Raw genomic sequence first — 43,480 nt, forward strand, 5'->3', positions numbered from 1 at the left:
TCTTTTCCAAGTGCCAGAATTGGAGTTAGGGCACACGTCCAACATTTGAAAGCTTACGCTAGTTTAGAACCTTTGGTACAAGAAGTAGTAGATCCAAGGTTTCGCTTTGTCACACGCGGGATTGCGCCATTAATCGATCAGCTATCAGGGCGGTGGTCAGCAGATTTAGATTATGGTACGAAGATTTCAGCAATGCTCAAACGATTATATGAATCAGCAGGACTTCTTTGAGTATTGAGTAACTGAAAAGCGGTCTAAGAATTCGGTTGGAGCAATCTGCCGAAAAGTCGGCTATGGCTCTACTTGAGAGTACAATAGACTCATGAAATTTCAGTGGGATGCAAACAAAGCAGTTAGTAATGCCGAAAAGCATAGTGTGTCTTTTGAAGAAGCTGTTACGGTTTTTCAACTACATAGTGAAAACAAATTTCTTAACTAGAGTAATGATGTTATCAAAAAAACTACGGTAATTCAATCGGTTTAAAGATATTTTTATGACAATGAAACTACCACAATTCATTTAAATAAGCAAGCTCAATATGGAGTTCTGCTAAAAAAATATACTGGGGAAAGTTTTATCTCTTTCTTTTTACGACTCCAAGAGCTGCTTAAGAACATATCGGGCACGGTTATAAATAACACCTGGTCGTGAGCTTTCTCGTGGACCAGCAACATTCAAAATGCGAATGTTGTGTTTCTGAATCCAACTCCAGAAACGAGCAGCGTCATTTCCACTAAACGACAGCGCGTTAATAATGAGGACGGGGCGATCGTACTTATGCGCTAGGTCAGCCGTAAGCTTTGTTCCTCCTTCAAGCGATCCATACGCTAGGACAAGCGTCCCGTCTGAATCTCGAACGTTCCACTCGGTACGTAATGCGTAGTCTGTACTCGTTGTCTCTTGAAGCGGGTATACAGGTGGTATCTTTCCATCCTCTGCAAGCCGCCCCTTTGGACACCATCCACGAACTGGTAACAAAAGTGACAAAGCTGTATCGAGCGCAGCTCTGTCAACTCCTGTCTGACCTCCGGTTACAACCCAAAGCCGTTGATGAGACAATATTGACTCTCCTTTCTCGGATTGTGTGGCGATCAAAAGTGCGTAGTTTACCGCCGTAGGCATCGCTTTACCCTGCATAAGTCCTCCAACGATGAGCAATGCAAGTACAATGCCTCCGCTCATAATGACGTTGTTAACTTCCATGAGTAATAACTTTCGTTTCACGTTTGATCGCGACCTTTAATGACAAATAATTCTATTTTCAATATCTGACTGTTATACGGAATGCACCTGCATTATCAGAGAAAAACACAAGTGGCAATGACCGCGAATGGATTTTATTGTGACTGCGATCGCCACTTACTTTTAGTTCTTCCGAGGCTTGTTTTAAAGCCTCATAGTAGTCTCTTGCATTTTTTGATGGTGAATGTGGTGAAATAACAGCTTCATTAACTATAAAAGTTAGCCACCCGTCTTGCTTCTCTTTTCAAACTTGGGAGCAGTTAAACCTGAATGCTTATCTTTCTTACATATCTTGCTGATATTCTTCTAACAATTGTGGAATGTGATCGTACCCATCCACACCAATAACCGCAATAATTTTCGGGCGATGTTGCTGTAAGAACTTTTGGAAAGCTTTTACCCCGATTTGTCCTTGTAAAATTGTCAGTAACCCTGCTGCTTGCCGCCACTCATTAGAAGCAATTTGCTCCAAAAGATACATTCCCAAGCAACCTGTATAAACAGTTTTTTCCGAATTTTGCAGATGATAATAAGCTTCTGCCAAATAAGCTAAGTTCCGCCCTTGGAGATACAAATCACCGGAAACTTGCGCTGTTTTAAAACCATCTTCAAGATATTTAATTGCAGTTTGGTGTTCTCCAATTACTAAATAGGCAATTCCTAAGCTGCTGACACATAAGGCTTTGCTTTGAAGATCGCCTAATTTTTCTGATAATTTTAAACCTTGTTCCAAATAGTTAATTGCAGCTTCATAGGTTTCGGGTTCTAGGTTTTCCAATTCCTGAGCTTGCATGACTTCGCTGTAACCTAAATTTACCAGCGCGTTTGCTTCTCCTGTTCTATCGCCTGCTTGCCGACTCAGTATTAATGCCCGTTGACTGTAGTTAATTGCCTCAGCATAATTTTGCTGTTGCACGTAGGTACGGCTGAGGTGATTGAGATTGGCAATTTCACAGGCGCGATCGCCTGCATTCCTAGCTATCTCTAACGCCTGCTGATGAAAATCAATGGAGCGCTGGTATTGTCCCAAAGCACGCTGGGAATAGCCTAAAAGGGTCAAAATTCGCGCCTTTTCTTGAGTTCCCTCGCCTTGTCGTAGCGGTTCATCCAAATAATCTAGGGCATCTCGTAAATAAGTGCCAGTAAAAGAGGCAAAAATCCCACCGTAAAAGGGAAAATACGGACGCTGGGCAAAGGTTCGCAAAATCTGGAGCATGATTTGAGAACAGGCATCGCTGTATATTGTGCCAATGCTCCTAAAACCACTTGCTAACTGACTCCAAATCACTGCAAAGGTCAAAAAAGTGGAAATGGACAACTTTGGCCCCGCTTTCACATCGTAAGCTTGTTGGTCAAACCAGTTAATTAATCCCCGTTGCAAGTACTGTAAAATCAATGCCATTTCCACCCAATCTCTCAGGGTAATCCCCCTTTGTCGCTCGGCAAACTCTATTGCAGATTCTTCCCTAGCCAAGGTGCGAAGCAGTGCTTGGGGTAACTCACTATTAAGTTGTTTCGCCCAACTTGCCCAAGGGCCGCGTTCTCCTGGTACACCGCCAAACCCCAGAGATTCTTTTTGCTCGTACATCCAACTGAGCAAGTTGTCTTGCAATCGCTGCCAAGAAGCTAAACCACGGGTAATCCCTTCAGAAAATTGTTGTAAATCAGCATCTGCCTGAGCAAATTGCTGCAATGCCTTTGACAACTGCTGTAACTGTTGTAAATTTAGCGGATACTTCTGATTGGGGTCAGTAACTCGGATAAATGTCGCTAGACGCTCGGCAGCAGGGGCTGTGGTGATTTCTGTAACTGCGGAGGCGATCGCTTCTGTGGCTTTGTTTTGCTCTTGCCAGCGTTGCCATTGACTTTGAATCGTCTTAACGGCTCTCAAACTGCGAGTCACCTTGGCTTTCTTGAGTTCGTCTTTTTCACTATCTACTTGGCTTTGGAAGGTAGTCAGGCGATCGCTCAAAGCTAGCTCAAAGACTTCCCCTGTACCGGAAGTAATTCCTTTGAGCAGCATTTGATACACCTGTTCTACAGAGCTAATTTTGCCCTTGAGGGTGGTTTCGACAATTTCATCGATTAAGGCAAGATAGCGATCGCTTAATGGCAGAGAGTCTGGCACTTTGGCTACTAGAAGAATGTCACATCAATTCTAATTCTAGTCTTGGCAGCAGAGGTAGGGGAAACAATTTGCCACTTTTGGGCAGTCATGGTTATAACAAATGCAAAATTTAGAACAAATTTATTTAGCGATTTGTTATCATTCCTTGAGCGATTCGCTTTTTAACTACGCGATAAAAAAATAATGGAATGCCTACAATATAACGGTCTGCTAGACGAGTAGGTTCAGTAATTAAGCGTGTTAACCACTCCAGACCATTATCAGTCAGCCAACGCGGCCCGCGATATATAGAGTCAGTATAAAAATCTAGACAAGCACCCAAAGGTAAAAATACAGTAGTTTCAATTTTATTGAAGTTATCTAAAATCCAGCGTTCCTGTAACGGCATACCAAAACCAATATATAAAATATCTGGTTGGAATTTATTAATTTTTTCTATTACCAAATCATTCTCTTTTCCTGATTTTTCAAAATAACCATGATGTCCCTGTAGGCGTAAATTAGGCGCAATCGATCCTAACTTAGTAATTGCCTTATCCACTACACCAGGTTTTCCAGCTAGCAAAAATAAAGAAAGATTTTCTGTCTCACACTTTAATGCTAAATCTTCTATGTAATCTGGTGCTGTCATTCGATGTGCAGATTGCATTGAATAACCATTGAATCTAGCTCCTACCATTACACCAAATCCGTCACAAAATACTAAATCAGCCTTATTCAAAAAATCTCGATACCAAGATTTTTCATAAGCAAAATTCATGGCTCTGATATTCACATGTCCTACAACTGTCTTTTTTTGGTTTTTTGCTGCTTCTATTAAATAATCAACTAATTCGTGTACTTGAACTTTATGGAATCTTGTATCAAACAACTTTACTTCAGGAAAAGTTTTCATTTTTGCACCTCCCTTATTTATTAGCCAGTATACCAAGTTTAGAATAATGCGAACAACAAAAGAATAATACTTTTATCGCTCATTGACTTTTCCTAATATTAAATCCATACCTTTTCAACGCCTATTATCCTTATACAGAATGAATTACGTCGTTTGTAAGTTCGGTATTTAATACATATTTAATACATAGTGTAAGTCACTTCAAACTATTTTCATCAAGATGTCTCTTAATTGATAACTGCTGTATAGATGGATCTTAAACATGTAAGATAACTGTTTATGTCTAAGTTTTTAACTCTGGCTCGTGCATTACTTCCCAAAGATATTCTCAGATTTTCGTCTGCAATTAAAGATTGCATTGCCTCTGACAATTGTTGAATATTCCCCGGATTAACTAATAAACCATTCTGATTTTGAGTAACTAATTCGGGTATTCCTCCTACTGCGGTAGTGATAACTGCCAAACCCCAACTCATTGCTTCTAGTAGTGCCATAGGCAGACCTTCGTTGTAGGAAGGTAACACAAAGACATCAGCTTTAGTTAAAAGATCGTCACGTTTTTCTTTATCTACCCAATCAAGAATAGTGATGTAGTCAATAAGATTTAGAGTTGGGATCAAACTACGAGCTTGTTCTACATCTCCATCTCCCGCTATAACTAACTTGGCTTGGCTTTGTTGAGCAACAGGCATAGAAGCAAATGCTTTAATTAAATCAAAAGCACCTTTGCGCTCACCAATGCGCCCTAAAAATAAGAAAAATATCTGTTTGGAATCTATTCGCTGTGGAATTTGGGCGGGAATTTTTACTGGGTTAGGGAGAACAATAACTTGCTCTGACTTCAAGCCCAGATTTTCAATGTAGAATTTTTTCCAGCTATCTGATAAAACAATGAAACGGGTACATTTACAAAACGACCAACTTAGCCACTGCTTAAGCCATTGAGGTAGTTTAGAGTAAAACAAATGAAAATCAGCACTATGAGTATGAATAATTACTGGTTTTTGAAATAGCCAACCAATAAGACTAGTGATTGAATGACGAAAAGCGCTACCTCTATCTGAAACATGAATGTGAATTAGGTCAGTCTTTTGGTTTAATAAGTTCCAAAACAACTCACCTATTGCCTGCAAAAACACTAACACTTTATGGATAGCAGAACCATTCGGTAAAGTAGCAATATGTTTAATTTGAATATCAGAGGTAGTTTCTTCAAGAATGAGCTTTTCCACAGAAACTATTCCACCTTGGCGCTCCAAGCTTTCGCCCAACATAGTAATTTTTATGGGACTCATAATTGCTATTAATCTGTTTTAGAAATTGAGTAGATGGCTATTTCTATAAACTATTATAAGAACAAATTTCTTATAATAGTTTATATCCAAAGGTTTACTCCAAGGGCATTTTGATAGTTAATGCTACTAACTCTTAAAATGCCCGATCGCAGTTCCACAAATTTATTCAATGTACGCTTTACTGATTTTACAGGATTACTGCGAAAAAAAATTCTGCCATAGGAAGTGTTATGAGGATAAGGATGTTTGAAAAGTATTGTTTTTAATAAGAAAATATTATAAATTTAACCCTTTTTTTATATGAGGGTATGGTGGTTTCAAAGCACCTTACGAGTGTGGGAGGTTTAGAGAGGGGGTCTTTAGTAGACTTTTTGCAGCTTTTTAACCATCTACTTAAACAATCCGAACTTTTAGAACTTTGTAAAGTATATCATGTATCACGTCCAAATCAAACATAATCTCCGATAAACTATCGATAAAACTTAAACGATTTCTACATTGAAAACCGTAGTTTTTGGAATGATGGTAAAGTTCAAAATACAAGCTAAAATTCAATAATCTCCTATTATTCAAAACTCTAGGTTTCAAAATAGATAGGGTTTAACTCAGAAAGTAGCCATTATAAAGGGGGTACACAAGGATACATGGAAAACTTCTTCCCTTGATTCCCCTGAACCCTGTGTTTGCAAAGCTTTGACCATAGTAGAAGTTACAGGTTTGGTAACTTCTTTATGATTTCCCTGCTTTTTCCAGCTAGAACGGCACAATTTTTTGTTTAGCTAAATCATAATATTTACAGTTCGGAAAAACCAATGAATTTATTTGAGCTTTTAGTAGGGGAAGACAATCATCCAGCCCTAGTTACACCTGATGGGCGATCGCTAACCTATAAGCAATTGCGCGAGAATGTTATTGGACTAGTATCTCAACTCAACAGCTTTGGATTGAAACGGGGAGAACGCATTGCCATTGCCATGACTAACGGTTCACCAATGGCGATTACCTTTTTGGCTGCTGCCATCTGTGGCACTGCTGCACCCTTAAATCCGAAATACAAACAAGAAGAATTTGCCTTTTACTACCAAGATACCCAAGCAAAAGCACTGATTACATTGTCTGAAAGATCGGAAGCAGCCATTGCTAGTGTCACACCCGATATGATGCTGATTAATGCCAAGGTAAATACTGACGGCACATTAAGCTTTGAATTAGTCAAAACAGGCTCACAACCAGCAGAACCAGCGAATCCCGTAGCCCCCAACGCTGATGATATAGCGATGATTCTCCACACTAGCGGCACTACCAGTCGTCCCAAGCGCGTGCCGATTCGTCATCGTAACTTAATCGCTTCAGCCAGCAACCTGATTAGTGCTTACTCACTTACAGCAGCTGATACTACACTATGCCTAATGCCCCTATTCCATGTTCACGGATTGGTGGGCTGTTTGCTGGCAACTCTGGCTTCGGGCGGTACATTAGTTTGTCCTAATGGTTTTAATGCCTTGGAGTTTTGGAAACTGGTAGATACCTACAAACCTACCTGGTACTCCGCAGCACCAACCATGCACCAGACAATTTTGGCACGCGCTAGCCGCAACCCAGAAATTGTCAAAGCTAACCGCTTTCGTTTCATTCGCTCTAGTAGCGCTTCTTTGCCACCGATTATCATTGAACAGCTAGAGGCAACTCTGAATGCTCCTGTGGTGGAATCTTACAGCATGACTGAAGCATCTCACTTAATGACCACCAATCCCCTACCGCCAAAAGTCAGGAAACCAGGTACTGTCGGTTATGGCTTCGGTGTAGAAGTGGGGATTATGGATGAAGGCAACCTGTTATCTAAGGGAAGCTTGGGCGAGGTGGTGGTAAAAGCACCCAATGTTATAGATGGCTACGAAAACAATCCAGAAGCTAACGCCACAGCTTTTGTAAACGGTTGGTTCCGCACGGGGGATCAGGGTACAGTTGATGCAGACGGCTACCTCCATTTGACTGGACGGATTAAAGAATTGATTAACCGGGGTGGGGAAAAAATTTCTCCTTTAGAAGTAGATGATGTCTTGCTGCGCCATCCCGCCGTCACCGAAGCCTTAGCCTTTGCTGTCCCCCACAAATCTTTAGGAGAAGATATCCACGCGGCTGTGGTTCTGAAAGCAGAAGCTGGCGAAAAAGAACTTTTAGCTCACTGTGCAACTATGCTGGCAGACTTCAAAGTTCCCAAGCAAATTCACATTTTAGATCGACTACCTCGTGGTGCTACCGGGAAACTGCAACGGTTGGCGATGGCGAAATTGCTGAAGATAGGGGAGTAGCTCCAACTTTGCTCAGTTACCCTACAGTAAGCAAGCTACAGTCTGGGTTTTTAGACTCTACAATACGCTGCACATTAACGTTTTTTTCACAAGATGCTACGTGTTGCCGGAGCCTTTGGCAGAGAAGATGGTTCGATAAATTAAGCTTTTTAGCAATTTTTGCGTAAGTACTACTATAAAACTTTATTTTTGATTAAAAAGTATTGAATGCAGTTGACAAATCCTTCTAATTCTAAAATTAAATTAGTAGTACCTTTAAGGTTTCGATCGTTAGCTAGTTGTTCTAGTTTGTCAGTTGCTAAGTACATAGCTGTGGCTCCAATGTTGGCACTAGCACCTTTAAGGTGATGAGTTTCTCGCGCTATTTGCCCAAAGTCATCAGCTGCGATCGCTGCTTTAATTATCTCTAAACGGGGTTTAATATCTTCAACGCATATTTGCAATAGATTTAATTCAAATTCTCGATCGTTTCCCGATATCTGATGCAAGTGTTCCCAATCAATTGCTAAGTCAGTGGAAACTGTCTGTTCATAGACAACTCCTTCTTGTTGGGAAACGATCGCACCTATCCAATGCTCTAAAGTCTCAGCCAATTTTTCTTTAAATACTGGCTTACTCAAATAGTCGTCCATTCCGGCATTTAGACACGTTTGTTCGTCTTCTTTCATCACATTAGCTGTCATCGCAATCACCACAGGACGATGACCTAATGCAAAAGCATCTTCTTGCCAACGATGAATTTCTTTTGTGGTTTCCAAACCGTCGAGAATTGGCATTTGGCAATCCATTAAAATCAAATCGTAAGGAATTTTTTCTAATAGTTGCAAAACTTCCTTTCCATTGGCAACGACATCGGCTTTATAGCCCAAACTCTCAAGTTGCTTTAGGGCTACTTTTTGATTCACCAAATTATCTTCGGCTAAGAGAATTCTTAACTTGGATTTAGTAAAGGAGTTAGAGGAAGAAGTCATAATACCTGAAGTTTGTGTACTCGGAATTTCTTCTGTAGCCTCTAGCCTCCTGCCTCTAAACCCTTGTTCTGATTCCGGCTGAGTTTCTAAAATATTTTTGATGGTATCAAGGAGTCGTGATGGCTTAATGGGTTTGAATAAATAAGCAGCAAATCCGATTTTGAGCGCCTGTTGTACTTCATCCCGTTGATTAGTAGAGGCGAGCAGAATCAAAGGTATCTCAGCAATTGCAGAATTGGCTTGAATTTGTTCTTTTATTGTTATGTTATTTGTTTGGGGTATTTGCAGATCAACCAAGGCAACATGATATGATTTCCCCTGCTCGCTAGCTTGCTGAATAACTTTAACGGCCGCAGCAATACTGTCAGTTCGATCTACCTCTATTCCCCAATGAGTAGCTTGATGGGAGATAATTTTATAATTAGTTGCGTTGTTATCCACTACCAATAAGCGGCAATTTTGCAAAAGTCCGCGTTCGCTTTTAGCGTTGGCAAAGCCATCGCATTTTGGCTCAACAGGCTCAACTTGTTTGGTAAAAAGCACCTCAAACCAAAACTTAGATCCTTTGTCCATCTGACTTTCTACCCCAATCACTCCTCCCATCAAAGTTACAAGTTGTTTACAGATGGCTAATCCCAAACCGGTACCACCATACTTGCGAGTGGTCGAAGCATCCACTTGGGTAAATGGTGTAAAGAGTTTACGTTGGTCTTCAGGGCTAATGCCAAGACCTGTATCTGTAATGGCAAAATGGATGGTGGCTGTAGTCGGAGAAAACGTACGCAATTCAGCTTGTACTAATACTTCGCCAGCGCTGGTAAATTTGATCGCGTTGCTGATTAAGTTCATCAAAATTTGCCGCAGCCTACCAGTATCTCCTTTGAGTTGGGTGGGAACGTTGCGATCGATCAGTGCGGCAATTTCTAATCCCTTGTTATGGGCTGAGGGAGCCAACAATTCCACCACTTCTTCCACACAAGTGGATAGGTCAAAATCGAGAGTTTCGAGAGCCATCTCTCCAGCTTCAAGTTTGGAAAGATCCAAAATCTCGTTGATTAAACTTAAAAGAGCGTCTCCACTACTCCGAATTATTTCAATAAAATCTCGCTGTTCTGGGTCTAAGGGAGTATCTAACACCAAACTGGTCATCCCCAATACAGCGTTCATCGGCGTGCGAATCTCATGACTGATATTTGCCAAAAAGGCACTTTTTGTCTGAGAAGCTAATTCGGCTTGGCGACGGGCAATTTCAAGTTCTTGTCGCTGAAGAGTTTCTGCTGCTAATAGTTGGGCTTGGGTTAAAGCAATACCTACTTGGTCGGCTATTTGCCGCAAAAGATCGGTTTCAAAGCTAGACCAGTGGTGGGAATCGTCACACTGATGAACTATGAGCAAACCGCGAAGTTCTTCTTTAACAAGAATCGGTACAACTAAATTGACTTTTACCCCAAACTGTTGCATTAATTCCAGATGGCTTTGTTCAACTTCCAGAAGATCCAAGTTATCCAGTCCGAAAATCTTTCCTTGACGGTACTGCTGTAGATAGTACTGTTGGAGATATTCTGCTTCAAAGTAGGGGGCGGTGTTGTTTTGCTCTTTGATTGCTGGTAAGCCAGAAACTACTGCTTCAACAACGGTGTTTGCAGACTGATCTGGCAAAAGCTGATAGATTAAAACTCGGTCAGTCTGGAGAATCTTTTGTACCTCTTCTGCAGTGATTTGGAGAATTTCTTCGATGTCCAAAGACTGACGAATCTTCAGGGTGATTTCGGTAAATAATTGCGATCGCAAATTTTGGCGTTGTATTTCTTCTTCAGCCTGTTTACGCTGGATAAATTGCCCCACTTGCTCACCGATAGAATTCATCGCTTTTACTAAATCTTCGTCAAGCGGCTGGATTTCCCGGTTGAAGCAGGTAATGACACCGAGGATTTTGTTACCACTGCGGATCGGAAAACCAAAAGCTGCGTGTAGTCCTACTTGAGCAGCTATTTTGAAGTTAGGGAAATTAATATCTTTAGCGATATCAGCGATCCAAACCGATTCAGAACTAGCCCAAACCCGTCCAGGTAATCCAATTCCGGGTGCAAAGGTGGTTTGCCGCTTCAGTATTTCAAACTCTTGCATCTCAAGGGATGCTTTATGCCAGATATCGAGAAAGCGTAGCACATTTGCTTGCTCATCTATCATCCAAATTTCACCCAAATCCCATGCCAAACTCTCACAGATTCCTTGCAATATTTGGCGAGTAACTTCGCTAATTGTGGCGGACTCAGCTAAAACGCGGGTTGCAGCATATTGTGCTGTCAGATGCTGTTGTGTTCGTTTGGCATCGGTAATGTCAATGCCAGTGCCAACAATGTATTCAACACAGCCCTGATAGTCTTTTAAGATGGTATTCGACCAGGCAATCAGCCGCCGACTACCATCTTTCATTACCCAATAATTTTCGTACTCATTGAGGAATTGACCAGATTGCATCTGCTTGAAAACTGCTTTGACTGGCTCCACCTCTTCAGGAATAAGGAACAAGTTCCAGCAATACCTACCCCTCACCTCATCAAAGGAGTAACCAGTTATTTGCTCACAGGCTTGATTGAAACGAACAATTTGTCCTTGAGAATCGAGAACTATTACCAACGCACTGACTGTATCAAGGACTGCTGAGATAAAGTTGCGTTCTTGATTTAAGGTTTCTTCTGTCCTCTTCCGCTCAATAACCTCACCATAGATCGAGTAGTAGACTACAGCAAGAACGATAAAACTTAGGCAAATAGCGATCGCCAGTGTCAGAATTGTGTTCCGAGTCCAAGTCTTTGCTGCTTGTGACTGCTGTCGGATTCGTTCCCTGGACTCGTTTTCCATCTCAGCGATCGCCTTGCGGATATCATCCATGCGATTTTGTCGATCGTTTCTCAGTAGTACTTGCAACGCCGCTTCTAATCCCTTGTTCTGGCGCAAGTTGATAGTCTGTTTTAGTTCAGTAAGTTTAGCTGTTATCAGAAATTCAAGCTTTGCAATCTGCTTTTGTTGATTCGGTTGATCTACTGTTAAATTCTTCAGCTTGGCAATTTCTCGATCGACGTTACCAAGTGCTGTTTGATACGATTTTAGATAAAGTTTTTCTCCAGTAAAGATGTAGCTACTTTGTCCAGTCTCAGCATCCTTTATCTGAGACAGTATTTCTTCTAGGCTATTAAGTTTTTTATAAGTGTTTTTTACTATATTGCGATTACTAGTAAATAGTGTTGTATTTTGATAAGAAACCACCCCAATCAGAACTAAAATTACCGACGACAAACCAAAACTTGCGGCAATCTTTTTGAAAAATTGCTTGCATACCATCTGTGCCTGTTTACCTTTCTTGGTAACAAGTACCAAACTTGCTAAATTTCGGCGCAATTCCAGTTGCTTAATGACTTGACGGCCTAAAGTTCGTAATGCCTCTATTTGTTCTGGATTAAGTTCTCGTGGTACGTAGTCAATTACACATAGGGTTCCGAGGGCGTATCCTTCAAGGTTCGTGAGAGGTACACCAGCATAAAACCGAATATTTGGATCGGATATCACCAGTGGATTTGTAGCGAACCGTTCGTCATCTCTTGCATCAGGCACGACCAGAATATCAGGCTGGAGGATGGCATGGGCACAGAATGCAAAATCTCGGTGTGTTTCTAGGGCATCCAAACCGACTCTTGACTTAAACCATTGGCGATTTGTATCAATCAGACTAATTAAGGCAATAGGAGTCTGACAAATATACGAGGCTAAACGAGTCAGATCGTCAAAGGCGGCTTCCGATGGCGTATCGAGAATCTTATACTGCAAAAGTGTCTCAATTCTCTGTGCTTCGTTATCAGGTAATGGTGCTTTCATGCTTGAGCCTTATCTACATTCTGGATCGGGAGTGGAGGGATAAGGGAGCAGGAGAGCACAGAGCAGAGAAACAGAGGAGAAGTTGCAGTAAGTTTTCCCCCCTGCCCCTCTGCCCCTTTGCACATCTGCCTCTTGTGCCCCATGCCCAATTTGGTCAACAAACTTACCTTTAATTAATGACAATAGTTTACTTAAAAGCGTTAGCGTAATTTTACTGAGTTCTCTGTTGTAAAATAATCAGTCAAATGATTAAGTCTCTGCTGTATTTTTTGTGGGCTGGTTTATTTGAAATTGGGGGTGGCTACTTAATCTGGTTGTGGTTGCGCGAAGGTAAGCCGTTCTGGTGGGGCATATTGGGGGGAATTGCTTTAGCTTTTTATGGGGTTCTTGCAACTTTCCAATCGGCAAATTTTGGCAGAGTATATGCGGCTTACGGCGGCGTATTTATCGCAATGGCAATGCTTTGGGGTTGGAAGGTAGACGGGGTAACTCCAGACCGCTACGACTTAATCGGAGTATGTTTAGCCTTAGTCAGTGTTTTAATTATCATGTTTGCTCCCAGAAGTTAAGTAAAATTTCTATATTATTTTTTTTGACCAATAACTTTTATATTGTTCCCTTTGAAACAGATAATAATCTCACGCAAAATTACAAAAGTTTTTTCGCAACTAACCTGTCAAAAGCAAGCATCTAGATATCTACGTGTTTATGCGGAAAATATAAAGAAAACTCATTATGCAGTATTTTGCAACTACATGAGGTATACTTATCCCCAACCCTTACGCTACTTGCTTCTCCCTTCTCTAGAAAATGCCTTGCGATCGCGCGGGTTAGGGTATTTCTGTACCTGACATTAGTGTAGCCTCTGTCTTTAACACGCTGTTCGCGTTCGTAGAGAAGTTTAAATCTGCTGTATATTTTGTGTAAATTCTCTGAAAATACTGGTGATACTTGACAATAATTTTAAATTATTACCAGTATTTTGCTTTGTAACAGTAGGTAAATAAAAATTTGGAATTTTGTCAGGCTTGAATAAGATACTATTCTTCTATTCTTCAAAAAATAAAGATGCAATGTAATAATTGCGTATTTATACGCTAATTTAAATCTTGGCAACTACAATCCGGTTTATATTTTTGTTAACATCTCAAGAAAATTCAGGTTAAGTAACTTTCAAGACAAAAATGTGTCAATAAAAGTAATCAAATGTAGTTAAGGATACAAATCATTGGTGCTTAGGAAGAAAAAAAAGTGTTGAAGAAAGTTGTGATGATTGGAGCTATCACCCTACTATTTTTAGGAGGGCCGTTGATGAGCAATGCTTTTGCCCAAACCCCAACTGCTGCCCCGCCTACTGCTGATACTGGAGACACAGCATTTATGCTGATTTCAGCAGCACTTGTGCTGCTAATGACACCAGGATTAGCGTTTTTCTATGGTGGATTTGTGCGATCGCGCAATATCCTAAACACATTGATGATGAGCTTTGTGTTAATGGCGATCGTTGGAGTTACCTGGATTTTGTGGGGCTATAGTCTTGCCTTTGCACCAGGTTTACCGTTCATCGGTGGATTGCAATGGTTCGGGTTGAATGGTGTCGGGTTAGAGATAACAGATTATCTCAAAGGGTCAAACCCGCCGGAAGTCGTATCTTATGCCGGAACCATACCCCATCAGGCATTCATGATCTACCAAGCCATGTTTGCCATTATCACCCCAGCCTTAATTTCTGGAGCGATCGTTGAGCGGATGAGTTTCCGCGCCTATTCGCTGTTTGTGCTACTGTGGTCAACCTTTGTTTACGCCCCCTTAGCCCACATGGTCTGGGCGAAAGGTGGATTTTTAGGTTTGTACGGTGGTTTGGGTGCCCTCGACTTTGCCGGTGGCACAGTAGTTCATATCAGTTCTGGGGTTTCTGCCCTAGTAGCAGCGATCGTCCTTGGGCCTCGGAAAACCCATCCCGATCGTCTTAGCCCGCCGCATAACGTTCCGTTTATTTTACTGGGTGCTGCCTTGCTGTGGTTTGGCTGGTTCGGTTTCAACGCTGGAAGTGCCTTATCTGCTGCCAGTGGAACTTCTGGTAATGTAGTCACAAATTTAGCAACAACAGCCTTTGTTGCCACTAATACAGCGGCGGCGGCGGCGGCTTTAATGTGGCTAATTTTGGAAAGCGTTTTACGAGGTAAACCAACCGCCGTGGGAGCGGCGACAGGAGCCGTTGCTGGTTTGGTGGGTATCACTCCCGCCGCCGGATTTGTCACACCGCTATCAGCGATTTTAGTTGGTTTCATCACCGCCTTTGTTTGCTTCTATGCTGTAAGTTACAAGCATAAGCTGCAAATTGACGATGCTTTAGATACCTATCCTGTGCATGGCGTTGGCGGTACAGTAGGGGCAATTTTAACGGCCATTTTTGCCACGACTCAAGTCAACGGAGGAGGTAAAGACGGAGTACTGCGTGGTAATTTGGGTGAATTGGGAGTTGAACTAGTAGCAATTGGCGTTGCTTATGTAATCGCAGGTGTTGGTACGTGGATTATTCTCAAAGTTATCGATGCTACAGTCGGGCTGCGAGTCAAAGAGGAAGCAGAATTGCAAGGTTTGGATATCAACGAACATGGGGAAGAAGGTTACAACTCCGAGTTTGGCGATCGTCCTACTTAGTAATGAGTGCTGAGTACTGAGTGCTGAGTGCTGAGTAAAATCTTACTCAATCCCCAATGCCCAATTTAAGATTGTGTAATTTGCGATCGCTAGCGTTAAAATTTGATTCAAATAATTGGTAAATTTCGCTAGTCGTGTCTACATCTGCAAAAACCTTTCCTATCTGGGCATTTTTCTCGCTGTTAACCAACGGCATCCTCATGTTGGCGGTCATCCTGCTAATTTGGCAACAGCAGAGATTGGCCGCTTTTTTTGGGATAGTAACATCCCCAGAGCCAATTAATCTGAACAGCTCACCGCAAATTGCTACACCTGATTTAGGTCGCCGTCATCAACTCACTTATCAAGAGTGGGTAAACATCCTCAAGCAAGAAGCCAAGGTCGCCGCTGACCAACGTCCTCCGCATTTAACCATTCTGGCGGGAGATTCTCTGAGTTTGTGGTTTCCCCCTGAGTTATTACCCGAAGGTAAAAATTGGCTAAATCAAGGAATTTCTGGCGAAACCAGCAATGGATTATTGAAAAGATTAAAAATATTTGACCGCACCCAGCCAGAGGTGATTTTTGTGATGATTGGCATTAATGACCTAATTCGGGGGATGAGCAATGGGGAAATTTTAGATAATCAGCGGCAAATTATTAATTACCTACAAAAGATGCATCCCACAACGCAAATTGTTGTCCAATCGATTTTACCACATAGCGCAGAAGAAGCAACTTGGAAAGGACGAGATAAACTTCTGGCAGTTGCCAATAGTCGCATTCGCGAGTTGAATCGGCAACTGCAAAGCATATCCACCAAAAAAGGTGTCAAATATCTCGATTTACATCCCCTGTTTACCAATAAGCAAGGAAATCTCCGCCGCGAATTTACTACTGATGGCTTACACTTAAGTCCTGAAGGTTATATGGTTTGGCGTTCTGCATTGCAGATTTATAGCGAGATTGAATTAAAATCCCAGCGTCAACGTCCTGCGCGAGAAAAAGGTTAAAGCCCAAAAAGAAGTAATATCTTTGAAGATAACTCTGTATCAATCGCGTCTAGGCGCGAGAAAATAAGCAATAGTGGTTTAAATAGAAAAATCTCATGGATACAAAAGCTTTTAAGCGCAGCCTCCAACATTCAGAAAATTACAATCGCAAGGGCTTTGGTCATCAAGCAGAAGTTGCCACCCAGTTGCAATCTGAGTATCAGAGTAACTTGATTCAGGAAATTCGCGATCGCAATTACACTCTACAACGGGGTAATGTGACAATCCGACTAGCACAAGCCTTTGGCTTCTGCTGGGGTGTAGAAAGGGCTGTAGCCATGGCCTACGAAACTCGTCAGCACTTCCCCACAGAACATATCTGGATTACTAACGAGATTATCCACAACCCTTCTGTAAATCAGCGGATGCAGGAGATGGAAGTAGAATTCATCCCCATTGAAGGAAAGAATAAGGACTTTTCTGTTGTTGGAATTGGTGATGTAGTCATATTACCCGCTTTTGGGGCTAGCGTTCAAGAAATGCAGATACTTCACGATAAAGGCTGCAAAATTGTTGATACTACTTGTCCTTGGGTATCTAAAGTTTGGAATACAGTAGAAAAGCACAAAAAAATTGATTATACATCAATAATTCACGGTAAATATAAGCATGAAGAAACAGTTGCGACTAGTTCTTTTGCTGGCAAGTATTTAATTGTGTTGAATTTGCAAGAAGCAGCTTATGTTGCTGACTATATTATTAATGGTGGGAACCGTGAAGAATTTCTGACAAAATTTGCGAAAGCTTGTTCAGCAGGATTCGATCCCGATCGCGATTTAGAAAGAGTTGGCATTGCTAACCAAACTACCATGCTTAAAGGCGAAACTGAGCAAATCGGCAAACTTTTTGAGCGGACTATGTTACAGAAGTATGGCCCCACTGAGTTAAATCAGCATTTCCAAAGCTTCAACACCATTTGTGATGCCACTCAAGAACGGCAAGATGCCATGCTGGAATTAGTGGAACATAATTTAGATTTGATGGTAGTAATTGGTGGGTTTAATTCCTCGAATACTACTCAGTTGCAACAAATTGCCTTTGAGCGAGGAATTCCTTCTTATCATATTGATACTGTTGAACGCCTTAAATCAGCATATTCTATTGAACATCGGCAATTAAATGGACAGTTAATAACTACAGAAAACTGGTTGCCAGATGGAGAAATTGTTGTGGGAATTACTTCTGGTGCTTCTACGCCAGATAAGGTGGTAGAAAATGTGATTGAGAAGATTTTTACATTAAAAGCAACAGCAGCGCTGGTTTAACAGTTCTCAGAGGGACTTGCAAATAAAAAATATCCAGTTACTTCTTGTGGGGTGGGCATCTTGCCCGCCTTACAAAAATTATCGATTTCATTATTGGCGAAATACCACACCAATATTAGTTATCAGTAACTAATCTTCAGTGTTCGAGTAATTTGAAAAACTTGCTAGCTTCTGCTGAGGAAATCGCTGCCAGGTGTCAAAGGCTGGCAGCAGATATAAATACAGGACGCATTACTGAGATTGTCAAAAAGTATGAAAACGATTACGGAGATTATTTGTTTATAATTGCCGATAAAGTCGAGCTAAAGGGTGAAAGATAATGAGGAGGTACAAGAATCCCACCCTTAACCTCCTCCCAAAAGCAAGGAAGGGACTATCGGGACTATGATGTACCTTACTATGATTAGGAAACGCTATATTTATTCACACATCACGCGCTTTGAAAAAATTATAGATAGCAAGACCAATGGCTATAAGCAACACTGCGTGAATTAGATTTCCGGCAATATGAAGTGTCAGTCCTAATGCCCAAAAGGCAACTAGTAGAACAACAATACCCCAAAGTATACTAAACATATATTTGTTCTGAATCAAATCAGCTTTAATTTGTTCAAATATTTTACTCCCTATCTTCACTTTTATTCTATTTGCCCTAAGAAAGATTACTTTACCCCATAACTCAAAGTGACTTGGTATGCTTAATCTTTTGTTACTATTTAATTAGATAAAGCTAGCGCCTCTGGGCTGTCAGTTAACTGCCCCCATCATTACCTCAAGCGACAGGATTGCTCTATAGCCGGAGTCTCCTCAAGTTGCACCATTATCAGAACAGCAGGTGCATCGCCTACTGTTCCAGATAAGTGACCTTTATGACCTTGCGCGTCTGCTTTTGTATTCTGATCTTCTCCAAATGAAATTTCGCCAGGGCCCATCTCGACTCGCTGTCCGTCCATAGTCTCCACAAACCAGCGTCCCGACAGTGGAATTATCCACTGGGGCTTCGGGTTCTCATGCCAGTTGCCAACCCATCCCACGGGTAGCACAGTAAAGGTGATTGTAGCACCGGACTGTTTCAACTTAGAAAGCCACTGCGGTGAAGTATCTGGGGCTATACCTTTTTCAATAAAGTCCTCAATTTGACAACGAGACTGGTGACTTATGCCGTCGTGGTCAATCCAGACGTGCCAGTAGTCAATTGTTGGTTTATTTGATGAGTTGTTCTGCATAAAAATGGCTCTTTTTTCTTGTGTGAGTAAGGACTTTAGTCCTTATTTTCTAAGTACTAAAGTGCTTACAGCAGTTTGCAACAAGCGTGAGGTACAAAACCGAGGACTCAAAAATTAAATTATTCTTCTCCCTCCAGCATAGCTGCCTCCTGCCTCCTGCCTCAAAACTAGTGACTTTGTACTTCATCCAAACGAAAACTGCTGTATTACAAACTCTGAAAACTTACAATAATTACTACTAATCAACTGCAACTGTATAATTGCGTTCTTCCCATTTACTGCTTTCAATCCAGAAAAAGGTAAAGCTGATTGGATGTTGCTGGTTATCAGAAACAGAAATATCTACAAAATTCACTCCTAACTTTGTGGAAGTAGAAAGCGTATCTTGTGTGGTTTGCCAATTATTATCTGACCAGTGCAATTGAAAAGATGCTAAAGCGTCAATTCGCAATGTCTGACCTTTTTTTACTTGGCTGATTTGTCGTTTAAACTTCCAAATTTCCAATGATTTACACTGCTTTCTTTCGCCTAGATAGCGATTTGCCACCTCTGGAATAAAATCAAACACCTGTCCGTCATGAGTTGACCGTAGCAGCTTGATATACTCTGCGTGTGCCCACATTAAAGGCATGGCTGAACCTGTTGGTTTTCCTAAAGACATATAGACATCAGGTATATCTGCCTCATCCCAAACCTGTTCTGGTAGCAAACAAGTGTCTGAAGCAAATCCTTCCATCGCTTTGATATATGTTTTGACATCGCCGTTAGCAGCTAGTTCATAATGTCCTCGTTCTCCTGCTAAGAGAGGCCAAGCGCGTCCCTTACCCGAACCGACATAAGGATTTCCGTCTTTTTGCTGACCGTAGCCGTCGTGGTTGTAACGATGCCAACAAGGTCCAACGGGTGTATCTACTTTTAAAACTTCATCAATTACTTTGACAGAATCAACAATAATCGGGTCATCTGGTTTACGAATTCCATAGCGTACTAATTGGAGAAATCCGCCATCGACAATTTCCTTGGCCGGAAATTCTGCTGGTTCACCAGCTGGCTGACTGGTGATGAAAAGAGTTCCTTGGTTAGGATTTCCGTCGGCTTGAGGATTATTAATATCTGAGGGAGTAATTCGGATATAATGCTGTTTAATTCCAGGAACTAAAGTTCCTTCAGTAGTAACTGTCCAAGCTTCGATGTGAGATTCTAAAAAATCTGCGTATTCTTCTATAAACTTTGCTGTTGCTTCATCTCCACGTTGACGAACAAATTGAGCAGCACAGATTAAGGCGGCAATATTGGATGCTAGTGTTGATGGTGAATAACCACTGTTTTCTTCCCAGCGTTCTTGTTGGGTAACTGGACCGTGACGAATTAAATAACCCGCCGCCCGCAGAACCATCGGATAAATATCGAATTTTAAACAAGTCTTCTGCTGGTGCAATAACCATGCTAACAGAATCGGAAATGCCACCTCATCTAGTTGAATACCTTTCCAGTAAGGTTTACCATCAACCCAGAAATTTTGGGCAAAACCGCCATCTTCCTCCTGACTAGTGGCGAGATAAATTAGCGATCGCACTGCTGTTTCTGTTTCACCTGCAGCTACTAAACCTGATGCACTGCTTACCATATCCCGCGTCCAGACAAGGTGATATCCGCCTTCGTCTTGGTCGTTTTTGGCTTCACCCCAAGGGATCGCAAGGGATGCAATTAAAGCACCTGGATAGGCTTTGTCTTCATGTGCTAACAACAAACTAATGCTGTTGTGATACAACTTTCCATCATTGTATGAAACATCTTCTAGGGGTCGGATATTGCGGCGCGATCGCTTCCACTGTTCGTTGTATTGCTGCTTCTGTTGTTCAAAAGGAATATTGAGCGATTGAAATAGTGTAGAAATTGCATTGTGCTGGTTTGTACCAAATGCCAGTCCTAAAGTAAACTCTTTAGTGCAATCTAGATTTAGTTTTCCAGTCAGAGCCAGGTTGCCATCCACTGCACTGTCAAACTCCCAATCCATCTGGAAATTATCAGCTAAATCTGTCCAGCCATCACTTTTACCGACGTAACCACAGGAAAGGCGGGTAAAGGGAACTGTTGCACCCAGCGCTAGCCATGTTCCTTGTTTCTCGGCGATCAGAATACGATGCCCAGCAACCTCTATAGCGTAACCATTATTACCCATACCTCCAACTTCTAGATGCGGGGCACACAAAGCATATAAATGCAGTTGGGAGATAAAATCGTCCTCTCCTGTTAATTTTGTGTGCTGTAAGATACAGGATAAATGCGGGTCGGCAATCACTTCCTTGATTACGGCATAACGTCCTTGGGGATCGGAATTAGTGATACGGTATCCTAAACCATGAGTCCACATCGGTTCCACTTTCGATTCGAGATGGCGTTTCTCTTCGTGGAAAAAGCTTTTATCATCAGAAATTAGATACTGCAAATCTCGAATTTGCGGTCTATCTACTGTAGGATGGTAGACTTCAGTAACAACACCGCTCCAGATAGTAAACCAAACGCGACTAGAGGTAGAGTAAGCTGTTCCGACTCCATCTTTATTCGCTTGAGTCCATCGAGGTTCAATACCTGGCGAGCCAAAAGCTTCTGCTTGACCAATAATCTTTACCATACTGTTTTGTTGTACCGATAAGCTTTGAATATTTTTGGAAAATTCTATATTTGATATTTATCTAATTAAAAATTTATTGAGAATTTTGCGAAAATTTGCTAGCAGCAGTTAAGGATTTTGCTTCAATAAAAATTTGTTTTATTTCAGGATGCTTTTGACGAATTTTTACTTCTAAATTTTCTACTGTTAATGCGATTTCCTCACCTGTCAGATTTTTAGAAAATTGAATTTCTAAGTTTAGTAATACTTCCTGGGGAGCAAGCTGCATTGTTAATACACGTACAACTTCTTGCACTCCTGGTTCTGTTTTTGACAAAGAACGGATATTGGTTATAGTTTGAGGATTAGCACTTTCACCAAGTAATAACCCTTTACTTTCTCTCGCTAGTACTACTGCTACTATCGCCAAGATAATGCCAATAATAATCGAGGCAATGCCATCAAAATAAACATTATTAAATAGATGTCCTAAGAAGATTCCGATTAAGGCAACGAATAAACCTAAAATTGCCGCAGAATCCTCAAATAATATTGTAATTACTGTGGGATCTTTACTGTTTTTGATTGCTTGCCAGAAATTTTGTCTACCCTTGGTCGGCAAAAACTCTTTTAAAGCTACAGTCCAAGAATAACCCTCCAATAATATTGCCATACCTAACACAATATAATTCCACATTGGGTTTTCTAAAGGGCTAGGTTTAATTAAATGAGTGATTCCTTCATAAATTGACATACCGCCGCCAAGGGCAAAGATCAGGATAGCAACGATGAAAGTCCAGAAATAAAGTTCTTGACCGTAACCAAAGGGATGGCTATCATCTGCTGGCTTTTGGCTTCTGCGAATTCCTAGCAAAAGTACCAGTTGATCGCCAGTATCTACCACCGAATGAATCCCTTCAGATATCATGGCGGAACTGCCAGTAATGGAGGCAGCAATAAATTTTGTAATAGCGATCGCTAAGTTAGCGCCCATCGCTGCAAATATAGTTTTATGAGATGAATTAGATGCCATGAGAGTAAATAATAATTATGCAGAAACTTCTAATTCACCATCCAGATGGGTAACTTCCCATTTGGTTTGTTCGCCATCGCGCCAAAAGCGTAATCCCACCGTAGCGTCTCCTATAGACAAATTTGTGAGTTCTAAATCGGGTAAGAAATCTGGTAGATTCGGCTGTACTTTTAACTGTTGTTTTGAAGCATCAGCTTTGAGTCCTAAAATGGTACGAATGAGTAAGAAAATTGAACCAGCAGCCCAAGCTTGGGCTATATTAGCATCTGGATAGGGAACTGGAAAGTTATCATCTTGGCGTTCAATTCCCGCAAACAATTCTGGCATTCGCCCAGCTTGAAAATAACTAGCAGCAGCAAAAATCCCCTCAGCAATGCGGTTAGCTTCTTGGTAATAGCCATACTTTTTTAATCCAGCCGCAACGATCGAGTTATCATGAGGCCAAACACTACCCCGTTGATAACTAATCGGATTATATGCCGGATTTTCAGATGAAAGAGTCCGCACACCCCATCCACACCACATATCTGGTTGAAAAAGTCGGTTAACAAGTTTTTTTGCTCGTTCCTGTGGTACGATACCAGACCAGAGCAGATGACCAGGATTTGAGGTAATTGATTGAATTTGTTGCTTTTTATCGTCTAATCCTAAACAGTAAAAGCCAACTGAATCCATCCAAAAGCGATCGTTAAATCGTTGATAAAGTTCTTCTGCTTTTTGACGCAGCTTTTTGGCTTGCTCTTTTTCGCCCCACACTTCATAAATTAAGGCTGCTCTTTGCCAAGCGTCATAAACGTAACCTTGTACTTCACACAAAGCGATTGGCGGCTCAACTAACTGGCCATTTGGGTAAACTATTGCGTCACCCGAATCTTTCCAACCTTGATTGCGTAATCCTTTTGACGAACGAGTTAAATACTCAACAAAGCCATCCCCGTCAAAGTCGCCGTATTTGTCAATCCAATTTAGTGCTTTTTCCAGTGGCGCTCGACACTCTTCAAGCATACTGACATCGGCGTTCCAGTTATAGGCTTCAGCTAAAGTAACAATCCAAAGGATGGTAGTATCTACTGTTCCGTAGTAGGGATGATATGGAAGGAGGTTTAGTGTAGTTAACTCATCGCGCCGCAGTTCATGCAGCATTTTGCCCGGTTGGGCATCGTGCCAATCATCCAACTCAGTTGCCTGGAGTTGAGCCAGTTTCAGTAACGTGCCACGAGCAAATTCATGATAGACTGCGATCGCTTGCAAACTCGCAGTTATTGAGTCGCGTCCAAAAACGGCAACAAACCAGGGAATCCCAGCAGCAGGCATCCAAAATTGATGCCCATTGTCATATACCTCAATCCGCAGCGCTCCCATATCCACGATCGCTTGCTGATAATATTCGGCAATTTCAGCATTGGACGATCGCAACTTTGTTGCATTAATCAGAAACTCATCCCTAACTTTTCCAGCTTTTGTATTGTGAGGTACAGCGCAGGTGTCTTGAGGTTTGAAGACATTTTCATTGGCTAGGGCTGTAAAATTGATACAAGTGTGCCATGTCTTGCCAGAAGCAATGGTAACATCAAACATTAAACGACCATTGGCATAGCGTGGCTCAGAACTAGTACAAACTGGCTCAATCACAATACCTCGTAAGAAAGAGCCGTTTCGATATTCAGTAGTGAGTACACCATTTTCCCATCTAGTTTCTGTCTCTCCCCGTGTCAATATTTGCTGTGATTTGACATCAAAAATATCTGCAAAATCAGAGCGCACAGCTAGCATTAATTGAAACTTAACAGTCTCGCTGTAATAATTAGTTATATCAATATCTTCATGCATACCTTCCACAATGTCGCGCCGAACCGTTACAAGCAAACTACCAGGAGGTAAAGTGCCGTTGATAATAGGAAGTTGCGGGTTAGTGAATTGGTAAAGCGCATTATGATGGGTGATATTGCTAGAAGCTAGCAGTGAAAGTGGGTGGCGATTGAGAGAAATTTCGTAGTAAGAAATTAGGCGTGTATCCCAAACAAAAAAACCTTGAGGTAAGTTTTCGTCGATAGAACTATCACTAGCTGTTACTAGAAAAGAAGAACCATCGTTGATGGTTATCAAACCAGGATTGACAGTAACTTTTGTCGGCATTGTCAATTAACCATTCTCTGTAAAACCTGGATACAAGGTCATACCACCGTCTACAAACAGTGTTGTACCATAAACATAATCAGAGTCATCAGAAGCTAACCAAACTGCTGCTTTGGCGATGTCTTCTACATCTCCGACACGTTTGGCTGGAATCAGTTTTAGTAAATTCGCTTCTGCTTCTGGAGTATCCCAAGCTGATTTATTAATGGGAGTTTTGATTGCACCAGGAGCAATACTATTGACACGAATTTTATGAGGTGCAAGTTCTTGAGCAATACTTTGCATCATCATATTTATACCGCCTTTACTCGCGGCATAATTAACATGACCCGCCCAAGGAATTACCTGATGCACTGAACTGATACAAATAATCTTACCTGCGGCAGATGAAATATCAGGCTGTACACCTCGGCGCAAAAATTCCTTTGCAGCTTCCCGCGCACACAAGAATTGTCCTGTCAGGTTCACCCCAATAACTCTATTCCATTGGTCAAGGGTCATATCTACAAACGGTGAATCTTTTTGAAGACCGGCATTGTTTACCAAAATGTCAATAGTGCCGAATTGCTCGATCGTCTGGCTGAACATCGCCTTTATTTCGTCTTCTTTGCTGACATCAGCTTGAATCGCAAATGCTTCACCATTAGCCGCTTTGATCTCATCAACAAGTTTTTGAGCTGACTCAGCTTCCGAATGATAATTGACGGCTACTGCTGCACCTGAGAAAGCTAAATAGCGAGCGATCGCTTCACCAATGCCAGAACTAGCACCTGTCACAAGTGCTTTTTGACCTTTGAGCAGGTAAGGAGAATAGCTCATAATGCTTTTGATATTTTTAAAGCTTGTATTGGTTGTGAGTTTCTGAATATTTGGAAGGCTTTCATGATATTTTGCTTTCTGGGCGTAGTATTGTAGTATTAATTGGGCTATTTAAATTTTAAGATTCAGTTAATTATGTGATTAAGAAAGCAAAACTTTTTTATAATTTTAAGAATTTTTAGTATTTTTCTAATCTATCCAGAGAAAGATAAATAGCATATTGTTTAACTAAATAATATTTCAATCATTTGTCATTTCTGTGACAATAGTATGTTTTTCTTTATTAAGATTTGCAAAAGTGTAATTTTCCAGCTGATATTAATCTTAATAAGAAAGATTTATGGTATATTCAAAGCAAGTTAGGTTATTGGTTAAAGTAAAATATTTTAGTTAATCAATCAATTGAAAATCTAAAATGACCTAAATAAGAGAACCATAAAAAACGTTAAAGACTTCTTAGCCGCCTCTCAAGTGTCTAATGAGATTGGCTATTGTCAAATATTGCATCTAATCAAAAATCATCATTTTTTAGTTTTTGTAAATGCCAATTGAGATGATGATATCAATCAAAAATGTAGTTATTTTATTGAATTTTAACATTTGGGAAAAATAATTATTGGAAAATAGGAAGTATGGAAAAAATTTATTTCAAAATTTACTTAAAAAAATCCAGTGCATCGTAAATTTCTAATGTATTTTAATTGGTTGATCTGTGGCGTTAGCACAGTATTCTTAAAAATATGAATGGTGCGTTAGGCGGATGGCAATTCCATGCAACGCATCTACATATTTAGACCCATGAAGGAGAAAGCGATGCCTGCTCTGTCTCTGAATAACCAAAATTTACCATACCCTGACCCTCTACACCCAATCGTTGTCCATTTCGTAATCGCGATGGTGCTTTTTTCCTTCGTGTGCGATGTGCTGGGCTATTTCACGCGCAACGTGCGTTTATTTGAGGTAAGTTTCTGGAATATGTTTGTGGCCTCAGCAGCTATTTTTATAGCGGTGATTCTTGGTCAGTTTGAAGCAGGTTTGGCGAACGTCTACCCAGCAGTCCAACCAACACTGAATTTTCATACGTTGATGGGTTGGTCGCTGGCGGCTATTGTCGTTGGCATTACAGCTTGGCGTTTCGTGATTCGCAAACGCACCCCACGGAAAGTACCGCCTGCTTACTTGGGTGCTGCAACGTTTTTAGTCTGCCTAGTGTGCTTGCAAGTCTATCTAGGGAGTAAGCTAGTTTGGGTGTATGGTTTACACATCGAGCCAGTTGTGCAAGCCATGAAGCAGGGAGTTTCGCCATGAGCTGGCAACTGATTGACCAGTTGAGATTGAGGCTGAATGCTAACGGATTACCTTATGAGATTCCGATACATCCGCAGCTGGTGCATCTAACATTAGGTTTATTCATTCTTGCGATCGTTTTTGATATTGTCGGAGCGCTTTTTGCTTTAGAAAAACCAATCTTCAAATTTTTGGGTCTGCCTACCCTACGTTCTGGTTTTTTTGATGTTGGCTGGTATAACCTCATAGGAGCAGCTTTTATCACTTTTTTCACCGTTGCAGCTGGTTTTTTCGAGCTACTGCTAGCAAATCCACCAATCGATCAAAAGAGCGTTTGGGGGTTAACTGCTGGTTGGACGATGCTTTTGCATGGTTTAGGTGGCGTTTTGCTGTTGGGAGCGATCGCAGCCATGACAGTATGGAGAGGTTTACAACGCTATCGCTGGCGCAAGGATGCTTCTAGACAGGTGCAGTGGAGTTACTTATTAGCAGGTATTGCAATATTGGGCATCTTGTTTGTCCACGGAACTTTGGGGGCGCAATTGGGAGAAGAGTTTGGAATTCACGTTACTGCTGCGAAGTTACTCCAAGAAGGTAAAAACCCAAATTTACTACCCAAATAATCAAGCAAGAAGCACTCTTACATGAGATTATTATGTTTAGTTTTTTTGAATATGTACTAATAGCGTTTTATGTCGCAGGGCTGCTAATTGTCAGTCGATGGATTGGACAACAGGCGTTTTCTTGGATGCCTCCCCAGGCGACAGCAGAAGCACAACGGGTAGATGATTTATTTAGCTTTTTAGTCTCAATTGGAGCATTTATCTTGCTGGGGCTGGTTGGTGTTATTGTGTATGCGATCGCTTTCCACCGCGCCCGCCCGGAAGACTACAGCGAGGGACACCCTTCTAGAGGTAATGGGAAACTAGAAATACTGTGGACAGCGACCCCAACTGTGCTAGTAGTATGGATTGCCTTGCAAAGCTTCAATATTTATCAGCAATTAGACATTCTCGGTCTAAACCAAATTGTGCATTTGCACGCGCCCTTAGAATCTGCACCCGCCTACGCTGCAACCGTTAGTGATGTCCCCAAACCTGCATCTGAAACAATAGATGTTTTCGTTAAGCAGTCAGATTGGTCTTTTCGCTATCCAAATAATCTTATTAGTAAGGAATTACATTTACCGAGCGATCGCAGCACTCGCTTAAATATGCAAGCACAGGATGTAATCCACGGTTTCTACGTTCCTGAGTTTCGCTTAAAACAAGATATTGTTCCAGGGCGCAAGATTGACATTGTGCTAACACCCATTCGCCCAGGCAAATATCGACTGAAAGATTCTCAATTTAGTGGTACTTACTTCGCCTTGATGGAGGCAGATGTATACGTTGAATCCCTGGATAAGTATAATCAGTGGCTCGCGCAAACAGTCTCTAGCGAAACTGAGAATGCTCCAAATCAGGCAGTTGCTGAAAATATCCAACCACCAAAGACATTATTTAAAAGCGGCTGGCACACTGTCACACCTGCTCAACCTGCCGTAGCGAATCAAAGGAAGATAAATAATGACACATGATTTGAGTGAAGCTATAGCCAAGGATAGAGAACCTGAGAATAGCTGGCGACAATATTTCAGCTTCAGCACCGATCATAAGGTAATCGGTGTTCAGTACATGGTGATGACCTTTATTTTCTTTCTTCTCGGTGGGCTGTTGGCGATGATTATCCGGGCTGAGTTGCTCACCCCGGAATCAAATTTAGTCGATCGCCCCCTCTACAACGGTTTATTCACCATGCACGGGACAATCATGATTTTCCTGTGGGTTATTCCCTTCAATGCAGGTCTTTCTAACTACCTAGTGCCACTGATGATTGGAGCGCGGGACATGGCTTTTCCCTTGCTCAATGCCATCTCTTTTTGGATTTTGCCACCAGCCGGTCTTCTACTACTATCTAGCTTCTTGCTACCTAACGGGACTGCACAAGCTGGCTGGTGGTCTTATCCACCAGTTAGTCTGCAAGTTCCAGGCGATCAGTTGATTAACGGTCAATTTATTTGGATAGTTAGCCTAGTACTAATCGGCATCTCCTCAATTATGGGGGCTGTCAACTTTGTCACCACAATCTTTTGGATGCGATCGCCAGGGATGACATTTTTTAGAATGCCCGTCTTTGTGTGGTCAGTTTTTAGCGCCCAGTTGTTGCAGCTGATTAATTTGCCTTCCTTGACGGGTGCATTGATACTGCTATTGCTTGACCTCTCCTTCGGTACACAATTTTTTAAACCTGAAGGAAGTGGCGATCCCATTATCTACCAACATTTATTCTGGTTCTATTCTCACCCCGCAGTGTATATCATGGCGCTACCAGCCTTCGGTATTATTGCGGAAGTTCTGCCAGCCTTTTCTCGCAATCCTCTATTTGGCTATCGGTCAGTTGCTCTTGCTTCTTTAGGTATCGCTGTAGTCAGCATATTCGTCTGGGTGCATCACATGTTTACCAGTGCTACCCCCGACTGGATGCGGATGACCTTCATGGCCACTTCAATGTTAGTTGCCATACCCACTGGTGTTAAAGCATTTGCTTGGACTGCCACCATCTGGAGGAGCAAATTGCACCTAGAGACACCAATGTTATTTGCGATGGGAGGTGCAGCGATGTTTATTTTTGGTGGTGTCACTGGTGTAATGCTTGCTGCCACCCCATTTGATATCCACGTCAATAATACTTACTTTGTAGTAGGTCACTTCCACTACATCGTTTTTAATACCATCACAATGGCAATATTTGCAGCCATTTACTTTTGGTTTCCCAAAATAACTGGAAGGATGTACGCCGAGGGTTGGGGTAAGCTGCATTTCTGGTTGACCTTTATTCCTGCCAATATCACCTTTTTCTCCATGCACCCATTAGGTTTGCAAGGGATGTTACGCCGAATTTCTTCCTACGATCCCCAGTATCAAGGTTGGAACGTCATCGCTAGCCTGGGATCGTTTTTACTAGGAGCATCGACACTGCCCTTTATTGCTAACATTATCGGTTCCTGGCTATATGGAGCCAGAGCAGTTGATAATCCCTGGCACGCTACGGGATTGGAATGGACAACTTCCTCACCACCTCCGCGAGATAACTTTGAAGAGATTCCTGTTGTCAACAGACCTCCTTACGACTATGGCGATCCAAAATATTCGTTCGTGGAAAATTCTAATGATGATGAGTCTCACTAGAAAATGGGGAGCAGGGGAGGATAATTAATGACAAATGACAAATGACAAATGACCAAAATCATGCAACGTGGCAACATTCATATAGATGAAAGTCCGATCCGTTTTGATCGGTGGCGGCGACGCTTACCGAATTGGTTACAGCGCTTTCTGCCAAGTGGTGGCGGAAGTCATGAAGATCATCATGGCAAAGGAATGTTTGGATTTACTGTGTTCCTATTGTCAGAAAGTATCATTTTTTTGAGTTTTATCTTTACTTATGTTGCTCTACGACTGAATACTACTAACTGGCTACCACCCGGTATTTCTGGGCCAGAATTGTCTAAGCTCGTGATTATTAATACGGTAGTTTTACTTTCTAGTAGCTTTGTGATTCAACCAGCAGAAAATGCCCTCAAGCGTAATCAACTGGGTAAATTTCGCGGGCTATGGCTGATAACGATCGCAATGGGAACTTACTTTTTAATTGGTCTATTAATTGAGTGGAAAAATCTTGATTTCAAGATTACTACAGGATTAGTTGGTTCCACATTCTATTTACTGACAGGTTTCCACGGTTTACACGTCCTAGCTGGTGTTGTGCTTCAGATAATTATGCTGATTCGCTCATTCATTCCAGGCAATTATAATAAGACTCACTTCGGTACAAGTGCGACAACTTTATTTTGGCACTTTGTTGATGTAGTTTGGGTCTTCCTTTTCTCGCTTATCTACCTTTGGCGGGCATAAAAATCTTTCAGTTAACCAAGTATTTTCAGGAGTAATTTCATGAACTTATTATTGCAAGAACTACCAGCCTCAGAACTCGCCCCAAAAGCAGTTCAAGAAACACCAGCACCAGGTAAAGACCCGCTCATTGCACAAGGTTTACAAAAAGAGCAATATATTGGCATTATTGGGCTAGCGATCGCTCTAATTGCTGCTGTGGGATTTTTTAGTCGTAGAGTCGAATACGCTATTGCTTTCGCTTTATTCCTCAGCGTCATTTTAATTGCGTTATTTATATTCATATAGCAAATTTGTCATTTGTCATTTGTACTTTGGCAAAAATCTTAATTTTGACTCTTTCTTTGTACCTCTGCGTGAGACAAAAAAATCTGATTTAAATGCTTAACATCCTGGCAAATTCATTGATTTGACAATACTTTGGAGATATTTTATGAACAGCCCAGTTTATCAAACTGTGATTGTTGGTGGTGGTTTCACTGGCTTATTTACAGCCTTACACCTAGCTCACGAACATTATCCTCGCTCTGTAATTTTAATCGATCAAAATGAACGCTTTTGCTTTAAGCCGTTACTCTACGAATATTTCAGTGGCGAAATGGATGCTTTTCAAGTAGTACCGCGTTTTGTAGAATTGCTTAAAGGCAGTGGTGTCATCTTTGTTCAAGATGCAGTGGAATCGATAGACTTACATGAACAACAAGTCAAATTAGCTTCGGGAAACTCCTACAATTACAGTAACTTAGTATTAGCTTTAGGTAGTGTTACTAGTTATCATCATCTTGAAGGTGCTAAAGAATACGCTTTCCCTTTTTGGACAGAAGCAGATGCGATCGCTCTCGATCGGCATTTAGGCGACTGTTTGCAAAAAGCAATCAAAACTGAAGATTTAGAACAACGTCGTCAACTGCTAACAGTAGTTATAGTTGGTGGTGGTGCAAGTGGTGTGGAAATGGCAGCCACAATAGCTGATTTACTACCACATTGGTATACTGCTTTGGGAGGAAATTCTAGTGAAATCCGTGTGGTATTGCTCAATCACGGTAAAGAAATCCTCAATGGTGATATTAACGCTCCTTTGCGTGCAATAGCTGAGAAAGAATTACAAAAACGCACGATCTCAATTGAAATACTTACGGGAGCAGAAGCTACTACTATTCATGCCAACTCCATTGAATATAAGCGTAATCAGCAAATTGAGACATTGCCAACATATACCACAATCTGGACAGCTGGTACTTCTATTCACCCAGTAATTAAAGATTTACCAATTTCTCAAGAACATCGGGATCGTAGCGATCGCCTCCTAGTTACTCCCACAATGCAACTACTCGATTTTCCAGAAGTATTTGCAGGCGGGGATTGTGTAGCAGTTCAAGATAAATCACTACCGCCAACAGCTCAAGTTGCTTATCAGCAAGGAGCCAATATTGCCCGAAATTTGAAAGCATTAGCTTTAGGCGAAAACCTCAAACCAGTAAAGGTAAATATACGCGGAACTCTCTTAAAATTAGGGTTAAATGATGCTGCTGCTAACATTTTCAATGTTTTGGAAATTACAGGTGAATCCGGGCATTTAATCCGTCAAGGCACTTATTTAACGCTATTACCAACTCCAATTCATGATTTTAAAGCTGCTAGTGATTGGCTGGATGAAGAGATTTTTCACCATCACCTTGACCCTGATGATGTGGGCAAAAAAGTTGTCCAAGCAGTGGAAGTGGTTGGTGCAGGAGTTGTAGGCGTTTTAGTTGCAAGAAAATTATTGAAAATGTTGGGAAATGAAGAGAAAAAAGATTAGAGAATGAAGGAGAAAAGGGGATTTTATTGATGACTATGCCTACTCATAGCAATGAACAGGTGCAAATAATTCGAGCTATTGGCTTAACAGTGACAAACTGCGATCGCTCTTTAAATTTCTATCAAGAAGCACTGGATTTCAAACTAGTTTCTGACATTACTGTTGAAGGGCACAATTTCAGCGTAGAAGATGTAACTGGGGCAAAGATTCGCATTGCTACCTTACGACTTGGAAATGAATTTATCGAGTTGATAGAGTATCTCAATATTCAGGGTAAACCCATTCCCAGCGATTCACAAAGTAATGACCTGTGGTTTCAACATCTGGCGATTGTAGTGAGTGATATGGATCGCGCTTATGCTCACTTGCGTTCATTTCCCATCGAACCAATTTCAGTTGCTCCCCAGACAATCTTATCTGATCATGAAACATCTGGTGGTGTCCGTGCTTTCAAGTTTAAAGATCCTGATGGTCATGATTTAGAGTTAATTTGGTTTCCGCCTGATAAAGGTAAAGATAAATGGCATCAAAACAGTCATAGCTTGTTTTTGGGAATCGATCATAGTGCGATCGCAATTTCTAACACTGAGCAAAGTCTACACTTTTACTGCGACCTTTTGGGAATGCAAATTGATAGTCGCAGTCTTAACTGGCGTGCAACTCAAACTCGCTTGGATAACTTACCAGGAGCGAAAGTGAGAATTACAGCCCTGCAACCAGTTGAAAATGGTGTAGGAATTGAACTGTTAGACTACATTTTGCCTGGAAAGGGTCGTCCGATACCAAGTGACTGGAAAAGTTGCGATATTGCAAGTGTGCAAATTGAGCTTATTGCTAATGATATTGAGCAGCTAATAGATAAGCTACGGCAAAATCAGATACCGATTGTAGATAACTCTTTTTCTAATAAGCAAGGTTATTTAATAAAAGATCCTGACAAACACACCATTTTACTCATTGCAGAATGATATTAGGGAAATTTTCATAAATCAGAGCGCAATTTCGGGCGACATAAATTTTAATACATTTAGTCATGCTTTTGTCACAATTTCGCAATAGCTTTGTCAATACCTCGTGTAATGCTATAGCTCTGGCTTGGGAAATAGTCTCAGACTAAACCCACATACCAGAATCTAGAGAGGAGAATCACTCAAGGCACAGTCCCTTATAAAGATGACTCTTCAAATAGAAATTGCAAAATCTCATACAGTTGGAAGGAACAAGAAGATGAATTGGAAAATACTTGCTTTGCTCCCTGCTTTGACTCTAGCGGCTGCTTTGCCTGCTTACTCTTTAACTAATAATAAAAGCCAAAATACAACGGCTACTACTACTCACATTGCCCAAAGTACTCAGCAAAGCAACATGATGAAAAAGCCTAGTGCTATGCATAAGGCTAATGCTATGCACAAGTCTAATAATATGGCAAAGCGTAGTACTGGTAATGTATTAACAGTAGGCAGCAGAGGAGAGACAGTGAAAACTGTTCAGAATTCTTTAAAGCAACAAGGATTCTATACAGCAAGTGTAAATGGTGTCTTTGATAATAAGACTCGTGCAGCGGTGATGAAATTTCAGAAGTCTAAAGGATTAAGAGCAGACGGAATAATTGGACGCCGGACTTTAGCCGCTCTTAAATAAATTGATTTACTAATATCCTGATTACGGAAATCTCTTAAAGACAAAAGGCTAGGAAATAAATTCTAGCCTTCAATTTTTTACAAAGCCAAGCATATTGATAAATAATTAGGACTTACGCAAAAACCCTCTTAAAGTCTCATTTCTCCGTGACCTCTGCGTACTCTGTGGTTCGTTTTCCGTTACCTGTGCGTAAGTCATAATAATGTATGTATCAACGTCCAAAAATTAAAGCATCAAGTGAATAAGCACCAGGGCCTAAAACTGCGATCGCAATCAGCATAACGCAGTACATAAAAGCTTTTTCCCAACTTGGGGGTTCACCTTTTCCTAAAGGGCCTTTATACTGTTGTTCAGGAATTAAGTATGGATCTTGGGCTACAAAAGGCTTACTTCCAGAAATGTCCAAAGAAATCGCAAAAATCATTGAACAGAGAATTGGCAAGGTTGCTAAGAGTGTCAAAAATCCAATCATTAGAAAAATTCCGCCACCTAACATCGATGCAGCCGATAAAAAGCAAAGAAAAACAGGCGTTTTTAGAGAATCAGCCCACTGTTGAAGATGCGTTATCTTGGGATAGCCGTGTAGTATAAACAACCAGCCAATACTAACTCTGAGTAGTAAAAGTGCCAATCCTGGAAATCCGTCAGGATACACGAAAGAGAGTGAACTTAACAAGTGTGGGCCTAGTTGGGGGAAACTAAATGCAGCCAGAAAAAAGGCGATCGCTACACCTAGCCCAAATTGATAAATCATAGTTGTACACCACGGGTATTAAGGTCGATAGCATATAAAGAATGACCAGCTGTGATAAATAAGCGATCGCGTTCCTTACCACCGAAAGTCAGATTAGTGCTTGTCTCTGGGATGAGAATTTTTCCTAGTTTAGTTCCGTCTGGGGCGTATACCTGCACACTGTCTTGAGAACTAGTAAAAATATTGCCGTGTTCGTCAACCCGAAATCCATCCGGTTGTCCTGGATCGATGACTGCAAACACCCGCCCATTTTTTACATAGCGATTATCTACAACTTCGTAGACGCGAATATGATGAGGCCCGCCAGGAATATTAAACGCAGCCGTATCTGAAACATACAGTAAACTTTCGTCTGGACTGAAAGCCAGCCCATTCGGGCGCACCATATCTGTTACTACAGGATAAATCTCACCAGTAGTAGGGTTAAAGCAGTATACGTAACTTCCAGGTTGTTCCTGTTCGCCGCCGTAACCTTGGTTTGGTTCGGCGATCCCATAAGGCGGATCGGTGAACCAAATTGTGTTGTCACTTTTGACTACTAAATCATTTGGACTATTCAGGCGTTTGCTTTGGTAGCGATCGACTAAAACCTTCCATTCACCATCGCGTTCGCGTCGAATAATAGCACGCAGACCGGAAGAACACGCAACCAAACGACCCTCCAAGTCGCGGTAATTACCACTTTGGTAATCAGATGGGTCGCGTATAACACTGACGTTATTGGTAGAATTCCAGTGCAACAGGCGGTTGCCGTGAGCGTCACTCCACACAACGCTATCATCTTCGTGGAAGTAAACAGGGCCTTCGCTATGGACTGCACCGTTTGTAAGCTTTTGCAGTGAAGCACCTGGGCGTACTAAGGCACAGATGCGATCGTCAGAAATTTCAATGGCTTCAGGCATAGGAATCTCCTATTATTTAACTTGGTTACTGGCGATAAATGGCAGGTTCAAGTTAATGCCAATTTAAAAAGTAATATTTATAAAATTTCTCCACGCTTTTATAAATATTAAATATGCTCGATTTACATAATATATAAACAAAAATAAAATTAAAATGAAATACTACCCTCTCTTTAGACAGAAATAACAATTAATCCCTTGGGTAGAATCTAAAATCTTAAATTGGCAATATCCTTGTAACTCTAAGTTATGCCAATCTATATATTACTAAATTTTTCCCAATTCTCATTGAAAACAATTTTTTTAAGTTTACCTATGTCTGAAGGCTGAATTTATCATTTTAAGAGATATACCATCGATAAGTTGAAAAAATCAGACTTTGTGACATAAAGTATAATATATAAATGAAAACTATTTAAATATTTCTCAATTAATCGGTTTGGCGTAAATTGTTCTTCATCTAATAAATAGCTTATGGATCTTGGTCTTAAAGATAAAGTTGCTGTAATTACTGGAGGTGATTCCGGCATTGGTAAAGCGACAGCTAAACTGCTCGCTCATGAGGGTGCAAAGATTACTATTATCGATAAAACTTCGGAAAGTCTTGAACTGGCGGCTGAAGAGTTGAGAGAGTTTGGAGAAATATTTACAGTTCAAGCAGACCTCACTCAGCCCAAAGAAGTCGAAGCTGCCAAAAAGCAAATTATTGAGCGCTTCGGAACAGTTCACATCCTTGTTCATGCAGCAGGAATCACAGGTGCTACGGGAGATTTCCTGGAACTAAGTGATGAGGAGTGGTACAAGACAATTGAGGTTGACTTGATGGCGGCGGTACGCACCTGTCGAGCTTTTATTGGGGTAATGCGTCAAACTGGTTGGGGAAGAGTCATCCTCATTAGTTCGGAAGATGCACTACAGCCCTACCCAGAAGAGATACCTTACTGCGCTTGCAAAGCAGCAGTACTGAATCTTGCTAAAAATTTATCTAAAGCTTATGCAAAAGATGGCGTGTTGGTAAATGCAGTTTCTCCTGCCTATATTGCCACCCCAATGACTGACGCAATGATGGAAAAGCGCTCAAAAGAATTGGGTGTAAGCTTTGATGAGGCAATTGACAGTTTTCTTGATGAACAACGCCCTCACATCGAACTTAAACGACGTGGCAAAGCAGAAGAAGTTGCGGCTGTGATTGCATTCCTTTGCTCTGAGCAATCAAGCTTTGTGGTTGGTTCTAATTATCGGGTAGATGGTGGCTCGGTTGCAAGTTTGTGAGCCAAGTGGGTGTAGGAGAAACTAATATTAAATAAAGTATGCAAGTTCTTTGTTGTTATATCAATTCCTAATGAAAGGGTGTAAGACCTTGCGCCCGTACTCAGATTAATCTGTTACCGAATTTTAAAGAATTGGTATAACTCTTATTCTTAATTTGAGAGTTGATTATGAAACAGATAGAAGCAGTTGTTGCCAATATCAACGATCTAAATGATGGTGAAATGCAACAGGTGTCTGTTGGTGAAACAGAGATTTTACTGAGTCGTATAGATGGAAAGTTTTATGCCGTCGGCGCACACTGCTCTCATTATAAAGCGCCACTGGCTGAGGGGGTACTGAGTGGACATCATGTTGTTTGCCCTTGGCACAATGCCTATTATGACGTAACGACTGGCGACCAACAAGAGCCACCTGGTTTGGATGCTTTATCTTGTTATAAAGTACGCATTGAAGGTGAAAATGTCATTGTCAGCGTACCAGAGGAAACTAAAGGATTGCGATCGCCTACAATGGCGCAATTCGACCCTAATGTTGATGGGCGGACATTTGCGATCTTAGGCGCAGGGGCGGCAGGTGTCCATGCCGCAGAAACTTTGCGAGTAGCTGGATATCAAGGGCGAATCGTGATGATTACTCAAGATAATAAGCTACCCTACGATCGCACCAAGCTGACTAAAGACTACTTTATTGGTAAGACATCCGCAGAGGAAATGCCCTTGCGATCGCCTGATTTCTTCAAAGAACACGCGATTGAAGTGCTGTTGAATAAGCGAGTTGAACAGGTGCAAACCACGAATAAAACGATCGCTTTTACCGATAGTGACGCCGGAACATCTAGTGATTCATTAACCTATGATGCCTTACTAATAGCAACAGGAGGGAAACCACGTCAGCTAGATATCCCTGGTGCAGACTTGCAAAACATTTTGACATTACGCAGTTTTAATGATACCGATCGCATCTTGACAACCATCAAGCAAAAAGGACAAGCGGTAGTCATTGGCTCCAGTTTTATCGGCATGGAAACGGCCGCTGGGCTGAGTCAGCACGGCTTACAAGTAACTGTTGTTTCACCGGATTCTGTACCTTTTAAGAAAACCCTGGGCGAGGAAATTGGCAAACTATTTCAGCAAGTCCATGAGGAAAACGGCGTTTCCTTTAAGTTTGGTAGGAAAGCGGTGCAATTTGAGGGTAGTGACAAAGTTGAAGCTGTAATTTTAGATAATGGCGATCGCTTAAAAGCAGATATTGTAATTGTCGGAATTGGCGTACAGCCTGCAACAGACTTTCTTCAGGGTATCGATTTGCATCCTAAAGATGGCAGTGTTGTTGTTGATGAATACTTGCGTGCAGCCGATGGCATCTATGCCGCAGGTGATATTGCCCATTATCCCGATTGGCGGACAAACGAATCGATTCGCGTTGAACATTGGCGAATCGCAGCCCAGCAGGGGCGAATTGCCGCTCAGAACATGACAGGGAAAGCAGTCAAATTTAAAGGGCTGCCTTTGTTCTGGACAATGCAATTCGACTTTCCGTTGCGCTACATCGGACACGCCCAAAGTTGGGATGAAATAATTGTAGATGGGGATTTGCAAAAACAGGAATTTATCGCTTTTTATCTGAAAAACAATCAAGTCTTAGCAGTTGCAACCAGCCATCAAGATACAGAAACAGCAGCGATTTCAGAATTGATGCGCTTGAACCAGATGCCAACTGTTGATGAATTACGGCGTGGTATAGTTGATTTGATCCAGAGAGGACAGCCTGAAGTTAGTAGTAAGCGCTAGAGCATATATGACAAACATCACTGAGCGCTATGACATAATCATTATCGGTACGGGAGCAGGTGGAGGTACATTAGCTCACCGCCTCGCACCCACAGGTAAAAAAATTCTAGTGCTGGAACGAGGCGACTTTTTGCCCAGAGAAAAAGATAACTGGAATCCCCAAGAGGTTTATCAAAAACATCGTTACCACACCGATGAGCAATGGTATGACAAACAAGGTAAAGTTTTTAAGCCTCAGACAGGTTACTGGGTTGGCGGCAATACTAAACTCTACGGTGCAGCCTTAATTCGATTCCGGGAGCGAGATTTTGAAAGGGTAATTCACAAGGGAGGAATTTCTCCTGAATGGCCTTTGAAATATCAAGACTTTGAGCCGTACTACACACAGGCAGAAAAGCTGTATGACGTGCATGGTCAAGCAGGAGAAGACCCAACTGAACCACCTCGCAGCGAAGCATATCCCTATCCGCCAGTAAGTCATGAGCCAGATATGCAGTCCCTTGCTGATGGCATCCGCGAACTGGGTTATTACCCATTCCATCTACCACTGGGATTAAAGCTTAATGAAAGCGATCGCACCAAGAGTCCCTGCATTCGTTGCGATACTTTTGACGGATACCCCTGTCTCGTACACGCAAAAGCCGATGCCGATGTCAACGCCATTCGTCCTAGCCGCGAGATGTATGCCAATTTCACCCTTTTAACTAATGCTAAAGTCTTGCGGCTGCATACCAGTGAGTCAGGGCGAGAAGTGACGAGGGTAGAAACTGAAATTGCCGGGGAAAAACATTGGTTTACAAGCGATATTGTCGTTGTTGCCTGTGGTTCTATCAACTCAGCAGCCTTGTTATTACGTTCTGCTAACGATAAGCATCCCAATGGATTGGCAAATAGTTCCGATCAAGTGGGACGGAATTACATGAAACAGCTGGAAACCGCTATAGTTTCCATACACCTAGAGGTGAATCACGCCAAATTTCAAAAAACGATCGCTGTCAACGATTTTTACTGGGGAGAGCCGGATTTTCCTTATCCGATGGGCATGGTGCAAAATACTGGCAATGTACTAGCGGATATGATTCCCGGAGAGGCTCCGCCACTCATGGCTCCATTTATCAAGCTGATTCCTCATTTTGAACGAAATTTGCTGGCCGAGCGATCGGTTGGCTGGTGGTTGCAAACAGAGGATTTACCAGACCCAAATAATCGGATTCGTGTGGTGGGCGATCGGATTCATGTTGATTATACATTGAACAATATTGAAGCAAGCGATCGCTTAATCCATCGTTGGACATCTGTACTCAAGTCAATTCCTCATTCGGCTAAAAGCGTCTTGCCATTTAGCATTTATCCCCGCACTCAAATACCTGAACAAGCAGTTGCTCATCAATGTGGTACTTGTCGATTTGGTATAGATCCCAAAACTTCAGTCCTTGACCTCAATTGCCGTACTCATGATGTCGATAATCTCTACGTGGTAGATAGTAGTTTCTTTCCCTCAAATTCAGGTGCTAACCCGACATTAACGATTATGGCTAATGCGTTGCGCGTTGGCGATCTGCTTGCAGCAGCGTTTCGCTAATGCATAATAGCTGAACTATTGCAATAGTGATTATTTATTTGTAAGGATAAAAAGGGCAAACATTATGACAAACGATCAAGGGCAAATTACACCAGAACAACAACCACAAATTCAATCTCAACAGGACGAGTCAGAAGCAATACAATCCCATCCATTGGCTACAAGTCTAGGTACTGTGGGAGGTGGCGTTGCAGGAACAGCGCTGGGTCGATCCATTGGTGGTAAAGTGGGTGCTGCCATTGGTGGGATTGCAGGGGCAATTACTGGTGGCATTGCAGCCAATAAGCTGGTAGAGTATGCTGAAGAATTAATTGAAGAAATCCAGCCGACAAGTGGATTAGGATTAGGAGCCGATCGCAAACCAATTGAACTACCCTCTCACTATTCTTGGGAAGAATTACAAGCTTTATCAAAACCTTCAACAATTTACAAGGCTTAGAAGGGTTTAATATCAGGTTTGGTTAAACACTTATAATATCTGTAGGTTGGGGAGCCACTGCGTTGGGCGGGTTTCCCGACTTGAAGCAAGTGGCGTTTGAGGAACGAAACCCAACATTTTATCCTAGTTCATCTTAGGTTTCACTGCCGTACCCCACAGAGGAAGCAAGCTATAACCCAACCTACATACTTTGAAAAACATTAGTTTGACTTTTCAAAATTTCGATATTTGAATATACTTTATTAGCTTTAGAAGGGCAATCTACTAAACCATTTCTATATTCTTCAAGATCCGCCAGAAACTCCTCTAGTACTTGATAGCAATTGTTCGTAATCCTTTGGTGTATCAATATCGATATCCCCTAGTGGAAATGGAATGGAAAAAACTTCATTGAGGTTATTATTAATAACCCTTTTTGCTCCTGAAGTTTCTTTTAAAGCGGCAAGCTCTGAAAAAAATGCCTGATTAAATAGAGCGGGTACACCTAATGTATCCCCATATTCACAAGCAATAATCGGTTTTCTTGTCGAATAATATGTATCAACAAGTTGATTAATAATTTGGTGAGAAACAAATGGCTGATCGCAAAGTGTAATAACTACTGCTTCTATTTTTTGCGGAAAATTATTTAAAAATTCAATACCGCTCTTGATTGAAGCACTCATTCCACAAGCCCAATCCAAGTTTTTAACTACTCTAACGGGAAGTTGCTCGATTTGGGGATGAATCTGTTCTGCATTTGCTCCAAGTACTACTACCACAGGTTGACAAACTGAAGCGATCGCCATGTCTGTAATATATTGCAACAAACTACGTCCTTGGTAAAGCAATAGTTGTTTTGGTGTACCCATCCGTGTAGATGCACCAGCAGCAAGAATCATAATCGCTATAGTTGATTTTTCATTGTCTATAGTAGTCATAAAAACTATTTGGTGAGTAGCAAGTTGGAGTTACTTTCATCGTATTGGTGAATTGGTTGATTGCGATTTCTTAAAAAATTACCACTGCGATTTGTTAGCACTGCTTGAATTTCTGCAATAATGGCGATCGCTATTTCTTCAGGTGTATCTGCTCCAATGTCAATCCCAATCGGGCCATGCAATCTGATTAATTGTTCAGGAGTATAAACTATTCCTTGCGAACCTAAATCTTCAAGCAATCTTTCAGTACGCCCCTTTGGGCCTAAAACCCCTATGTAGCGTGCAGAAGATGACAGCAACGTTTTCAAAATTTCCAGGTCGTCAAGGTAATTATGCGTCATCACTACAGCAACTGTGTTGGCATCTATAAATACCTGTTTTTGTACAATTTCTCGCCGAGTAAGAATCAGATCACAAGTTATTGGAAATCGCGCTCTAGTTGCCTCATTAGCTCGACAATCGACTACAGTAACGTTCCAACCTAATGCTTGAGCAAACTGTGCTACGGGTACAGCATCATAACCAGCACCAAATATTACTAAAGGCGTGGGTGGTTGGATGACTTCAATAAAAACTTCTGCACTGCTTAAAGGTAACTGATAGTTTTTTACACTAGACTTTTGATTAGTAAAAGCTGCTTGAGTATCTGCAATCAAAGATTGAATTAAATTTGGATCTTTGATATCAGTGATAATTTTACCATTTGGATACAGCAGTAAGCGCGACCCAAGTTTCACATCTACCCCGCCTTTAAAAGCAAAGACTGTAGCAATAATACCCAAATGTTTTTTATGAAAGCACTCTTGTGTAAAAGCGATCGCATTCGGTAAACTTTCTTTTTCAAGACGTTCGATCAGAACTTGCACTGTCCCATTGCACCCCAGACCAAAGCCCCAAAGAATATCTTCCGAGGCGGTGTTATCGTAAGTCACAACAATTGGTTCGCCGTCCGACATTCGTTGTTGAGTATGCTCAAATACGTCATTCTCCAAGCAACCAGCGCTGATTGTTCCGATCGTTCGACCTGTATATGTCATCAACATTTTGGCACCCGGTCGGCGATAGGTTGAACCTTGAGTTTTGACCACAGTGGCAAGAAAAGTGATTTCACCTTTTTTTTGACTTGACTCGAAACCTTCTAAAATTGCTTGTAATTCGTTCATTTGATTGCTTACTTTTTCTGTTTTTAGCAGTTTGTCGGCTTGAGTAGGCAGTCCCAATAAAAACAATGCGATCGCTATGCCATTTTGCATTGCTGCTAGTGTCAAACACTCCTTCGATTTGCCGCCCTTTAACGATTACAGTATATACGTTAGATTCAGGTGCAATGGCGGTCTTTTGCTATCCAAGATAAGCGAAAACACCACTGAAATCATGCCATGCAGGATAGTTGCCAACTTTAGTCATTTATCTATTATAAGAGTTAGCACGGAATATTAATTTTCCCTAACTAAAGTTTTGGCAGAGGACTTTAAACTTATTGCAAAAGTCTTAATTTGAGACTCTTTATTTTCATAAGAGGTCTATTTTATTCAGTTATAGCAACCGCCAAGGCGGTTTGGGCATAAACTAGAAATAGTTTCTTTCCTTTTGCTGGGAGCGCGATCGCTGTACATATGCCGAAACCCTAC

Annotated in this window: 34 protein-coding genes and 1 pseudogene; 20 read left to right on the forward strand and 15 right to left on the reverse strand. The window is 41.4% G+C overall.

Features of this window, described 5'->3' with window-relative positions; translation table 11 throughout:
- A pseudogene (locus V7K41_RS18975) lies at positions 1-231 on the forward strand (cell wall hydrolase); the annotation flags it as partial.
- Between the two features lie 358 nt (positions 232-589).
- Here V7K41_RS18975 and V7K41_RS18980 read toward each other — a convergent pair.
- The 4 genes from V7K41_RS18980 to V7K41_RS18995 all read right to left on the reverse strand — a co-directional run bounded on the left by V7K41_RS18980 (position 590) and on the right by V7K41_RS18995 (position 5,561).
- Positions 590-1,183 (reverse strand): putative molybdenum carrier protein, encoded by a 594-nt coding sequence (locus V7K41_RS18980; RefSeq protein ID WP_334850608.1) that lies wholly within the window; start codon positions 1,181-1,183, stop codon positions 590-592.
- A 343-nt stretch (positions 1,184-1,526) separates the two neighbouring features.
- Complete coding sequence (locus tag V7K41_RS18985) at positions 1,527-3,371, reverse strand: tetratricopeptide repeat protein (protein ID WP_334850610.1); 1,845 nt, start codon at positions 3,369-3,371, stop codon at positions 1,527-1,529.
- A gap of 124 nt (positions 3,372-3,495) precedes the next feature.
- Complete coding sequence (locus V7K41_RS18990) at positions 3,496-4,266, reverse strand: WecB/TagA/CpsF family glycosyltransferase (RefSeq protein WP_334850612.1); 771 nt, start codon at positions 4,264-4,266, stop codon at positions 3,496-3,498.
- A 227-nt stretch (positions 4,267-4,493) separates the two neighbouring features.
- Positions 4,494-5,561, reverse strand: a complete 1,068-nt coding sequence (locus V7K41_RS18995) for a glycosyltransferase family 4 protein (RefSeq protein WP_334850614.1) — start codon at positions 5,559-5,561, stop codon at positions 4,494-4,496.
- A gap of 812 nt (positions 5,562-6,373) precedes the next feature.
- On the opposite strand from V7K41_RS18995, the gene V7K41_RS19000 reads away from it, so the two are divergent.
- Positions 6,374-7,873, forward strand: coding sequence for an acyl--CoA ligase (locus V7K41_RS19000; RefSeq protein ID WP_334850615.1), 1,500 nt, complete (start codon positions 6,374-6,376; stop codon positions 7,871-7,873).
- A 173-nt stretch (positions 7,874-8,046) separates the two neighbouring features.
- Here V7K41_RS19000 and V7K41_RS19005 read toward each other — a convergent pair whose 3' ends face one another.
- Positions 8,047-12,720, reverse strand: a complete 4,674-nt coding sequence (locus V7K41_RS19005; protein WP_334850616.1) for a GAF domain-containing protein — start codon at positions 12,718-12,720, stop codon at positions 8,047-8,049.
- Positions 12,721-12,965: 245 nt separating this feature from the next.
- On the opposite strand from V7K41_RS19005, the gene V7K41_RS19010 reads away from it, so the two are divergent.
- From V7K41_RS19010 to V7K41_RS19030, 5 genes are all read left to right on the forward strand, one after another.
- Positions 12,966-13,289 carry a YnfA family protein gene (locus tag V7K41_RS19010; protein WP_104905135.1) on the forward strand — a complete coding sequence of 108 codons (324 nt, stop codon included), beginning with the start codon at positions 12,966-12,968 and terminating at the stop codon, positions 13,287-13,289.
- Positions 13,290-13,989: 700 nt separating this feature from the next.
- Positions 13,990-15,384: an ammonium transporter gene (locus tag V7K41_RS19015; protein ID WP_442943222.1), complete on the forward strand. Its 1,395-nt coding sequence runs from the start codon at positions 13,990-13,992 to the stop codon at positions 15,382-15,384.
- Between the two features lie 134 nt (positions 15,385-15,518).
- Entirely contained in the window at positions 15,519-16,376 is an 858-nt protein-coding gene (locus V7K41_RS19020) for an SGNH/GDSL hydrolase family protein (protein ID WP_334850620.1), read from the forward strand.
- Positions 16,377-16,471: 95 nt separating this feature from the next.
- Positions 16,472-17,680 carry a 4-hydroxy-3-methylbut-2-enyl diphosphate reductase gene (locus tag V7K41_RS19025; protein WP_334850622.1) on the forward strand — a complete coding sequence of 403 codons (1,209 nt, stop codon included), beginning with the start codon at positions 16,472-16,474 and terminating at the stop codon, positions 17,678-17,680.
- Positions 17,681-17,832: 152 nt separating this feature from the next.
- Positions 17,833-18,000, forward strand: a complete 168-nt coding sequence (locus V7K41_RS19030) for a hypothetical protein (RefSeq protein WP_334850624.1) — start codon at positions 17,833-17,835, stop codon at positions 17,998-18,000.
- A 103-nt stretch (positions 18,001-18,103) separates the two neighbouring features.
- On the opposite strand, the gene V7K41_RS19035 is transcribed toward V7K41_RS19030, so the two are convergent.
- The 6 genes from V7K41_RS19035 to V7K41_RS19060 all read right to left on the reverse strand — a co-directional run bounded on the left by V7K41_RS19035 (position 18,104) and on the right by V7K41_RS19060 (position 25,508).
- Entirely contained in the window at positions 18,104-18,256 is a 153-nt protein-coding gene (locus tag V7K41_RS19035) for a lmo0937 family membrane protein (RefSeq protein WP_334850626.1), read from the reverse strand.
- 191 nt (positions 18,257-18,447) lie between these two features.
- A complete protein-coding gene (locus V7K41_RS19040; RefSeq protein ID WP_334850628.1) occupies positions 18,448-18,906 on the reverse strand; it encodes a cupin domain-containing protein in 459 nt (152 codons plus the stop codon).
- A gap of 238 nt (positions 18,907-19,144) precedes the next feature.
- The gene (locus V7K41_RS19045) at positions 19,145-21,541 is read right to left on the reverse strand and encodes a glycoside hydrolase family 15 protein (protein ID WP_334850630.1); all 2,397 of its coding nucleotides are present in this window, start codon (positions 21,539-21,541) and stop codon (positions 19,145-19,147) included.
- Positions 21,542-21,614: 73 nt separating this feature from the next.
- Positions 21,615-22,553, reverse strand: a complete 939-nt coding sequence (locus V7K41_RS19050; protein WP_334850632.1) for a cation diffusion facilitator family transporter — start codon at positions 22,551-22,553, stop codon at positions 21,615-21,617.
- Between the two features lie 15 nt (positions 22,554-22,568).
- A complete protein-coding gene (locus tag V7K41_RS19055) occupies positions 22,569-24,689 on the reverse strand; it encodes an amylo-alpha-1,6-glucosidase (RefSeq protein ID WP_334850633.1) in 2,121 nt (706 codons plus the stop codon).
- Between the two features lie 6 nt (positions 24,690-24,695).
- Positions 24,696-25,508, reverse strand: a complete 813-nt coding sequence (locus V7K41_RS19060; protein WP_334850635.1) for an SDR family oxidoreductase — start codon at positions 25,506-25,508, stop codon at positions 24,696-24,698.
- Between the two features lie 813 nt (positions 25,509-26,321).
- On the opposite strand from V7K41_RS19060, the gene V7K41_RS19065 reads away from it, so the two are divergent.
- The 9 genes from V7K41_RS19065 to V7K41_RS19105 all read left to right on the forward strand — a co-directional run bounded on the left by V7K41_RS19065 (position 26,322) and on the right by V7K41_RS19105 (position 34,190).
- The gene (locus tag V7K41_RS19065; RefSeq protein ID WP_334850637.1) at positions 26,322-26,816 is read left to right on the forward strand and encodes a DUF2231 domain-containing protein; all 495 of its coding nucleotides are present in this window, start codon (positions 26,322-26,324) and stop codon (positions 26,814-26,816) included.
- Entirely contained in the window at positions 26,813-27,418 is a 606-nt protein-coding gene (locus tag V7K41_RS19070) for a DUF2231 domain-containing protein (RefSeq protein WP_334850639.1), read from the forward strand. Before V7K41_RS19065 ends, V7K41_RS19070 begins: the two co-directional genes overlap by 4 nt.
- A gap of 32 nt (positions 27,419-27,450) precedes the next feature.
- Complete coding sequence (locus tag V7K41_RS19075; protein ID WP_334850641.1) at positions 27,451-28,374, forward strand: cytochrome c oxidase subunit II; 924 nt, start codon at positions 27,451-27,453, stop codon at positions 28,372-28,374.
- Positions 28,364-30,025 carry a cytochrome c oxidase subunit I gene (ctaD, locus tag V7K41_RS19080; RefSeq protein WP_334850642.1) on the forward strand — a complete coding sequence of 554 codons (1,662 nt, stop codon included), beginning with the start codon at positions 28,364-28,366 and terminating at the stop codon, positions 30,023-30,025. The genes V7K41_RS19075 and ctaD overlap by 11 nt, the downstream gene beginning before the upstream one ends.
- 60 nt (positions 30,026-30,085) lie before the next feature.
- A complete protein-coding gene (locus V7K41_RS19085; protein ID WP_334850663.1) occupies positions 30,086-30,751 on the forward strand; it encodes a cytochrome c oxidase subunit 3 in 666 nt (221 codons plus the stop codon).
- 39 nt (positions 30,752-30,790) lie between these two features.
- The gene (locus V7K41_RS19090; protein WP_334850644.1) at positions 30,791-31,036 is read left to right on the forward strand and encodes a hypothetical protein; all 246 of its coding nucleotides are present in this window, start codon (positions 30,791-30,793) and stop codon (positions 31,034-31,036) included.
- A 145-nt stretch (positions 31,037-31,181) separates the two neighbouring features.
- Positions 31,182-32,549, forward strand: coding sequence for an NAD(P)/FAD-dependent oxidoreductase (locus V7K41_RS19095; RefSeq protein WP_334850645.1), 1,368 nt, complete (start codon positions 31,182-31,184; stop codon positions 32,547-32,549).
- 29 nt (positions 32,550-32,578) lie between these two features.
- Positions 32,579-33,517, forward strand: a complete 939-nt coding sequence (locus V7K41_RS19100; protein ID WP_334850647.1) for a VOC family protein — start codon at positions 32,579-32,581, stop codon at positions 33,515-33,517.
- Positions 33,518-33,776: 259 nt separating this feature from the next.
- The gene (locus V7K41_RS19105) at positions 33,777-34,190 is read left to right on the forward strand and encodes a peptidoglycan-binding domain-containing protein (protein ID WP_334850649.1); all 414 of its coding nucleotides are present in this window, start codon (positions 33,777-33,779) and stop codon (positions 34,188-34,190) included.
- A 211-nt stretch (positions 34,191-34,401) separates the two neighbouring features.
- Here the strand turns inward: V7K41_RS19105 and V7K41_RS19110 are convergent, their stop codons facing one another.
- Together V7K41_RS19110 and V7K41_RS19115 are read right to left on the reverse strand one after the other, a co-directional pair.
- Positions 34,402-34,944, reverse strand: coding sequence for a DoxX family protein (locus V7K41_RS19110; protein ID WP_334850650.1), 543 nt, complete (start codon positions 34,942-34,944; stop codon positions 34,402-34,404).
- Positions 34,941-35,846 (reverse strand): SMP-30/gluconolactonase/LRE family protein, encoded by a 906-nt coding sequence (locus V7K41_RS19115; protein ID WP_334850651.1) that lies wholly within the window; start codon positions 35,844-35,846, stop codon positions 34,941-34,943. Before V7K41_RS19115 ends, V7K41_RS19110 begins: the two co-directional genes overlap by 4 nt.
- A 474-nt stretch (positions 35,847-36,320) precedes the next feature.
- On the opposite strand from V7K41_RS19115, the gene V7K41_RS19120 reads away from it, so the two are divergent.
- The 4 genes from V7K41_RS19120 (at position 36,321) to V7K41_RS19135 (ending at position 40,929) form a co-directional block, all read left to right on the forward strand.
- On the forward strand, positions 36,321-37,118 hold the full coding sequence (locus V7K41_RS19120) for an SDR family NAD(P)-dependent oxidoreductase (RefSeq protein WP_334850652.1): 798 nt from the start codon (positions 36,321-36,323) through the stop codon (positions 37,116-37,118).
- Positions 37,119-37,285: 167 nt separating this feature from the next.
- Complete coding sequence (locus V7K41_RS19125) at positions 37,286-38,908, forward strand: FAD-dependent oxidoreductase (RefSeq protein WP_334850654.1); 1,623 nt, start codon at positions 37,286-37,288, stop codon at positions 38,906-38,908.
- A gap of 7 nt (positions 38,909-38,915) precedes the next feature.
- Positions 38,916-40,490 (forward strand): GMC family oxidoreductase, encoded by a 1,575-nt coding sequence (locus tag V7K41_RS19130; RefSeq protein ID WP_334850655.1) that lies wholly within the window; start codon positions 38,916-38,918, stop codon positions 40,488-40,490.
- 64 nt (positions 40,491-40,554) lie between these two features.
- Positions 40,555-40,929: a colicin V family bacteriocin gene (locus V7K41_RS19135; protein ID WP_334850657.1), complete on the forward strand. Its 375-nt coding sequence runs from the start codon at positions 40,555-40,557 to the stop codon at positions 40,927-40,929.
- Positions 40,930-41,213: 284 nt separating this feature from the next.
- Here the strand turns inward: V7K41_RS19135 and V7K41_RS19140 are convergent, their stop codons facing one another.
- Both V7K41_RS19140 and V7K41_RS19145 read right to left on the reverse strand, forming a co-directional pair.
- The gene (locus tag V7K41_RS19140) at positions 41,214-41,849 is read right to left on the reverse strand and encodes a nucleotidyltransferase family protein (RefSeq protein WP_334850659.1); all 636 of its coding nucleotides are present in this window, start codon (positions 41,847-41,849) and stop codon (positions 41,214-41,216) included.
- Positions 41,850-41,854: 5 nt separating this feature from the next.
- Positions 41,855-43,117 carry an XdhC family protein gene (locus V7K41_RS19145; RefSeq protein WP_334850661.1) on the reverse strand — a complete coding sequence of 421 codons (1,263 nt, stop codon included), beginning with the start codon at positions 43,115-43,117 and terminating at the stop codon, positions 41,855-41,857.
- Positions 43,118-43,480 lie beyond the last annotated feature (363 nt).

It is taken from the genome of Nostoc sp. (genome assembly GCF_036917415.1).
Taxonomy (GTDB): Bacteria; Cyanobacteriota; Cyanobacteriia; order Cyanobacteriales; family Nostocaceae; genus Nostoc.

What these genes read in the sequence shown, in the direction of transcription:
- V7K41_RS19040 (WP_334850628.1), bottom strand. Translation starts at nt 18,906, where the DNA reads ATGCAGAACAACTCATCAAATAAACCAACAATTGACTACTGGCACGTC.
- V7K41_RS19010 (WP_104905135.1), top strand. Translation starts at nt 12,966, where the DNA reads ATGATTAAGTCTCTGCTGTATTTTTTGTGGGCTGGTTTATTTGAAATT.
- V7K41_RS19125 (WP_334850654.1), top strand. Translation starts at nt 37,286, where the DNA reads ATGAAACAGATAGAAGCAGTTGTTGCCAATATCAACGATCTAAATGAT.
- V7K41_RS19055 (WP_334850633.1), bottom strand. Translation starts at nt 24,689, where the DNA reads ATGCCGACAAAAGTTACTGTCAATCCTGGTTTGATAACCATCAACGAT.
- V7K41_RS19135 (WP_334850657.1), top strand. Translation starts at nt 40,555, where the DNA reads ATGACAAACGATCAAGGGCAAATTACACCAGAACAACAACCACAAATT.
- V7K41_RS19105 (WP_334850649.1), top strand. Translation starts at nt 33,777, where the DNA reads ATGAATTGGAAAATACTTGCTTTGCTCCCTGCTTTGACTCTAGCGGCT.
- V7K41_RS19100 (WP_334850647.1), top strand. Translation starts at nt 32,579, where the DNA reads ATGACTATGCCTACTCATAGCAATGAACAGGTGCAAATAATTCGAGCT.
- V7K41_RS19110 (WP_334850650.1), bottom strand. Translation starts at nt 34,944, where the DNA reads ATGATTTATCAATTTGGGCTAGGTGTAGCGATCGCCTTTTTTCTGGCT.
- V7K41_RS19035 (WP_334850626.1), bottom strand. Translation starts at nt 18,256, where the DNA reads ATGTTTAGTATACTTTGGGGTATTGTTGTTCTACTAGTTGCCTTTTGG.
- V7K41_RS19000 (WP_334850615.1), top strand. Translation starts at nt 6,374, where the DNA reads ATGAATTTATTTGAGCTTTTAGTAGGGGAAGACAATCATCCAGCCCTA.
- V7K41_RS18980 (WP_334850608.1), bottom strand. Translation starts at nt 1,183, where the DNA reads ATGAGCGGAGGCATTGTACTTGCATTGCTCATCGTTGGAGGACTTATG.
- ctaD (WP_334850642.1), top strand. Translation starts at nt 28,364, where the DNA reads ATGACACATGATTTGAGTGAAGCTATAGCCAAGGATAGAGAACCTGAG.
- V7K41_RS18990 (WP_334850612.1), bottom strand. Translation starts at nt 4,266, where the DNA reads ATGAAAACTTTTCCTGAAGTAAAGTTGTTTGATACAAGATTCCATAAA.
- V7K41_RS19045 (WP_334850630.1), bottom strand. Translation starts at nt 21,541, where the DNA reads ATGGTAAAGATTATTGGTCAAGCAGAAGCTTTTGGCTCGCCAGGTATT.
- V7K41_RS19050 (WP_334850632.1), bottom strand. Translation starts at nt 22,553, where the DNA reads ATGGCATCTAATTCATCTCATAAAACTATATTTGCAGCGATGGGCGCT.
- V7K41_RS19120 (WP_334850652.1), top strand. Translation starts at nt 36,321, where the DNA reads ATGGATCTTGGTCTTAAAGATAAAGTTGCTGTAATTACTGGAGGTGAT.
- V7K41_RS19090 (WP_334850644.1), top strand. Translation starts at nt 30,791, where the DNA reads ATGAACTTATTATTGCAAGAACTACCAGCCTCAGAACTCGCCCCAAAA.
- V7K41_RS19115 (WP_334850651.1), bottom strand. Translation starts at nt 35,846, where the DNA reads ATGCCTGAAGCCATTGAAATTTCTGACGATCGCATCTGTGCCTTAGTA.
- V7K41_RS18995 (WP_334850614.1), bottom strand. Translation starts at nt 5,561, where the DNA reads ATGAGTCCCATAAAAATTACTATGTTGGGCGAAAGCTTGGAGCGCCAA.
- V7K41_RS19075 (WP_334850641.1), top strand. Translation starts at nt 27,451, where the DNA reads ATGTTTAGTTTTTTTGAATATGTACTAATAGCGTTTTATGTCGCAGGG.
- V7K41_RS19015 (WP_442943222.1), top strand. Translation starts at nt 13,990, where the DNA reads ATGATTGGAGCTATCACCCTACTATTTTTAGGAGGGCCGTTGATGAGC.
- V7K41_RS19085 (WP_334850663.1), top strand. Translation starts at nt 30,086, where the DNA reads ATGCAACGTGGCAACATTCATATAGATGAAAGTCCGATCCGTTTTGAT.
- V7K41_RS19060 (WP_334850635.1), bottom strand. Translation starts at nt 25,508, where the DNA reads ATGAGCTATTCTCCTTACCTGCTCAAAGGTCAAAAAGCACTTGTGACA.
- V7K41_RS19095 (WP_334850645.1), top strand. Translation starts at nt 31,182, where the DNA reads ATGAACAGCCCAGTTTATCAAACTGTGATTGTTGGTGGTGGTTTCACT.
- V7K41_RS19070 (WP_334850639.1), top strand. Translation starts at nt 26,813, where the DNA reads ATGAGCTGGCAACTGATTGACCAGTTGAGATTGAGGCTGAATGCTAAC.
- V7K41_RS19140 (WP_334850659.1), bottom strand. Translation starts at nt 41,849, where the DNA reads ATGACTACTATAGACAATGAAAAATCAACTATAGCGATTATGATTCTT.
- V7K41_RS19130 (WP_334850655.1), top strand. Translation starts at nt 38,916, where the DNA reads ATGACAAACATCACTGAGCGCTATGACATAATCATTATCGGTACGGGA.
- V7K41_RS19065 (WP_334850637.1), top strand. Translation starts at nt 26,322, where the DNA reads ATGCCTGCTCTGTCTCTGAATAACCAAAATTTACCATACCCTGACCCT.
- V7K41_RS19025 (WP_334850622.1), top strand. Translation starts at nt 16,472, where the DNA reads ATGGATACAAAAGCTTTTAAGCGCAGCCTCCAACATTCAGAAAATTAC.
- V7K41_RS19005 (WP_334850616.1), bottom strand. Translation starts at nt 12,720, where the DNA reads ATGAAAGCACCATTACCTGATAACGAAGCACAGAGAATTGAGACACTT.